The sequence below is a fragment of the Candidatus Poribacteria bacterium genome, assembly GCA_028820845.1.
Lineage (GTDB): Bacteria > Poribacteria > WGA-4E > WGA-4E > WGA-3G > WGA-3G.
In genome coordinates this window covers 1-54,887 of sequence record JAPPII010000007.1, presented here as the reverse complement: position 1 = coordinate 54,887, position 54,887 = coordinate 1, and the positions used below count along the sequence as shown (strand labels likewise).

Sequence of the window (54,887 nt, the reverse complement as noted above, 5' to 3'; positions counted from 1 at the left end):
TACGCTCTTAGGCAACGCTTTTAGTAGTCGGACCACAACTTTGATAAATGTCAGTCTATTAACACTTTGATTCGCGTCTGATTCGGCAGCGGTCATAGCTTCAACCTGCACAGAATTCTCTTGGGCGCGGGAAACCAAAGGCATACTGAATATCAGTAATACCAAAAAAAAGCCAAAACATGAAATATTGAACTTATTTTCATTCAATTTCTCCTTAATGAAAATGGGTTACAACCCGAATTATACTCTACTTACCGCCAAAAGTCAAATTATTCGTGAGGTACTGAGGTCCGGACGGTTCTGTTTTTCAAATCAATCAACAGAACCGGAAAGTCTCAGCTGCCTGCGAACGGCTTGACGCACCTCATTACATATATGTGTTGCATGCTGTGTATTCTCTGCTGTTCTTGAAGGTCCGGGATAGCGAGATTCCACCGCGTACTCCGTGATTATCTTGAAGTCAGGTTGCCAATCGCACCAAGCAGGCAAGGTAGGTATAATCAACGCCAGCAATTCTTCAAGGTTATGCGTTCTCGGAACAGGAACATTCGCTTCCTGCAACCATGCCTTGAGATATTTTTCAATACACTGCTGAGCATGGAAACAGATAATATCATGCAGCGGATTTGATCCCAACAGGAGCTGCTGGACAGCAGCGTAATCATTTTCAGCCTTCTCTATCCATTCCAGCGTCAATGGATTCATGCAATCCTTTTCCTTTCTGAGAATATTCGCTCCGTAATGCATGTCTTGTAGATTTTTGATAGTGCAGTTGGCATCGGCACCATGAAGCACTTTGCCTTTTTCAGCGATCTCGCGGAGAAACCAATCATTATATGATACACGATACGCAATTTCTTTCGGTGAACGAACTAAGAGATCCAGACCAAAGTGGTATGAGATACGCTGTCGGATCTCTATCGCCTTGTTGCGAAATTCCGATTTCGGAATATCCATCACGACAAGTAGGTCTACATCTGAGTCTTCCGTGGGAGTCCCATACGCATAGGAGCCAAAGAGAATTACTTGTAGCGGTGCGAATTCTCGCACGATGTCATCACAAGTGGCCTGAATCTCCTGTTGGGTGACCATGCAAACCCTCCTTTGAGATGAAATATAACACATTTGATAAAAACTATCAAGTTTAGGTGCAAAAGAGCAAAAGATTCACTCCTTTAATGGCTGTCCCCCAGGGCGAAGTGCATCATAGCGAGGCTTGCCCTAAGAGTTCAGGGTTCTTGAAGGCAGTATCTGGGCTGCCATCAAAAATTACCTGTCCATCACGTAGCAAGAGGACCCGGTTGGCATATCTCAAGGTGAGATCGGTATCGTGGGTTGCGAAAATGAGGGCTTTATGCTCGCGTCGGATTTCATTGCAGAGCTCATCCATCAACTGATAGAGATGTTGTGCATCCTGACCGGTAGTAGGTTCATCAAGGAGAAAAATATGTGGACGTAGCGAAAAATTTGCCGCGACAGCAGTGCGCTGACGCTGTCCTCGCGACAAGGCATACGGTGCCTCTGAATCGATATCTGTTAGGTCGAAGCGTCTGATTGTTTGATTAACCCGATCTTCAAGTGTCTTTCTTGAAAACTTTAGATTTTTTGGACCGAATGCGACTTCATCGCGAACGGTCTTCGCCTGTAGAAGTAAATCTGGATTCTGAAACACGATCCCGACTTCGCCAGCCAATTGATGGAGTTTCATACGTTTTCGCGGCTTTCCAGCAATCGCCACCTCCCCCGCCGATGGACGCAGCAAACCTGCAATGAGATGAATTAAGGTTGTCTTACCGGACCCATTCGCGCCCATAATTGCGAAGACCTCCCCGTGTTGCGCTTCACAGGAGATTCCTTGCACCGCATCTGTATCGGTATTTGGATAGCGAAAATAGAGTTCATTGACGCTCAGACTAAAGTTTTTTGAGGGTGAAACGATAGAAGTTGTCCGACGGGATGGTTGGGTATCAGACGCAGTTTCCCTATCAACAGGCACTTGCACACCCAAACGCTGATACGGCGAGAAATCCTTAAACGCTTCCACTCTGGGTAAATCAAGAACGAGTTGTCCTTGATCCATTAGCCATACATGATCGCACAGCGGCGCGACTTCCTTAGTTCGATGGGTCGCTAAGATGACGGTTATTCCCATCTCTTTATTAAGTTTCGCGACGATATCGAGAATGTCGCGTGTTGCCTGTGGATCGAGATGGCTGGTAGGTTCATCAAGAAGCAGGACTTGGGGTTGCATTGCACAGATAGCAGCGAGGGCAATACGCTGTTTTTGACCGCCTGAGAGCGATGAGATTTCCCGATTCTGGAAATCAGACAGACCCACCTGTTCTAAGGCGATAGCAATTCGTTCTTGAATCTCCTCGGACGAGAAACCGAGATTTTCGAGTCCAAAGGCAATCTCATCTTCAACTAAAGTGCAAAAGAGTTGATCTTCAGGGTCTTGGAAGAGGAGTGCGACCTGTTGGCATGTAGTGGCGAGGGGTTGGGCAGCGAGATTCTTTCCCTTGAGAAGGACCCTTCCAGTGAGTGTTCCTGCCGAAGCGTGTGGGATTAAACCGTTGAGTGTCCTCAGCAATGTGGACTTGCCGCATCCTGTTGGACCCGTTAGCAGCACAAACGCCCCGGAAAGGACACGGGTGGTAATGCCCCGCAGTGTGCGGATTTGGCGACTCGGATACGTGAAACCGAGGTTTTCTACCTCAATAGATGCCATGGTTTCATTAAGTCAGACCTTCAATTTGCACGGGGACGGAGCCGAAGAGTTGTTCTAAATGCCGTGCGATGGACTCACGGAAAGCATCAAATGCCTCTTGGGTATGGCGACCCAAATCGTCGGTGTGATGTCTGAAACTATCGTAGAGCTGCGCATGTTGCGCGCGAACACGGGCAAGGAGCCTATGGACATACACTTGCAATTCACCGAGACGCTCGCTTTGTTCTTTCGCGAAAGCCCCAGCAGCATCCTTGAAAGCCCTGAGTTCCGCCTCTAAGTACTCCTTGAACATCGACTCTTGGAAACCGGTGAGTGCGCTCTGTGCAGCATAGCGAAAATCCTCGTGAATCGCATTATACTCTTTCTTAACACGGGCAAAAAGTTGCCGCGAATAGCTTTGCATCTCATGCATCCACTCGTCTGGCACCTGTGTAAGCTGCGAAATTCTCTCTTTAAAGGTCTCCATTTCATGTGCCAAGAAGTTTCTGAAGTCTTCAACAGCAACAGTATGACGTGTTATTTTCTCAAGGTGGTAGCCCATAATTGCCAATCGGACAGCTTCTGGGAACATAGGACGATAGTCTTTCAACACTTTCATCAAAAATCGTGCATACTCCAGACCTTGCTTCGAGAAGAGTTGCTTTTGGATTGACCGGAAAAATGCGCGAATTTCCGCCATATTATCGATTGCTCTGACATTATTGTGGGTTTTAGGCATATACTCCAGTAACTTCAAACACCGAGCAAAATAGTTCTTCAAGGTCGGATCGTAGAGCGTCGAAACAACCCGCCGATATTCCCTAAGAAGCTTATTGCGCGGCATTTCCGGCACAAAATTAAGGGTCATGTCGGTCTGGTTTCCGCTGGACTCCCCAAGCAACCGATCTTCACGTTTTAATCGGTGCCAGAGGTCCGTCTCCTTTAGAGCGGTAAGCAAACCTGCCATCGCCATCGGAATACCGGCTTCTTGAATAAACCGGATATGCGAATCAAACTCAGTATCACCATCAAGCCCGATGATGAAGCCACCCGTAACCTCCATCCCTTTGCTCTGTATCTCTCTGACAGCACGCAATAAGTAGCTACCGGCATCTTCCTGTTTGCTCGTGTTTTGCCCTTTAGAGGTACTAATCAGCGCATCGTCATTAGGGCTTTCAATGCCGAGGAACACCATGTTAAAACCTGCGTCACTCATTGCATCGAGCATTTCAGGGATTTCAACGAGGTTCACGCTGGCTTCGGTATAAAGTGAGAAGGGGAATTGTCGTTCTTCTTGCCATTTGTTAACAGCCGGAAGTAGGCGCATAGCGTCGCGTTTGTTACCGATAAAGTTGTCGTCAACGACAAACATTGCCCCTTTCCATCCGAGTTTATAGAGCATTTCAAACTCAGCAAGCATCTGTTCATTACTTTTCGTGCGTGGGACACGCCCAAATAATTTTGTAATATCACAGAATTCGCAATTGAAGGGACAACCTCGCGAGAACTGGAGTGCCATTGATCCGTAGGAGTTGACATCAATAAGGTCGTAACGCGGCAACGGGGTTTTCGTAATATCAGGTTTTCGGGTTTCGCGATAGACCTCTTTCGCGGCACCGCTCTCAAAATCGGTCAAAAAGTCCTCAAAAATCTCCTCTACTTCACCGAAGAGAAAATGGTTGATCGTAGCGTCGGTTTCCTCTTTAATATTATCGTAATAGGAGGTAGGATGTGGACCTCCTGAAATAATCGGGACTCCTGCTCGGTTGCAACGTTCTGCCACTTCGTAAAGCGACGCTTTTTGAACAATCATCGTCGATGTCAAGGCAACATCTGCCCACTGAATATGTGCATCGGTGAGTGGCTCAATATTAAGATCTACAACCTTTAAGTTATAGTTCTTGGGAAACATGCCGGCGATCGTTAGCAACCCAAGCGGCGGCATTGAGGATTCTTTACCAAGAAAATCTAAAGCGTATTTAAACCCCCAATACGATGGAGGGAACTTCGGATAAATAAATAGTGCATTTGGCATAGTCTATGTGTACTCCTGCGTGGGTATATCATCATACGTATTGCCAATTTTTTTTGAATAAATTGTTAATCTAATCAATCCAAACAATATTATATCACATTTTCCAATTTTTATCAAATTTTTCTTTTTTAGATTTTTAGAAGCCTCTAATGTTCGGTTCTCAACAAATTTCGCACACCATAGTAATTTGCTTTCACTATACCGTACATGCTAAAATATTTTCACGATACGGGACAGGTTAATGGGGACGATAGATGTACAAACACCGACTTCCACAACGCCTTATACTCCTCGCTAGTCTACTTCTCTGTGTGATCGGAACTCCTGAATTACTACACAGTGCTGACGACACAGAACAGAGTGGTTCGGAAAAGGCAACTGCTAATAACGAGGCAGAGAACAACACAACCGAACCGCACTATTATATTCGTCAACTCCGTTTTGATGGCAACAAGCACTTAAATGAGAAAAGATTAACAACCCTATTCGAGTGGCAGGCAGAAAAAGCGTACTCCCAGACAGAAATCAGAGAAGGGTTTGAACGTATCCTTGATACATACCGGACAGACGGGTTTGTGTTCGCCAAGATAACCCCAACTGTTTCACCGATCTCGGAAAGCGAAACAGATGTGTCAATTACGGTAAAAATTGTTGAAAGTAGACAGATCCGAATAGGAACATTGAAACTTACGGGAAACCAGCGTTTTTCAGAAGATGAAATTCGTGATGAACTCGGTTTAAAGCAGGGCAAACTTTTTACAGAAGCGGCACTCACACGCGGCATCGAGCGCGTCCAGACCCTATATAGTGAACATGGCTATCCAAAGGTTGAAATCGAACCCAAAGACATCGAACTTTCGCAAGAAACGGCTACTGTTGACTTTCAATTGCATATCCGTGAAGGCTCGCAAATTCAGATTGGTAAGGTCAAAGTGAGTGGTCTCCAGAAAACGAAAACAGAAGTCGTCCTTCGAGAAATTCCAGTGAAGCCTAACCAATGTTTTGATCAACGCAATATTGACACGAGTTATCGCCGATTGCGCAATTTAGGATATTTCTATCAGATTAGCCCGAATGTGCTGGAGGCAGGTGAAACAGCCGACAAGATTAATTTTCACGCCCAAGTCACCGAAGCAAAAACTGGACGACTGAGTGGTGTTGTTGGATACGCGCCCCCAGATGCCGAAGTTGACGCGGCACCACAACTTACAGGTATACTCGAAGCCAACGAAACGAATCTGTTAGGAACAGGTAGACAGTTCAATCTCTATTGGAAATCTGGTCTGCTTAGAATCTTCAGAATTAGTTATGCTGAACCCTGGGTATTCGGCAAACCGGTAACCATCGGCATAGACTACGGACAACTCAAACAGCAGCGTCTTGATCGAGAGCAATTTACGGGTTTCCCACCTAATGACAGCGGAACAGTCGCTGAAGAGCGTTCCAGCAGCATAAGTGCGATTACTAACTTCGGACGCGTCTTTGAAGGTGCCCTGACGTTAGGATATAAGCAGATCAATGTCCCAAACACAGGGCTGCCCCCGACAACACTGACACCTCTTGAAGCTCAATCTCCAATTACTACACCGTCAACCGAACTCCAACCCTATAGTGGAACAAAATATAGCCTCACATTCCGGTTGACCCGCGATACCCGCGATTATTTTCTCAACCCGACGCGGGGTCGGCGCGACAGCATCGCCTTTGAGGTGTCTCGGAGTGATTTTCGGCTCCGAAAGGCGTGGCTCTCTCTCCAACAATACTTCCCAACGTGGCGGAAACAGACGGTAGCCGTTGAACTCCACGGTGCTGCGGCATGGGGTGTTAATATTCCGCCAACCGAACTCTTCTACCTTGGCGGTGCAACCACATTGCGTGGATATGATGAAGACTGGTTTTCTGGACCGCGCCGCGTTTACGCGAATATTGAATATCGGTATCTTGTCGGACCTGACTCCCAGATTTTCGTTTTTACGGATTTAGGGGCTGTAACCTTGATGGAGACCCCTTCCGTTTTCGACAGACTTCGAGTTGGTTACGGATTCGGTGCGAGGCTTGAATCCAGAGGCGGTATCTTACGACTGAACTATGGACTCGCCGCAGGGGATTCCTTGTTGAGAGGAAAAATTCACGTCAGTTTAGGTGCGTCATTTTGACCGGCATAGAAACACAACTTATGGGGCGTTTTGGCATTTAATTTGCGAAGTGGGGAAAATTGTTGTAAAATATATAGGAGCAATAATAATAGATGTTCACAACAATTGGAGGTTTAAATGACCAAAAACAAGAAGTTACAACGTTGGGTTGAAGAAGCAGCAGAACTCTGCCAACCTGACGCTATCTATTGGTGTGATGGATCTCAGGAAGAAAATGATCGCCTCTGTGAAGAATTAGTCCAAAATGGCACTTTTGTACGCTTAGATCCGAAAAAGCGTCCGGGCAGTTACCTTGCGCGTTCCAGCCCTGCCGATGTCGCACGCGTTGAAGACAGAACATTTATCTGTGCGAAGAACCCACTCGAAGCGGGTCCGACCAACAATTGGCACGATCCAGATGACATGAAAGCTACTCTCAAAGGACTTTTCAAAGGTTGTATGAGGGGCAGAACAATGTACGTCGTGCCGTTCAGCATGGGACCCCTCGGTTCACCGATTTCACACATCGGCGTTGAAATTAGCGATTCGCCCTACGTCGTTGTCAATATGCGGATTATGACCCGCATGGGCAGTGCTGTCCTTGATGTGCTTGGTGAAGATGGCGACTTTGTGCCGTGTCTACATTCCGTTGGCATGCCGCTTGAACCCGGACAAGATGATGTCGTTTGGCCCTGTGATCCCGATAACAAATATATTGTGCACTTTCCCGAAGAACGCTCCATCTGGTCCTACGGCAGCGGCTACGGTGGAAACGCCCTGCTCGGCAAAAAATGCTATGCCCTCCGTATCGCCTCCATTATGGCGAAAAATGACGGATGGATGGCAGAACACATGCTTATTTTGGGATTAACCAGTCCAGAAGGTGAGAAGACTTACATCGCAGCGGCGTTTCCGAGTGCTTGTGGCAAAACGAACCTCGCAATGCTTACGCCGACCATCCCAGGTTGGAAAGCGGAGACGATCGGGGACGACATTGCTTGGATGAAATTCGGTGAAGATGGTCGGCTCTATGCAATCAACCCAGAAGCAGGCTTTTTCGGGGTTGCACCCGGCACATCCATGGATACGAATCCAAACGCGATGCACACACTCGCCTCAAACTCAATTTTCACCAACGCTGCACTTACAGAAGACGGAGATGTCTGGTGGGAAGAGAAAAGTGAAGAGACCCCTGAAACGCTGACGAGTTGGCTCGGTGAAGAGTGGCATCCCGGTGACGAGAAGACAGCCGCACACCCGAATTCACGCTATACAACCCCTGCTGCACAATGCCCCATCATTGACCCAAACTGGGAAAATCCGAACGGTGTACCAATCTCAGCGATTCTTTTTGGCGGACGACGCGCCAATACAGTCCCGCTCGTATTTGAAGCCTTTGATTGGCAACACGGGACTTTCATCGGCTCTATCGCTTCCTCCGAACGCACCGCAGCTGCTGCCGGAACGGTCGGTGAACTCCGACGCGACCCAATGGCGATGCTGCCGTTCTGTGGCTACAATATGGGAGATTACTTCACACACTGGCTGGAAATGGGCAAAAGCACGGATACCAGCAAACTCCCGAAAATCTTTTATGTGAATTGGTTCCGTAAAGATGCCGATGGTGGTTGGCTCTGGCCCGGCTTCGGTGAAAACAGCCGTGTGCTTAAGTGGATCGTGGAACGCGTCTCTGGAAACGGCGAAGCCGTTGAAACGCCTATCGGTTATACCCCTGCCCCCAATGCGATTGACATCAGCGGTTTGGACGTAACAGACCAAGAGATGGAAGAACTGCTGAACGTTGATGTCGAAGAATGGCTCAAGGAAATTGCGTTGATTCGCGAGCATTACGAACGTTTTGGTGAGAAATTGCCGAAAGCGTTATTTGATGAATTGGCTGCGTTAGAGGCTCGTTTGCGTGAGAAGCAGTAAGACTGAAACATTTGAACTTATAAGGCGAGGTCTCTGTGCCTCGCCTTATCGTTAATAAGGTGGAACAATCATGACCCAACTCCTTGAAAAAGTGCTTACCGAGGTTTATAAATTGCCGCCAGAAAAACAGGACACTATTGCTGCTGTGATTCTTGAAGAACTCGAAGATGAACGGTTATGGGATAAGGCTTTTGCTGAATCTCAAGATAAACTTGCCCAACTTGCGCGTAAAGTTCGGGCTGATATTAAAGCCAATCGGGTCAAAAAGATGGGAATTGATAACTCGGCAATCTGAGTTTGTGTCCACCTATGCACATACTAAAAATTCTAATGAAGAAAGGAACACAATTATAGTGTCTTATATAGAACCAAAAAATTCGAGTCCTGTCGATAAGGAGGACATTGTTCACCCCCGAGTTATACCTTTCATACTGATGCACCTCGCGTGTTTTGGAATTATCTGGGTAGACGTTCAACCCATAGATTGGATTATATGCGGTGCCTTGTACGTTATTCGGATGTTCGGAATCACAGCGGGATTTCACCGATACTTCTCTCACCGTTCATTCAAAACCAGTCGCATATTTCAATTTTTTCTCGCATTTTTGGGTCAGAGTTCAGCACAACGAGGTGTCCTATGGTGGGCAGCGAAACATCGCTTACACCATAAGTACTCTGACACGGACCAAGATGTACACTCCCCCGTTAAACACGGATTTTGGTATTCCCACGTCCTTTGGATATTCTCCAAACGTGGACTGCCTGCAGACTATCACTTAATTAAGGACTTTCAGAAATATCCTGAACTCGCTTGGCTTGAAAAGTGGGAAAGACTCCCACCCTTCGTATTAGGGGTTTGCGTCTGGCTGCTTGCGGGTTGGTCGGGTCTTTTCGTAGGGTTCTTCCTGAGTACAGTCTTGCTTTTTCATGGAACCTTCACGATTAATTCGCTTGCCCATATTCACGGTAAACAAGCGTATGTTACTGGCGATCACTCTCGTAACAACTTACTGCTTGCTATCATTACACTCGGTGAGGGATGGCATAACAACCATCATCACTTCCCGAGCGCGACACCACAAGGCTTTCACTGGTGGCAAATTGATGTCACATATTATATCTTGAAAGTTTTGTCGATTTTTAGGATTGTTTGGGGTCTACGCTTGCCTCCGGCACATGTGGTTGCGGGTAAACGCAAGCTATCCTTCGCTGTTGTTGAAAAAGCTGCACAACAATTGGCAGCAAGTTTTTCAACTGAACAGATCGGGAAAACACTCTTGACAACATGGTCGCACTCGTCAAAGCTTGAAGAACTTCGTAAACGTGCTCGTATCGGTCAGACGGAAGTTGAGAAGTTTCTCAGAGAGTTAAAAATTCCTGAGCTACCAGCACCAACAGACCTGAAACACAAAGCACAAAAAATGTTTGCCCATATACCGTCGTTAAATCCAGTTGTTGAACGTGCACATCAAATTATTATCGAATCCATTTCGGTTTGGTTAGTTCAAGAAGCGAATGCGATGTAAAGACAGGAATTGAATTTCATCACTACACACGCTGAAAGAATGCCTCAATTCCTTCGGCGTGTTTCTCAAAATCATGCTCGGCAAGAGCCTTGAGGTTGTCTAACTGCGTAAGGGTATCCAATTCCCAAAAATCGATTTCTGCGTTGATGCGTAGGTAATTCTGCTTCAGCAGCAGTTGGACCATATTTGCAGATGCCTGCGATTGCAGGGTCATTACGTAAGATGTCAACTTCGCACCGCCCCACCCTGTAAGGAACCCCCAACCGCGTCTATCGCGATACATATTCACGGAATGTCCTGTCCCAAGGGATAGCATTCTAATTTCTCGTGTGTCTTTTTCAAACGTTGAGAGTGCCTCAACAAGCGCAATTGTAGAGGGGTTATTTGCCCAGAGTCCACCATCCGCTAACAAGGAGTTATCTAAGGATTTTGGGGCAAAAAATGTCGGCGCAGCGCACGAGGCTAGAACAGCGTCCCTCAAACTCACTTCTTTGTCTGCAGGAGCGATCTCCGAATCGCGACTTCCATAATTCGATCTGAAGATGTGAATCTCACTTTTGGAAATCTCCGAACTTGTTATCATCAGCGGCGTTTCTATTTCGTTGAGGGATGTTGCGGGTAGGTGTGCAGCGAGGATTTGCGCCAGTCTCTTGCTTGGATATTTGCTGAGAAACAACGGAATACGATACCACCTTCTGCGGAAGATATGGGGCGTTTCGGTCTCGAACAGTTCGACAATATCTTGCATCGGAATACCGGAGACCGCGGCACCAGCAATGATTGCCCCTGTGCTTGTGCCAGCGATGAGGTCGAAACAGGTTTTGATCGGTCTCTGAAGAGCCTGTTCAATTTTGGCGAGAAATTGGGCAGTGTATATGCCACGAGTGCCACCACCATCAAGTGCAAGGATGTGGAAGGTATCCATTTTTTTTAATGATTGTATCTCTGATTCTCACTATACAAGAGTTTTGTTATCTTTGCCTGCCATAATCACGATACCATATCCAGTTGCCAAAATCAACTGAATTTTCCGTTGACATAAACCTACGACTTCTGCTAAAATGCTACCCAAAACAGCAGGGCAAGGAGAACGCATTCATGAATCGTAGAAATTTTTTACTTCAGGGAAGCACCGCACTGGCGGGAATTCTTCTCGCGAACAGTCCGCTGCGTGTATACGCCGACCACCACATGGGTCAGAAATTACCATCACTCCCCTACGCGTATGATGCGCTTGAACCCCATATTGACAAACGCACGATGGAAATCCATCACGGAAAACACCACCAAGGCTATGTCAATAAACTGAACGCGGCAGTCGCACAGAGTCACGATTTGATGCATACGACACTTGAGGGAATGCTGCGTAACATCAATAGAGTACCGGAACACATCCGCCAAGCCGTTATCAATAGCGGCGGTGGACACGCGAATCACACGCTTTTCTGGAGCATCATGAAACCCAACGGCGGTGGTGGCCCGATAAAAAAAATTGCCGAAGCCATTCAATCCACCTTTGGCTCAATTGATGATGGAAGGGAAATGTTCACGAAAGCAGCGAAGACCCATTTCGGATCCGGATGGGCATGGCTTGTTGTTGATGAAAATAAGAAGTTGCAAATCTACTCAACATCAAATCAGGATAGTCCGCTGATGAAGGGACACACCCCTATTCTCGGTCTCGATGTTTGGGAACACGCTTACTATCTCAATTACCAGAACCGTCGTGCTGACTACGTTGACGCCTGGCTGAATCTCATCAATTGGGAACAGGTGAACACCAACTATCTCGCAGCGATGAACGGATAGCGAAGCATAACGCCGTCAAAGACTGTACCTATCGGCAGGATGAGGAGGCAATATGGAGCGTAGAGATTTTTTACGACAAAGCGGTTTAACTCTCACTGGATTGCTGCTGAGCCCATGGGCAGTTTATGCCTTTCCACGTCGTGAAGGTGAAATACTTATCCCGTTCGCTGATCAGCCGCCGGAACCACCTTCACAACGCGGTCTGCTGGATTGGAACGAATTCGATGCCTTCATCACACCGAACGATGAATTCTTCAATGTCTCACATTACGGCAAACCCGAAGTCAATCTTGAGACGTGGAGACTTGAAGTGAGCGGTTTGGTCGAGAATCCGCTAACGCTCACGATTGAGGACATCAAAGCGCGCCCGAAGCAGGACGTAACTTTCACATTGGAATGCTCCGGCAACCACGGATTTCCGACATTCACAGGTGGCATTGGCAATGCGAAATGGGGAGGAACATCGCTCGCACCGATCCTCGAGGAAGCCGGTATCCGAGAAAACGGTATTGAAGTTATCTTTGTTGGACAAGATGCCGGAGAAGAGGAACGACGGGATATAAAGATGCGTCAGAACTTTGCTCGGAGTATGTCAGTTGAAGATGCGTTACAAGACACGAACCTTCTCTGCTATGAGATGAACGGTGAACCGCTACCACATCCAAATGGGGCACCGCTCCGTCTCATCACGCCGGGTTGGTACGGCATCGCCTGCGTTAAATGGCTCAAACGCATCGAGATCCGAGACACTCGATTCATGGGCAGATTCATGGGCCGCGATTATGTCACGATACGTGAAGAAAAACGTCCTGACGGTGAATCAGTCTGGATGGAGACTTCCGTTGGTAGAACAAAACTGAAATCGTTGGCAGCAAAGGTAACGCGTATCGGCGACAAATACCGCATCTACGGCGCGGCATGGGGCGCGCCTATTGAAACTGTTGAAGTGAGCATTGATGGCGGGGCATGGCAAAAGGCAACCATAGACCCGGAAGAGGATGCCGAATTCGCATGGAAAATCTGGCATCTCAATTGGAACAATCCACCAAAAGGTGAGCATACTGTTGTCTCCAGAGCGATTGACACAGCAGGAAACATCCAACCCGCAGCCGATTCTGACTACATCACTGGAAAACACACCTATTGGGAGAGTCACGGTCAGGTCGTCCGCCAAGTCAATATCGAATAGAAGTCTTTTTGTAGTGCTTGGTCCAGTTTAAAATTAGAGCGAAATTCTGTTCGTAGTAGGGCAATTCATTGCCCGTTGTTAATATTGAGACGTGCGATAAATCGCACTACTACGAACCAAACCTAAAATTAGCAGAACAGAAACTGTAATTAAAAATATGAAGATAACTGATGAACAGAAACAGCAATTCCAAGAGGAAGGCTATTGCATTTTAGAAAACGTTATCCCAGATTCACTGCTGGAACTGCTCCGCGGTGAGTGCGGAACCTTTATGAGCCAAATGGACGCTGAGATGGATCGTCAGGATACAGATGTCCTCGGCATCAATCATCGCAACAAACGGTATTTCGTCTCAAACTGCTTTAGGAAACAGCCGAAACTTCGTGAATTTTTGTTCAGCAACCTGATGGCGGAAGTCTGTCGTGCGACTTTAGGAGATACCGCATATCTCTTCTGGGAACAGTATGTCGTCAAAGGCGCGGAAGCGGGGATGAAGTTCAGTTGGCATCAGGACTCTGGTTACGTTGGCTACCCCGACCACAAGCCATACCTGACCTGTTGGTGTGCGCTTGACGATATGTCTGAAGAGAATGGAACGGTCTACGTGATGCCGTTTTCGCGTATCGGTATCCGCTCGTGGGTAAAGCATATCCGTGAAGAGGGCAGCAACGATATGGTGGGTTACTTCGGACCGGAAAAGGGTGTACCTGCTATCGTGCCTGCGGGAAGCATTGTGGCGTTCACGAGTATCAATTTCCATTGTAGCGGGACGAACTACACGAATAATTTGCGACGTGCGTATCTTGCACAGTATTCTGCGGAGCCGCTTCTGTCGCATGACGGGAGTCGTTTGTGGGGAAATGCGGAACCGTTGTTGAAAGATGGTAAGTCTGCTGTAGGAGAACCACCGCCAGATATTACGTCTCGGTTTGATTGAGGTATAGAATTAGATAGCAAATACTTTCAACACTTTCTCACTCAGGCGTGGTTTTATCACACCTGCTGTAATTTGAGATGGCAAGTCCAAGCGTGGCTTTATTTTATTTCCTCTGGACGACGACCAAACCCAGTCAGATAATTCCCAATTTTATCTTGAATACCCCGTGCAACTGCTGGTAGACCGACATAGTGGCTAATGAGAATGCCGAACGCAAAGACTTCATCGTCCGCCGTGACGGTATAACCGGCAAGTGCCGAAACCCCACTCAATGTTCCCGTCTTCGCACGCAATACCTTGTCAGCAGACACTCCCTGCATCCGATTTTTTAAAGTGCCATCAACGCCAGCAATTGGTAACGATGACAGATACTCTGGCATTAACTCAAAATTCTGATACATATAAATGAGCAGGTTCGTGAGTAACTCGGCATTGAGGAGATTATACCGAGAGAGTCCAGAACCGTCAACGAATCGATGTGCTGGTGGGTCATCCATGATTTCACTTAGGAATTCAGTGACAACTTGCCTTCCTTTCTGCCATGTTCCCGGTTCGCCAACCACTTCAGCACCGATTGTTTTGAAAATCAATTCGGCGATCCAATTATCGCTGGGTTTGTTCATTAATTTGAGAATATCAGCGAGCGGTGGCGATAGATGTTTATCAACAACCTGCGCATCTGATGGAACTGTTCCAGAGACCACCTCCCCTGCCACGCTAACGCCTCTCTCAATAAGTGCAGTTTTCAGAAGATGTCCACACGCGTATGCTCTATTCCATGTGTTCGTATCGGGTTCAATTTCCCGGATACTTAAAGCACTGATTATAAGCGGTCTGTCATCCCACATCCATCCTGGTCCCTCTGGCACCCGGTCTAAATATGTCTCGTCAATGACGATTTTACCGCGGACGGATTGGATACCAGTTTGCAAAAGTGCGTCGCCTAATTTAACTATATCATTACGCTGAAGCACCGGATCTGCTTTGCCCTTGAGATAGATATTGTTAGCAATTCCGTCGCTTATATCTGCATCAATGTAGACTGTTGTTTCAAACCGGTAGTCTGCTCCTAATTTTGCCAAAGCCGTTGCCGCTGTGAAGAGTTTTGTTGTAGAAGCAGGGTGATGTAGTTTACGTGTGTTCTTTCCGTAGATCACTTCGCCTGTCTCAACAGCAACCACTTTGATGCCGATGCTGGCGGTCGTAAACAAGGTGTCCTGCAAGACGGCATCAATATCAGCTTGTAGTTTTTTGATCGGATCTACAGAGGTCGTTGACGATTCGGTTTGAACCGACTTGGTAGCGAATATCCCGCAACCTGATAGCAACAACGCGAGGCAAACGAATAAAATAATATAGGTTCTCATGGGTTTTAATAATATCACAATTGAACGAATTATCAAAACACAAAGCACATCGGGCGTGATTGATACTACGCAAAACACAAGTAAAATTTGACTTTTTTCCCGAAATGTGATAGAATATTAGTAGGCGAATTGGACAGGCAAAACGACAGAAACACACAAAAAGGAGACACCGAATTTTGGCGTTATAGAGGGGAAGCTTGCAAGCCCATACGCAAAAGCGTAAGCCAAAACTTATTGTGAAAAGCATTATGGTTGAATTTTACGATACAACACTCAGGGATGGCAGCCAAGCAGAAGGCGTCGCGTTTTCTGTTGAAGATAAACTCATCATCATAGAAGCACTCGATAAATTAGGTATCCGCTATATTGAAGGAGGCTACCCGGGTTCCAATCCAAAAGACATAGAATTTTTCAGACGCGCCAAAAATATGACATTAGAAACGGCGACGATTGTGCCGTTTGGTAGCACGTACTATCCTACGTATACCCCCGAAACCGATCCGAATCTATCTGCACTACTGGATACCGGCGCAAGGACTATCACAATCTTTGGGAAAAGTTGGCGACTCCATGCAACCGACGTTCTGCGGGTAACACCAGAGGAGAACTTGGAATTGATTGAGAATTCCGTTCGCTACCTTGTAGAGAACGGTCGCGAAGTGATTTACGATGCGGAGCACTTTTTCGATGGTTACGCAGACGATGCTGAATATGCCATAGAGACATTACGTGCAGCTGCAATAGGTGGCGCGAGCTGCCTCGTCCTCTGTGATACCAATGGCGGTAGACTGCCGTTAGAAATTCAAGAAGGCGTAGCAACTGTGCTCTCCGAGTTGTCGCTACCGGTTGGTATTCATACACACAACGATGCTGGCATGGGTGCAGCGAACTCCGTACTGGCTGTGCAAGCAGGTGCAACCCATGTACAAGGCACATTCAACGGCTACGGTGAACGGTGCGGAAATGCAAATCTCGCCTCTATTATTCCGACAATCCAACTCAAACTCGGAATAGAATGTATAAGCGATACGCAGCTGCAAGGGTTAACAGAAGTTTCGCGGTTAATTAGTGAATTAGCAAATCTCCCTCACGACGAACGCCAGCCGTATGTGGGTCGCTCCGCCTTTGCCCACAAAGGTGGCTTGCATACAGATGCCATCCGCAAAAACCGCCTCACTTATGAACATATCGTCCCGGAAAGTGTCGGCAATACGCAACGGATTCTCGTATCTGATCAAGCAGGACGCGGCACGATCATGAAAAAGATTGAGAAGGAGTACCCAGATTACGACAAAAATTCACCACAGGTGCTGGAACTCTTCAAGCGACTGAAAGCAGCAGAACAAGAAGGCTATCAGTATGAAGCCGCTGAAGCGTCGTTTGAGCTGCTGACGCATAAGGTATTTAACGGACACGAATCCTTTTTCGATCCTGTCGGTTTTCGGGTGATTATTGAACAATTCAGCGATTTTGCCATGCGCTCCGAAGCAACAGTAAAGGTCGCAACGCCAGACGGTTTGACAGCACACACTGCTGCTGATGGCGATGGTCCCGTCAACGCACTTGACACAGCACTCCGAAAGGCACTGGAACAGTTTTATCCCGCCTTGCAAACAGTTCGACTCATAGATTATAAGGTCCGAGTATTGGATACCAAAGCGGGGACGGGTTCCAAGGTTCGGGTGCTTATTGAGGCGAGTGATGGAGAACGGAGTTGGAGAACTGTTGGTGTCTCAGAAAATATTATCTCTGCAAGTTGTGAAGCACTGATAGATAGTTTTGAATATAAGCTTTATAAAGATAAAAATACCATCGCCTCGTCAGAGGCGAAGTAATTGGACAGGATGCCGGCGCTCCATTCTCTTGCAACTTCGTTCGTAGATGGTTCTAAGGTGGATACCAGCATTAACTGGACAGCGCGGATTGGCAAGGTTAGAAACCGCGCCTACGCAGTTGGGGAAAAGATGGGACATTTAGAGACAATCGAGAAAGCAGCACAGAAACTGATAGCACTCTGTCAGAAGGAAAAGCAAACCAAAACCGATAAAGAAAAAATGTTGGTAATCCATGCAGAGATCCTCACGAGCATTGAAGACCTTTCTGAATGCGATCTCTGCGGTGCGATCAGTGAATTAATCGTAACGATGACTTTAGCGGATACCACAGCAAAGGTGTGTAAGGAGTGTGGTATCAAATCACTTGAAGCAGGAAAGATTTCGTCTTCCAAACAGAAGGCATCTCGCAAACCGACCCGCCAATCTAAAACAGCTTCTGCTTCATCGGGGACCCGGAAACCTAAAACCAGCCGCACCCGTTCCAAGCGCGAGACCCCTACTGAAAAGCCAGAATCACCCGCCGCGCTACACACTCGCGTAGAAGCACAGACCGGCATCAAGAAGGCTGATGTGAAACGCCTCCATAAGATTGTTCAGGACATCGCAGCACCGATGAGTGCGGAACATACACTGAATTATGTGCAACGCGAGGCAGAAATAGCAAAGATAAAAGTAGACGCGGGTGCTTTGGAAAAGGCAGTTAAGCTCCTAATAGCGGCTTAGTCTGTTGCGATGTTCTTCGCCCACTCTCGATTCGCCTGATACCACTCGACAAGTGCAGTAATCCCCTCTCGAAAAGTGACTTGTGGTCGCCACCCCAAGAGTTCCTCTGCTTTTCGGATGTTCGCCCATGTGGCGCGAGCATCTGCTGGATGAAAGGGTTGATGCGAGAGGTTCGCTTTCTTACCAACGAGCTCCTCTATCAATCGTATCGTATCAATAAGTACAATAGGGCTATCCGAACCGAGGTTAATCACTTCATACTTGAGCGGTTTCAATCCTGCGATCACACCCCTTGCAACATCATCAAGATAGGTATAATCTCGAGAAGACTCTTTACCATCGCCATAAACAATAACCGGTTTTCCTTCACTAATCCAATGTACAAAGCGAAATGCGCTCATATCGGGTCTACCAGCGGGACCATAGACGGTGAAAAAACGGAAGATTGTCATGTCGATGCCGTAGAGATGGTGATAACTATGGCAGATCGCTTCAGCCCCCTTCTTTGAAGCGGCGTAAGGAGACAAGGGTCCATCTGTATTCATCTCCTCACTAAACGGAAGCGGGTTATCTGATCCGTAAAGACTTGATGTCGATGCCAGTATAAATTTTTTGACTTCAAACTCGCGGCATAACTCCAGCAGATTCAGCGTGCCGGTTATATTTGTGTCAACATATACCCAGGGATCTTCGACAGAATGCCGTACACCGGCGCGTGCAGCAAGGTTGATAATAGCATCATACGTCGCATCAAATATTGCCCGCAGTGCGTCCTGATCGCAGATGTCAGAATGGTGAAAATGAAAATTGGGAGTACCTTCGAGTTGCTTAAGCCGCCAGTGCTTTACTTGTGTATCATAAGAGGTATTTATATTATCAATCCCTACAACAGTATGTCCCGCCTCAAGCAAAAGCTCTGTTACCCTCCACCCGATGAATCCAGCACAACCGGTGACGAGATGTTTCATAGTTATTTTCCTTCCCCTTCACTTTCATCTATCGCTAAAAGTTTGCCGATTTGCTTTTTAAGTTCGGCGTAAATTTCGGGATTGAAATCTGCTTTTTCGTGGAATATGATCGTCCCTTCCTGTGAGATCAGATAGAGCGTCGGTTTCTCTTCTTCCGTCCGATACCGCTTATGCACTTCACCTTTCCAATCCAGTAAGAGTTTCGCAGGCGGTGGATCTTTCTCCAGTTGTCCCCTGATAAAACTTTTGGGTATGAACCTCGGGACGCTTCGCATGTCAGCAATGAGGTAAGGGGTAACCTGTGCGTTCTCTCGGTAATCGTTCTGGAACGCCTCCGCCCATTTGTTACTTTCCTTCCGAATCTTCCGGTTGCCCATCATGAGGAAAACGATCTTGCCCTGAAGTTTTTTCAGACGGTGTTCCTTTTCCTCAATATCTTGGAGCACGAAATCCGGTGCCTTATCCCCCACTTTCGGGGGGGCTGTTTCAGTTTTTTCGTCAGCAAAACTCGCGAATGTCCCAAAGAAAGCAATACTGATGACTGCAGCGATAAACCGTTTCATAGTAGTTCACTTGTCCCCTGTATTTCTTATCGGTATTTTAGCGTACCTCATGCCCAATTGTCAAGTTGACTTTTTAGCGGAAACCTGTTAAGCTATTAAGCAGGGTCATTCAGTTCCCCTGTAGAAGGGATTTCCAAATCTTGGTGGAAATACCCAAGCAAAACACTTCTTGCTGTAGGGTTGAATAAAAAATTCGAGATTGAGAGCATACCAAACAATATGAACGCTGAACGTACGATTCCTGCACTGTTAGACCAGATTCGCGGAGAACTCCTCCCACATATCGCCCACGCATCAACGCTGCAAACGACTGAGAGTTTGCAAGACTTTCGGAGTCAACTTCACAGGCTCCACTATTCCTGTATCCGCACACAAATGCCGAGTGCGGTTTGCAATCGTGTGGAGGTGCTGCTCTCAACGAGTGCGGATTTTTGGCATCTCATCGCTGAAAACGAATTGATGTTGAAAAATATGAAGGAATATACGCGGGTCCGAACCTTCTCGGCAGAAGCAGAAGGGATTACCAATATTGAAGAACTCCTCTCTGGTGAAGATAGCCTCCGTGATGTACTCATCAACAGCGTAGCCTTTATGCTCAATTGGAAGGCAAATACGATCTGGGTGGACTCTGCGAAGCGGGCGCGGACTGCGATGGCAAAAAATTACACCCTCGAAATCCAAGATCGAATTTGGCAGTTTATCAAAGAAAGCACACCAGAAACAGTAGAAGACGATGTGGACAAAGCGGCACAAGTGCGTGAGCGTGCCGATAGATTGCTTGCTGTGATTCATGCCAGCGATTTGCCGACTGAAGGACAGGTTACACTCCTAATGCAAATCTATACGCTATTGCTGGGATTACAACTCGGTCAACTGATTATTCAATTAGAAACACTTCAGGAGAACGGCACAGACGCATGAAAATACGTCTCCCTCTCTATTCTAATAGCGATTCATGTTGTTACTATGGTACGCGGATGGTGTGTTTCAGTGCCCTTCTACTGTTCTTGCTCTGTAGTGATCTTGCTGCTGATATACCCGAACTGTTACCCGGCACGGAAGTCCGTATAACAGCCCCAGAGACTGAAAAGACGTTTCTGGTTTACGTTCCCGTCGATTATACAGACAAACGTCCTTTTCCTATTATTTTTTATTACCACGGTTGGGGTGGAAAAGCAACGACCTGGATGTTGAAAAAGATAACAAAAGGAGGAGAATTTATCGTTGTGGGTATGAACTACGCGACTGACGCTTACTATAAGGGGCTTAGTCCTGACGCAACCGCCGCTGATATACGCTTCTTTGAGGAAGTTCTGACATTGCTTTCAACACGGTTGAACATTGCTACAGACTACATTTTTATGGGGGGCTACAGCCAAGGTGGGTATTCGACAACAGTTTTAGGCGAACAATTGTTAGGTCGGTTAGCGGGGAGGCTTGTCCTTGGGGCAGGCAGGCGCGATGTGGATAGGAATCCACCGCCGCCAACGCTGATTCAAGGACATCCTATCCTTTTTGGTGTCGGAGCACTCGATGATCCGCATTATCGGCGCGCCAAACGTGCCTCAGAGATTTATCGAGAGTGGGGGGCTGATGTGACATTTGAGGCATGGACAGATGAAACCCATAAACTCTCTTCAGAGTGGTTGAGAAAAACAAGAATCCGAGAATGGCTGATCGCGCATGGACCAACAAAACAGGTTGAATCTGGGTGCAAGATGGCGGAAACTGCTGAAACGGAGGACAGGATGGGTGAAGCTTTCAGGCTTTACGGCCAAATTGCGGAGATTTTGCCTGATACAATACTGTGCCGCCGTGCAAAGAAAGCAGCGGAACGACTCGCTACAGAAGCGGAAGCAAAACTCAATCTGATAAAAGAGACGGCAGATAAAAAATCTTATGCCGAATTGGTTAAGGCGTTAGGAAGTCTCCGTGAAACATATAATGGGAGTATCTTCGCAGAACGGGCAGCGCAAGTCCTTTATGAACTGCTGAATGCGAAAGCAGATGCATTAGAGGAACGTGCACGCGCGGCAGAAATACAGAAAAACTACACGCGCGCCTTGCAGCTGTATAAACTCTATCTCACCTATTTCACAGAAGCGGAACGCTATTCAGAAGTAGAGAAACGTATGAAGGCATTGAAAAATAAAATAGGGGTAAAATAAAGGAGATTTATATGTCAAAAGATTTATTCAAGGAACTTGTCGGGGTCATAGCCACCTTAAGAAGCGAAAATGGGTGTCCATGGGATCGAGAGCAGACACATGAGACCCTGAAATCGACGCTTATTGAGGAAACCTACGAAACGCTTGAAGCGATTGATACAGGCGATCCGAGTAAACTGAAAGAGGAACTGGGGGATCTGCTCTTGAATATTATGCTCCAAGCACAAATTGCAGCGGAACACGAGAACTTCGACATCTACGCCGTGATTGAAACCTTAACAGAAAAACTTATCCGACGGCATCCGCACGTCTTCGGTGATGTCAATGTTGAGAACTCAGAAGAGGTTGTAAAAAACTGGGAGGCAATCAAACGCCAAGAAGCAGGCTATTCGGATCGGGAATCAGTGCTTGACGGAATTCCGAATGCAATGCCGACACTACTTCGTGCTCAGAAGATACAGAGTCGAGCTGCGCGCGTCGGTTTCGATTGGGAAGAACTCGCTGATGTAATTGCTAAGGTTGAAGAAGAACTTGATGAAGTCAAAGTTAGTATCAACACAGAGGGTTCAGAAGCAGTTGCGATGGAACTCGGTGATCTGTTATTTGCTATTGTTAATCTATGTCGTTTTATGGATCTTCAAGCTGAAGAGACATTACGGCAGGCGAACCGGAAATTTGTAACGCGCTTTAAATGGATGGAAGCAGAATTAGAACGCCGTGGCACAAACTTTGAATCGCAAGACTTAGAGCGTTTAGATGCAATCTGGGAAGAAGCCAAAAAAGCGGAAATCGATGCTGGCTAACTCTGTTGGTTGCCAGCAAAGCCTTTCACAAGGTGAGCAGGACTACGGAACAAATGGCGGAGACACTATTGAATCTCTTGACACAAGAATGTAAACGCCACCCCGATTATGAGTGGTTCGTTGAACTTTTTAAGGGGTTAGATCCGTCTGCTCCCCCGCAGATAGATTTTATTCACCGCGCTGCACTTCCGTCGCGCGAAACCAAAAAACTGGGAATCTTTTCAGGATCCTTTAACCCGTTGACACTTGCACATGTTCGAATGATAGAGGATACACTCACGAAGTACCAATTGGATGAAGTCCTCTTACTCCTTGCGAAAGCGAATGTAGATAAAGATATATTCGGTTTGCCACTTGCAGCAAGACTCGTCACGCTCAAGAAATATGCGATCGATCACCAAAGGTTTTCTGTTGGTGTATCAAGTCATGGCAGATATATTGACAAGGTTATTGCTTTAAAAGCCATTTTTCCATCCGAGACTGAGTTCCACTTTATCGTCGGCTACGATACCTTAGTAAGAATCTTCGACCCGAAATACTATACAAACTTCCACGCGGAATTGCAGGAGTTGTTTATCTCAGCTCGCTTTATTGTTGCAAATCGGGCAGCAGCAGGTATCAAAACCATAGAGTCATTCATGACACAACCAGAGATTCGCCGATATACTTCTTACGTATCAAGTCTTCTCTTACCAGATACTTATGCCTATATGTCCTCAACAGAAGCACGTGAATTGCTGGCACGAGATGAAGCCATTAAACATCTCGTGCCTTCCAGTATTCTCGCCATGCTTGACCGAAATCCCTCTAAAGCCATCCATAAGGAATAACAGGCTTGTTCACTTCCTCGCAACTATAGATCTGTGTATCTAAATATGCACAATAGAGACAGGATTTGCGGGTTTGATTTAAGATTCCCCGCTAACAAAATTACAGTTAGGTGTTTTGATTTTACCACATTTTTCTTTCCATTATCGTCTTATTGCGTCAAATAATATACATTGCTGCCGAATTTTAGCATAATTTTGGCGTTTTTGTGATGGCATGGTTTTTGCAATAATCATTTTGTAAGCATTCATACAATAAACCTGAAACCGATTATCAGATACTTCCGTTTATTTTATCAATATTTTCGGTGACAGGCTTAAATTGAAAATATCGGAAATTCATAGCGGGTCATCATAGAAATTTTTCATTATAGAAATTTTATAGTGAGGAGAACTCATTATGTTTAACGGTATAGAAATTATTATAGGTGGTTTGGGTGCCCTTATCGGCATTGGCGGTGGTTATCTGGTGCTCTCCGCATTTTTTGCAGGTATCCGACATATTGCGAAACCCAATGCACTTGAAGTAGAAAAGACAACACCGAAAAAATAAAACTATCGGTGTTGATATTACGCCGAATGGCTTGACAATTGAAGTTTTTTGTGTTATAATTTCGTTGAGCACTTGAGAGGGAATCTATGCTCTGGTTCCAGATGCTCAAGATATTGTAAGACAGGACGAAGTTTACATTAAAACGAACAGCGGCAGATATGCAGTATCGCTCCCTCCATTCATGGGATGTTACACCTGAAGAAGCACGGGAAATTCAAAATAGGCTTCGCAGAGAAGTGATTGCGACAGACCGGTTTGGAACAATTAACACCGTTGCTGGGGTAGACATCGGACTGAAAAAGGACATCGCGCTCGCGTCTGTGGTAGTCCTCAGTTTTCCCGGATTACAGGTGGTGGATAGCGAGGTGGCAGAGTGCGCTGTTCGTTTTCCTTATATACCCGGGTTGTTGTCCTTTCGTGAGGTTCCCCCACTTCTGACAGCATTCGATCGGTTGCAAACGGAACCAGATTTGGTGATAGTTGATGGACAAGGTATCGCACACCCGCGACGGTTCGGGCTGGCATCGCATCTGGGACTAATTTTGGATAAACCGACGATTGGGTGTGCAAAATCCCGGCTCTGGGGACGATACGAAGAACCGGGACCAGAACAGGGTGCTTACACCCACCTCGTTGATAAAGGAGAGGTGATTGGTGCCGTTGTTCGGACTCGCACAAACGTTCGGGTAGTTTACGTATCCGTAGGACATCGGATATCTCTGGATTCAGCACGTACATTGACATTGGCTTGTTGTCGAGGCTACCGTTTGCCTGAGACAACCCGCCACGCGCACAACGCCGCATCCGGTAAAACTCCTCAAAATACACTACTGTTTTAACATCATGAATGATGGCAATCCGCTGCACTGGTCGTTTGACTATAATTACGGTGCGCAAAATCCGCAATTTGCTCAGGAATTGATTAGCACACTTCGTGGATATACTCCAGAAGCCGGTGCGCGTCAGACAGATGCAGGACAGACTGTCCGGCACGTTTACAATATCCTACCGAATTATTGGCGTGGCTATAGTAGAGACGATACTGAGGGACAACTGAGTATTGGGACGGCTATCATCGAGCGGAGCAAAGCCAATAACAATCTCTGGCACTACTCCGTCAAATATGAGAATACGACGAGCGGTGAAAATCTACGGTTACAATTCCGTTGTAACGATGAACCTTACCGCCCACTCACGGACAGTTGGCAGGTTGATGCCCGCAATAGGGGGCGCGATGCATATTCCCGAGCAACTTGCGATGGTCACCTAACTGTAAACAAAGAGGTGAAACTTCGCATCAATGGCACTGAGGTCAGTGCTGGAACGGTGGCAGCAGAGGTCAAACTGACGTGCGATTGGGCACTTTTTGATGTAATTCCCGCACTTGTGCAAACAATTCAAACATCAGATGGCAGTCTGGAGATTGCGGTGCTGGAAGATCTGGAGCAACTCAGACTGAAAAGCAGACTCGGCTTTCTTGAATCAATAGAGACCCCCATTCCGCTCAATGGGTATTCCCTCTACGGTATTGGGCTTCTGCCTTCATATTGGTGGCTTGATGCATACGGGAACGTTGCAATTGCTTCAAGCACTTTCGAGACGTTGGTGCTCAAGGAGAAAATGGGGTAAGCGAGATGAGCAAACGTCCCAATATCCTTTTTATTAACACCGATCAGCATTCGTGGGACGCACTCTCGGCTTACGGAAATCCATATCTCCAGACACCGAATATAGATGAACTTCACCGGAATGGAACCTCGTTTCAGCGGTCGTTCTGTACGGATCCGGTGTGTGCTGCTGCGCGTTCGAGTTGGGCAACAGGTTTATATACTTCAGAAACGGGGGTGCCGTTCAACGGCGGATCTCTGCACCCAGAAATCCGGGATTTAGGACAGGTCCTGAGCGAAGGCGGTTATAGAGCATTCCACTGTGGGAAGTGGCATGTACCCGGTAGAGATGTTCGCGAGAGTTTTCAGGTGCTTTATTATGGACAGCGAGATATTGGTGCAGGAGGTGCTGCGTATTACGATTCAGCATCCACACATGCGGTTGCCGACTTTTTGACGAACTACGACGCTGACGAACCATTTTATCTTCAGATCGGTTACGTCGATCCGCATGACGTATGCGAATACCTGCACAATCACGAGGAAAAACGAATTCCTAATCCAGTAGAGCAAGGAATTGTTTCGGAAGATGCTTTGCCACCGCTCCCTGAAAACTTTGCCTATGATGAACGGGAGACAGTGCTGCACCGAGTCTGTCGAAGAGTTGATGACGCGCTTATTCACGCCGCTATTCTTAAAGGTATTCGCGATTGGGACGAACCCCATTGGCGTTATCTGAGATGGAATTATTACAGATTCATTGAAAAAGTTGACGCTGAGATCGGAAGGGTTCTGGCCCTGCTGCGAGCAACGGGCTTGCACGAAAATACGCTCATTATCTTCAGTGCAGATCACGGTGAGGCGTGTGGCAGTCATCAGATGTTCCAAAAATTCACGCTTTACGAAGAAAGCATACGGGTTCCATTCATTGTGGCGTGTTTGAGCGACGGTATTGCTATAGACAAAAACCAACTTAACAAGACGCATTTTGTTTCAGGTGTTGACCTATTTCCCACTGTCTGTGATTACGCAGATGTTGATATGCCTGAACAGGTACAAGGCATGAGCGTCCGTCCGATTGTGGAAGGAAAAGATGTCCCTTGGCGCGATTACGCCTATATAGAGAGCAATTATTGGGGACGCGCAATTGTCAGTGAACGGTATAAATACGTTACAGAGTATAAACCAAAACCGGAAGAAGATTTCTCGCCGCCAGGACCCGATGCTGAACAACTTGGGCTTGCACAGTTGTTTGACCGGCAGAATGACCCCGGCGAGATGGAAAATTTAGTAGGAAACGCGATCTACAGTAAAGACGTTAAAATTTGTAGAGATAAACTACTGATCCAAAAAGCCAAACTTCACAGGCGACAAATTGTGCATCCAAGTCCGAAACGGATCATATCGAATTGGGGTGAACGTTTACGGACATATTGGGAGCATGGCAGATAGAACAGAAAAAAATAAAATTCATTAATACAATCTAAAAAATCCAGGATTTCGGAACAATGAATATCTATTCAAAACGCTTAAATCGACTCCCACCTTACATGCTTGGCAAACTCAAACAACTCACGCATGAACGCCGACAACTGGGGATAGATATTATTGACTTGGGGATGGGAAACCCAAATCAGCCGACCCCGCAACCTATCATTGATAAATTGACTGAAGCAGCACAGGAACTTCGGAACCACCGTTACTCCGCTTCGCGGGGCATTTTTAATCTCCGTCGGGAGGTCAGTTGGCATTATGAACGCCGGTTCGGTGTTCACATTAACCCGCATGAAGAAGCCATCTCTGTGATCGGAACTAAAGAAGGTCTGGGGCACCTCGCATTAGCCTTAATTGACGAAGGCGATTTGGCGATGGTGCCGAACCCAACGTTCCCAATCCACATGTACAGCGTTGTGCTTGCAGGTGGTAGCGTTGTGAGTATTCCGCTCACTGAAGAGAACGCTTTTATTCCGTCGCTTACGGAAATCACACGCGATATTTGGCCAAGACCGAAGGTACTCATCTTAAGCTTCCCGCATAACCCGACGGGTGCCGTGGTTGACCTTGGATTCTTTGAGGAGATTGTTGCGTTCGCGAAGCGTCAAGAGATCGTGGTAATTCACGATTTGGCTTATGCGGACATCGTTTTTGACGGTTACAAAGCCCCAAGTTTCTTACAAGCAAAAGGGGCGAAGGATGTCGGTATCGAATTTTTCTCGCTGTCTAAATCCTACAATATGGCGGGATGGCGATGTGGGTTTGCAGTTGGCAATCGCGAGATCATTGAAGCACTGGCTCGGATTAAAGGATATTACGATTACGGGATTTTCGCGCCGATTCAGGTTGCTGGGATCATGGCACTCCGTACACCGGCAGATACGGTAATGGAAAATGCTGCGGTCTATCAAAAACGTCGGGATGTGCTTGTCGAAGGGTTAAACCGGATTGGCTGGAAGGTTCCAAAACCGCAGGCTTCTATGTTCGTCTGGGCACCTCTACCAGAAGCGTGGCGGCATCTCTCCTCTATGGACTTCGCGACGAAACTTCTTAATGAGGCGGAAGTCTGTGTTTCTCCGGGTTCGGGATTCGGACATAACGGAGAAGGTTATATTCGGATCGCACTCGTGGAGAATGAAGATCGGATTCGTCAGGCGGTGCGTCAAATTCGACGGGCATTGTTTGGTTAAAGTTATTCCATACTTGTATTCTTCCTGTAGGTGCGGTTTCCCAACCGCACCCGGAACTGTTTCTATTCCAATCCCCACTGCTTTTTTGCTTCTTCAAACGAAATCTTCTGACTGCCTGTGTGCGAAATTGGGTTTTTGCCGACCCATCGCTCATCAATTGGATCTTCTGCGGGTTGGAAACGGATGTCACAACTAATGCGCCATCGGTCAGAAAGGTTTTTCGTAGAGGTGTGCATGGTGTGCATCGTGAAGACAATGACATCCCCCATCTCGAAATCGGCAGTCTGCCACTCACCGCCATATTTATCGCTAATCTCCATCGGGTCACGTCCGAAATGCCCCGGTGTCCCGTCCCGATCTACATCTGTTCTTCCATAGGTATCCCGAATGGGTGCGAAACTCGGGAGATTGTGCGAACCGACCAACACCGTTAACGTTCCCATAGTTGCGGGGACATCCCCGAAAGGCACCCAACAGGTATGGAGCTGCGCTGACCCGCGCCCCATATAGACGAAATCGAAATGCGGTCCCGACCAGACGGTAGGGCGAATAAAGCGGAGCCATTTGTAGTCAAAGGTTCGGGTATCACCATCGAAAAAGGTTCGGAAGAATTTGAAAAGTTCATCGCCTTCCAAGACTGCCTGGACATCCGGATGATGTGTAACAGCGGGTGTGCCCATCGTCCGTCCGGGACTCCCATCACCGGCAAACGCCTCCATAATGTCGGTGCCGGACTTGAAAACGTCATCTTTACCGTTGCCATCGGCGTATTCAAGGATAGCACGCCGCCCCGCGATAATCTTTTCTTTATCTATTAAACCGCGAACGAGTAAATATCCGTCCTCTGCTATCCGTTGGTGTAAACCTTCTGTTGAGTCAAGGATGTCATTGCAGTCCCGAAGCACACCGAGGTGTGGACCGGGGAAGGTGAGTTCATGTTCTCCTAAAAAGACGGTTTTTGCCATTATTTTCCTCCGCATATCAAACAACCTTTGCCTAAAATTTAATAGCACCGTTGACGAGATATAAACGCTATCTCTGCCTTGTGATGTCGTCCAAATCTCAGTTGCAATATTTTAACAAAAGTTGGCAATTAGTGCAAGGATATAAGGTATTCGGGCTGTCAGAATCAGGAGTTATAAGATTTTAGGATTTGTAGAATTATGGTTGCCTTTTTATATTGACGACTGGATTTCCTAAAAAATGTCATTGACCCAACAGTGTATAGTTGCTAAAATCAAAGTATCAGTGAACCAGCGAGGTTGGGTAACCTCGCATACGACGCGACGGATATTTCCAACAAAATATTTGAGGATTGACCTATGAAAGAATATTTGGAGGTTCAGAAACCTGAACTTGGTTATACCTACGAATTTGGGATCGACCAGCTCCCTCTCATGTCTGAATGTCTGGAGGCACATGGCTTTGCGATTATCAAAGATGTTTTATCACCTGAGTTAGTTGATGGTTTAAAACAAGCCGTCTTTGACGGTACAGATCCAAAAAGAGAACTGAATCCGGGAGAGAGTCGGACCCGACACGCTTGGATTGAGTCTGGACCGGGGGCTTGGCAGCTACTCGGATACAAACCGTTTATGAAAATCCATCGCCATCTCATCGGCACAGACGAAATGACCGTTCACCGGTCTGCTGCTATCATTCGGATGCCCGGATCCCAACCGGTTTCATGGCACACTGATTGGTGTGGGTTTTCAACGGATACACCCAAGAACTCAGGGGATGTGCTGAACCGTGGACTCTGGCCGTCGGGCAAATGGTTCTATTTGACGGGTTCTCGTCCGGAGCACGGTGGTCTGTGTGTGATTGAAGACTCTCACGTGGAAAGTTGGGAGGGACCTGAAGGTTTCAAGATGACGGCGGATAGACGCTCCTTCTACAAGGAGGGTGAAGAAGAAAAGGCATACACTGGGTTCGATATTCCTGGATTGGTACCGCTGTTTACGCACCCTGGGGATATGATTGTATTTGCGCATCGGACGTATCACGGCGCATTTCCGAATCAGATTGATGAGATTCGGTTGTCGTGTGCGATCGGTTTTCGACGGCGGGAGCATCACATTGATATTCCATGGGAGATTCCAGCTGAAGGCAAGCAATTTTTAGCGGATTTACCATCACATTTGCACCAATACACGCACGGGTATACGAGTATTGATGTGGGTTGGCGGGGGTAGATAACTCGCTTTTCAGAGTCTTTCAGAGTAAATCTGAAAAAGTAAGAGATTTGAGAAAGAGTCGTAACCCCACACTGTGACTGGGTTTTAGGTGGTTTTTAGAGTAGGGTTCTCGGAAACTTACTCTGAAATTTTATAGGAAGGGCTTAGGTTTATACTGTCTGAATCAGGATTTACGGGATTAGCGGATTTGCAGGATAGGCGGGAACAAGGTTCTATTGAGCATCTATGTTTATCCTTTCCTTACTCATCAGCTTCGTAGTCTTCATCGTTCAGGTCCATTCCGAGAGAAAGTCCCATGTTGGCGAGCCCCTCTTTAACATCGCGTAGCGAGCCCTGTCCGAAGTGGTTGTATTGTAACAATTCCCAATCCATTTTTACGACGAGTTCTCGTATAGTGTTGATATTTTCCCGTATAAGACAGTTGTGAGCTCGGGTAGACAGGCCAAGTTCAGAGATCGGTTGGGCTAAGTAGTGGTCGCGTTCTTCTTCTGTCACATCAGCCACAACCGGTTCCCCGTAAGGTGAATGATGCATTATTCCTCTTCGTTCAGGTTGCCGATCAATAATATCTATCCAAGGGGAATCCAATTCGTCTTCGTCGTCTTCATCAAAACCTACAAGGATACTCTGTCCGGCAGTGTTCATCGCTCTTTCGATAGAATCGGTCAGTGTTTTCCAGAATGTTTCGCGATCTTCGTCCTCCATATCACTCACTTCTAAAGCAACTTCTCGCCAAAGGGCGAGGAAAACCTGAAGGGACTCACTATCTTCTTTTCCCTCTGAAATTTGTGTGATCAATTCGAGTAATCCCCCAAAAAACTCCACAAGGTCTTCGATCTCCACCCGTGTGAGCCAATCGAGGGACTTTGAAATCGTAACAGATTTGACAGATAGTTCGTCGTCCATAAGGTATCCAACGACGAGTTTGGGCTGTTTCATTTGAAGTCTCCATGTAGCAAGAATATAAGGTTTGTGCAAATTATACACAATGTATTGAGAGAGTTCAAGATTTTTCGGATGCTGGAGCAGAAGACGATAAGTTTGATTTGGTGCGGTTAGAACCCGGAACTGACTGGTCATCGGCAGGGCTGGAAGCCCTGCCGATGAAGGATACGGACTACAATCCCCTTCTACAGATCTCCGATGTAACACGCGATGAAGAAGAGCGCGAAGTAGTAGATGACCGGATTTACCTCTTTTCCACGTCCTGTCACCAATTTGAGAAACGCTAAGGAGACGAGTCCGAAGCCGATGCCGTCCGTAATGCTGAAAGAAAGTGGCATCATTATTATCGTTAGGAAAGCGGGGATCGATTCCGTGATGTCTTCCCAATCAATCTGGTTGACATCTCTGAGCATCAATCCGCCGACGACAATAAGTGCTGGGGCGATAATTGGATGAAGTTGGATTCCCTGATACACGTATTCACCGCCCACAATTTTAACAAGCGGAAAAAGAACGAGAGACAGGAGCATAAAAATTCCTGTAAAGACGGGGGTGAGTCCCGTTCGTCCACCTACAGCAATCCCTGTTGTGCTCTCAATGTAGCAGGTAACAGTTGAAGTGCCGAGTAAAGCACCGCCCACAGTACTGCCAGCATCCGCCAAAAGGGCATGTCTGGCTTTCACAAGTCGTCCTTTCTCAATCAATTCCGCTCTGTAGCCGATAGCCGTTAGGGTACCGATAGTATCGAACATATCAATCGCGAAGAAGACGAAGATCACAGAAATCAGGTCTAACTTATCAAAGATATTCGGGAGTTGCAGTTTAAAGAAAGTAGGGGCGATAGCGGGTGGAGCTGCGGCGACCCCGTCATACTTAGTAAGACCGAAGATCAGGCCGATGGCAGCAGTGACAAGGATACCGATGAGAATCGCCCCTCGTATTCGACGCGCCATGAGGGTTAATGTTACGGCGACCCCGAAAAGCGACAGCAACACAGGGGCGGATAAAAGATCACCGCGGGTTATAAATGTAGCGGGATGCTTTGTAATAATACCGCTCCACTGCAAACCGATGAAGGCGATGAAGAGTCCAATCCCGATGGCGATTGCATTCTGGAGCGAGGGGGGAATGGCATTCATAATAGCTTCACGAATTCCGACGAACGAAAGGATGAAAAACAACACTCCCGATATGAAGACGATGCCGAGTGCCTCCTGCCAGGGTAAGTTTAAACCTTGACAAACGTCGAAGACGAAATAGGCGTTAAGCCCCATGCCGGGTGCTAAGACGACCGGGTAATTCGTCAGCAATCCCATAGCGAACGATGCGATTGCACTGGATACACAGGTTGCCACCATAACGGCCCCATAGTCCATGCCAGCCAATGAAAGCAGTGTGGGTTGAAAGAAGATTATATACGAGATCGTCATAAAATTCGTGAGCCCTGCGATCAGTTCACGTCTCACTGAGGTGCCGACCTCTTTCAACTGAAATAACTTTTCAAGTAGCATTTTCTCTCCTTTACCGGATAATTGTGTGGATAAATGCTTTCTTTAGAAACCGTGATTTGGAGATTTCGGCTATTGGGCAAATTTTGGCTGCAGTGCTGCATAAGGCAAGCGTTCCTTCCTCAACCCAGCGAGCAGATTCTCCATTGCCATCGTCATCATTTTCATCCGTGTTTGAATAGTAGCACTGCCGAGATGGGGTGCTATAATAACGTTACCTAAACCGAGAAGCGGATGGTCAGTGTTAAGGGGTTCCGGTTCCGTTACGTCAAGCGCAGCACCTGCAATCTGACCTTCTGTGAGGGCATCATATAACGCATAGTGATCGACAACAGGTCCTCTGGCAATGTTCACAAGGATTGCGGTGCTTTTCATCAACGCAAGTTCGGCTTTGCCAATCATGTGAGTCGTCTCTTCCGTCAAAGGAACGTGGAGTGTTATGAAATCGGAGTTTCGAAGGAGTTGTTCCATGTCAACATATTCTATATCGAGTTCTTCCTCCCAATCGTGTCTGCGTTCGCGTTTGTAATAGAGGACCCGCATGTCAAAAGCCAGCGCGCGCTTTGCGACGGCATAACCGATGCGTCCCATCCCGACAATACCGATTGTTGCATGATGTACATCGTATCCCCAGAGGATATTCGGATCGTAGTATAGCCACTGTTTGGTCTGAACGTGTTTATCCGCTGGAACGATATTTCGCGATGCGGCGAGCAGGAGTGCCATCGTCATATCCGCAGTCGTATCGCTAAGAACACCGGGTGTATGCCCGACCGCAATCCCTCTCTCTCTACAAGCCTCAACATGGACATGATCATAACCCACTCCAACGACAGAGATAACTTTGAGGTTCGGGGAAGTAGCGATCATCTCTGGTGAGACGGGTTCGTGCCCATAGGTCATTAGCCCATCAAGGGGCGGAATCTTTTCAGCAATAGGCGGTAGAATTGCGCTCGTATGCCACATATCGACTTCACATTCTGCGGCTATTTTCGCTCGGATTTCTTCTGGTATAGGTCGTGTGATGAAAACTTTAAATTGTGCCAAGATTTCCCTCCTTACGATTGGCGATAAAAGATGCGTATGGGTGTACCGTTGAATCCGAATTCCGCCCGAATATTGTTGGCAAGGTACGCCTCGTACGGTGGACGTATCCGATGTAGGTTCCGCCCAAATATGAGAAAGGTCGGGGGCGTGATCTCCACTTGTGTGATATATTTGAGTGCAGGTCGGACCCCCTTGACCCGTGGTGGGGGATGCGCAGTCCGTAATTCAAGGAGGAGCTGATTAAGGTCGGGGGTCGGGATCCGGGTGCAGTACTCGCGATAGACCTCAAGTGCTATCTCCAATATATGGGTAACACGTTGCCCTGTAAGCGCAGAAACGAAAACCCGTGGTACATAATGAAGTTGTGGGAGCTGGGCATCTATTCTATCCATAAATGCGGGATGCGTTGTGTTATCCTTTTCAACCAGGTCCCATTTGTTCAACACTAAAACTGAAGCTTTCCCCTGGCGTTCGATGAAATTGGCGATTGTCTTATCCTGTTGTGCGATCTCCTGGGTTACGTCAAGTACGAGGACAGCAATATCGCTTTGGCGGATGCTGTGTATTGCGCGCTGGACGGTTACGGATTCGAGTTCATCTTTAATAACCGATTTCCGCCGCATTCCGGCAGTATCAACGACCTCAAAGGGAATGTTGTCGTGAACGATCCGAATATTTACGGCATCTCGCGTCGTTCCGGGTCGGTCGTCTACAATCATTCGCTCTTCCCCTAACAAGTTATTGATAAGCGAAGATTTTCCGACATTCGGTCTACCAACGATTGCGATTTTCATAGCGGCAGATGCGCTGTCCGACGTTGCGGCAGTATCGGGCAGCTCCTCTACCACCCGATCAAGGAGTTCCCGAATTCCATCGTTCTGGACACACGATGTCCACGTCGGTTCAGAGAATCCGAGTGCGTAAAACTCCGCCGCCTCATTGCGAAACCGATCACTATCCACCTTGTTGACAACAAGGAAAATAGGTTTACCAGCGGTTCTGAGTTTATTAGCGACAGTTATATCGTGTGGCATAATACCGGTTCGCGCATCAACAACGAACAGGACGAGACTTGCTTCATCCAAAGCAGTATCTACTTGTAATTGGACGTTGTCAATAAGACGGTCATTTGGATCGACATCTAAACCGCCAGTATCAACAATCGTAAAGGTCCGATCGTTCCATTCAACATCGGCGTAGTTCCTATCGCGCGTTACGCCGGGTGTATCATGAACGACAGCAAATTTACGCGATTTTTTGGTATTTCGCGGTCTGACCGGCTGCAGTGTCTCGTCCCCATTGCCTTCAAAATCGGTGCGTATCTGTTTCGGGCGTACGGGGGCAGATGCAGTGATTCTATTGAAGAGCGAAGATTTTCCGACATTGGGCCTGCCGACAATTGCGACAATTGGATGTCCGGTTTCCATTAGTTTTCCTCCAACGCATCGGCTTCTGCAGACCGGCTTTCGATGGATTGATCTGTTGCGAATGTTCGCGAAACGGCGATAATGGATTTTATCACAACAATAATAGGAATTGCAAGTAACACTCCCCAAAAACCGAGGACCGTTGCCCCAACAATCACGGCGAACATAATAAGTAAAGGATCAACATCGACAGCATCGCTCATGACTTTAGGCGAGACCAGTGAGTTGTCAATAGTTTGGACACCGAGAACAACTCCCACGACAACTGCGGAACGCACAAGAAATTCAACGAGACTAAAATCCCCAGCTGCCAATCCCATCAACATTGCCAAAAGTGCGAAACCGCCGCCAATAAAGGGACCAAAGGTCGGTATCGCATTACAGATGCCGGCAAGTAGACCGACAACAAGCGCGAAGGGGACACCAACAACACTATATGCAATACAGGAAATTGCTGAAATAATAGCGATAACTGTGACCTGTCCTTTCAAGAACTGTTGGAGATTTTTATCAATCTCACGTAGATAACTCTTGACGGTATCACGCCGCTGCTCAGGTAGCAGCGAGACCAAATCATGAAAATAGTTATCAAACGATTGATTCGCATAAATAAAAACAACGAATGCGAGCAACAGTGTTGCCAGAAATCCACCGAAACTAAAAGCAATCGATCTGACGAATCCTGAAATCCACCGAACCGCTACCCCGCCCGTTTGGGCAATTGTCGGTATCCGTTCGGTAAGATACGCTCGAATCTGCTGTACAATTGGCTCGTCTCTATAGGTATCGGTAATACCTTTCTTATTTACAGCAAACGGTTTCCATCGAGCGGTCGATTCGATACGATGTCGGATAACGGTCGAATCTCCGGCGTATAGTCCTGAAGGAGCAGATGCTAAGAGTACATTTCCTGTTGTGCCTCCTACTTTTTGCCAACCATCAAGTCGATTCCAGGCATAGAGACCCTCGGGTGTGCCAGCGTATAGTTCAGCGCGAGCGTTAGCACTGAGATCTCTTTCCGTTGGTTCTACGACTGCAAGTGTGTAAACGATTTGGGGTATCGGTGGCAGTGGCTCCCAACCAAGAGATGTCCCTTCCAGGTGCCAATGTATCGTCGTTTCTATGGGCATCAAGGATTCTGGATCAGGCTGCGGTGTGCTGGCGACATAAGTTATTCTGCTACCATCGCTATCCTCAATAGAGGTGATACTGACGATAGATCTTTCGTCATAAATAATAGGTTCAACTTCACGCCAAGTCCGTCCGGAATCATTGCTTATGTAAAGTCGGTTTTGTGTTCCAACGTAGATGTGGGCACTATTCCAATGCGGTGTATTGACAGCTTGGATGGTTGCGGTATCAAAAGGCGTGCCTTCCACCTTGTGCCATGTTTGCGATTGAATTCTCCGAACGCTTCCATCCGTCCGAATCACTTCAATCCCGCCGCGGGGTAGGACTTTATAATATCTGTATAAACCTTTTGTAGTGCCAGCATAGATAATATTTCTGCTGGTTGTCAGAGCATGTATCTGTTTGCCGAGAAGCTCGCCGTTTGTAATGCCGACACGGGCAGCGGCATCTTTAGCATCCACTGGAACGCTGTAAACCCCGTGGTTTGTAGCAACATAGAAGGTTTCTACTTGCCGTTTTTCTTCGTCGGCAACAATCGGATTAATACCGATTGTGAGAGCTCTAAAGGTCTCTCCATTGACATAAGGCAAAACGGTTTCGTGATAAAATTTGATTAACCCAGTGCCCATTTGTCTGGCTTGTCTACTCACCTGTCTGCCGGTGTAGAAAAGCGCGCCTCCACAGATGACGAGAATCAACACCGTAGCAATAGCACGTTGATACTCCTTTTTAAAGGGGAGTGCGTTCCAGAGAAACCTGAAAATATAGGCAAAACCGAATCCTAAAATGAAAGGGGTCAATGCACCCAAGAGGCGCACAAACAGCCATACACCTATCATTAGGATTTCCAAAATGATGATGCTCTTTATGTCGATCCAGCGGTAAATGCGTGTGAGCAGCACAATCAGGAGGATAGGGACTATCGGATGTAACAACAGTATCCGATTGCTATCGTCTGCGTTGCTTTTGTAATAAGCGAACGCTATCCACCCTGCGGCAAACACAACACTGATAATTGCGAGAATAGATGCTGAAAAGATTGGTGATAGTTGTGGGTTCGGTGCGTTTTGCGTATTCATATTTGATTAGTTGTCAGTTATCAGTTGTCAGTTAAGAGGTGTTTTTGTAACAATCTACTCAAGTTTGGAGTCCCCAGAGGCTATGAATTGTTACAGAGTTCCTCTTTCACTGAAAACCGATAACTGATTACCAATAGCTACGTTGTTGCCGGTGCTTCGGTGGAATCAGCGGATTCATACCTTTCAATTACACCTGCGCCGATGCTGTCGCCCCAAACGTTAATTGTGGTTCGGAAACGATCCAGGAGCCAGTCAATGGAGAGAATAAGCGTTATCCCTTCAACGGGGAGGTCAACGGCTCTGAGCACAATAACCATGGTGACGAGCCCCGCTTCTGGGATCCCCGCTGCCCCGATAGCCGCGAGGGTCGCCGTCAGCACGACAACGATTTGTTGTGCTGGGTCCATAGAAATCGCATAGACCTGAGCGATAAACATGACAGCGACTGCCTCATAGAGCGCGGTGCCGTCCATGTTAATGGTTGCGCCCAAAGGCAGGACAAAACTGGAGGTGCGTCTGGAGACTCCGTTTTGATTCTCAACGCCTTCCATTGTTAAGGGTAGGGATGCGCTGGAACTCGCTGTTGAGAAAGCGTTTAGTAAGGCTGTTGCCATGCCTCTGAAGTAGTTGAGCGGATTTCTACGTCCGAGCAGCAGCAAGAGCAGGGGCAAAACGATAATACCGTGTACGCCGAGTCCAAGTACGACTGTGGCACTGTACTTACTCACGGCGACGAGTTCGGGCCAGAAACCTGCGAATCCCTTTGCTTCACCAATCCTGCCGGCAATTAAGCCGAAAATGCCGAACGGTGCAACATACATTATCCAGTGGACGAGCTTCATGACGGCTTCATTGAGTCCCGAAATCACAGTGATGATAGGTTTGCCAAATTCACCGAGCGTAGACAGGGCGGCACCGATGAGGAGCGAGAAAAAGATGAGCGGCAGGATATCGGTATGTACCATTGCCTTGAAGACGTTTGAAGGTATCATCCCTTCTTTGCCGGTTTCTTCGTTGCCGAGGAATACCTCTTTGATAGTGCTGCCCATAGTCCGTTCCATTTTGCCGGAGACTCTGGTAGCGATCGGCAAACTGATGTTAATGCCTGTCCCGGTATTTCGGGGTTCTATTGTTACAAGCCGTCCATCAACGAATAACAGGCGTTCACCACCTTCTGTTGTAACGTAACGGGCATCCGTGGCTAAGGGGTGCCACGCTTCTACTATGGCTGTTGTCCCAGAAATCGATTTGACTTCGCCTTGTATGTTCTGGTCAACGAGGGTGATGACATATTTATTGTTATAGGTGCGATTAAATTCTCCGCTCATCTCAAGCGTGAGCATTTCAGGACCAGAAAGTGTGTAAGTCAGCTCGGGTCGTTCTTCACCTTGTGATAACCCTTTCCCTGGTGTGATGATGTTGACGAGAACTATGCCGATGAGAACGGAAATCGCGGTTGTTGCCATGTAGTAGAGGACAGTGCGCCCACCGATAGAGCCGATGTTGCGGATATCCCCTAAATTGGTTATCCCGACAATCATGGACAAGACGACCAGCGGAACGACGATCATCATCAGTAGGTTCAAGAATATTTCACCGAGAATTGTTGTGTGGATTGCCAAATTTGGTGCGAACCCTCCGATGAGTGCACCGGCAACGATTGCGATGACGATGCCGTAAAGCAGTCCGAGACTGACCTTCGGTTTACTTTCGTTTTCATTCATAAGTTGTTATCTATCCTCCTAAAGGGGAACGAAGATGAGGGATGGAAGTAAGGGAAGGGTAGCAGATTGGGGCACCCAACCTTCCAGCCTTCCAGCCTTCGCCCTCTCTTATTAAATCGCTTTGAAAATTTACTTCCTTATTAACATTTTTCTTGTAGCAGTGAAGTCGCCAGCGGTAACGGAGTCGCGTGTGGACTCTGTGGACAATGTATAGAAATAGATTCCACTTGCAACGGGTTCACCGACTTCGTTCCTACCATCCCAATAGGCTGCACGGCTCCGGTATTGATAGAGCCCCGCGGCTTGATGCCCCAAATCCAACCTTCGCACCAAGGCACCATTCGTGGCATAAATGTATAATGTGACTTTGGCGGGTTCCGCGAGTTGATAGGGTATCCACGTTTCTGGGTTGAAGGGATTCGGATAATTTGCGAGTAATGCGGTCTCATCCGGTAGCAAGACAGGTGCGGCGGGGGTATTGCCGACAGTAACCATTACATCTGGTGCTGTAGCTGAGATCGTCTCACCGGCACTGTTACCTGCTCGGAAGTTGCGGAGTACCACGCGCCCCTGTCCGTTTGCGAGTGCTGTAAAACTCACAGATAGGAGGTTGCCTTCGCCAGCAACTCCCCCTTTGGAGATTCGTGCCGCTTGTATGCCAGTGATTCTCCCTTGCCTATTCTTAATTGTGCCTTTCCGGAAGAAGGTGCGGCCGTTGCCTTGCTTCAGAAAGTTGCCCTCACTGACGTTGTTCGCTTTCAGGAGCGCGGGGTCAAAAGCAATATCGGTTTGCCACCCGGCTAAATCGGTGATGTTTGCGGCGTTAAGGCGGACGATGAAGGTGTCACTTTTCTTCAGTTGTGTCAATGCTGTGGATAAAGTAAAGCGGCTCCCTGGCGGGATAACGGTATACTCAGCATCAGGTGCAAATCCAAAATGGCCAGACCATCCACCACCATAATCATAAACAGCTACCAACAGAACGTTTTTTCCCTCTTTCAGCGTGACAGGAAAGGATTGCTGGTAATCGCCGGTCCAAGCATTATACTTCTCGCTAACTAACTCCCCATTGAGCCAAATTTTGTGGCTATCATCACTACCAGCAAACATTTTTGTCTGCTGTTCTCGTGGTGAATTCAAGGTGAGCGAACCGTAAGTTAGGTTCCCGCCATCGCCTTTTGAGATACCAAGTGCCTTCAGCATGCTATTGATGTTTTCAGTACCAACTGACGGAGAAAGTTTGTGAGGGGTCCAAACATGCTCACCGACAGATTTGCCTTCTGTTGCACCATCACTAGCAATCTTTAACTCAGTTACATCGCCACCACTAACACGTGCAAGCAAATCTGCGTTCCGAAAATTTTCATGTTGTATGTCAGGGATAAAAATCCATAACCAGGGTCCCGTTATTTTCGGTCCCCCTCGTAGAGCAGTACCTGGATTACCCGACGTACGCATAGAGATTATTATCGGTAACCCCTCCAAAGGCGAAAAGTCAGATATGGCGTTGTTCCTGAGATCTATGCGTTCTAATTTGGTTAATCCTGCTAATGGCGACACATCTGAAATAATATTGTGGCTCAGGTTGAGATTTGTCAAGTTTTTTAAATTCGCTAACGGCGACACATCCGTTATCTGATTATCGTGGAGTGTGAGCGATGTTAACTGCGGTACCTCCGCGAGTCCCGAAATATCCGAGATATACGTGTGATTGATTTCTAAACGCCTGAGTCTTTTCAATCCGGTCAGCGAGGGAAGTTCCGAGATTGAACTGCCGCTGAGCTCTATCCACTGAAACCTCGGTAACTTCGCCAACGCAGAGAAATCCGTGATAGCCGTGTTCCAAGCAACAATACCTTCTAAACTGATCATGCCGGCGAGGGCGGAGACATCTGTCACCGGATTGCCTTCAATCCCGATGCCGTTGAGTTTCACCAATCCTTTCAAGGGTGATAAATCCGTGATTGCGTTCTCCTCAAGTCCGAGCCAATCTACGTTGATCAACCCTGCAAGTGGAGAGACATCCGTTATCTTATTCCCACGCAGTTTGATATTATCCAGACGCACCAATCCTGCCAATGGGGATAAGTCGGATATTGCATTGTGGCGGAATTCTATCCGTTCCAGCCGGATTGCATGTTCAAGCCCGGTCAGATCGCGGATGCCCTTTTCATCCGCTACAATCTCAGTTAACCTTGTGAGGTCGGTCTCCGTAAGCGCAGCGGGTGCTTTGCCAAGCCTCTCTGCGATAGCTGCGCGAAGGTTCGGGTCAGGGATGAGCCCAGAAAATATGGGGCCCGGCCCGACATCATTGTCTGGATTAGGAGTGTCCGTCATATCTGGAGAATTCAACGCTGAAATTATGCCAGGAAATTGCGCTGTCCACGCATCGCGTTTCACATTTCCACCGCTCAGCAGTCCTGTCAAACCCAAACGCTGTAAACTTGACTTCTCCGCAATTTCCGAGAGGAAGATTTCTGTTTCTAAACCGACGGCAGCAGCAGCGTACGCAGCTTCAATAGGTCCATGAAATTCTTCATAGAACCGATGCACGGGTTCAATACCCCCAAACACACCACCCGTCGCTTCCAACGCAGCCTTGTAACGCAACGTGTCCTGAGCAACAAGCACACCCATCACTTCGTTTTCTACATACAAACGTAAGGCGTGATCCTTATCGTAAACCGGAGACACTGTTTGCTCTATCACAGAACGCACACCATCTGCAAAATCTTTCATACCCTCCGTGTGGCACCCGATACACGACAAACCATTACGCACTGCTGGATCGCTCGCCGCAGGATTCGAGACAATCTCCGTCGGCGCAACATCTATACGATTCCCGAAACCGTCCGCAATGTAGTATGCCTGTAACCCATTCGGCAGATTGAAGATCACTTCACCCCCATCGCGTTGAAAAGACAACGGATGCGTGAAGATATTCTGCGCACCCGCACTCCCCGCAAAGTCGTGGCTCTTCCAATACGCACCATACGGAGACGTGTGGCGTTCTACAACCCTGTTGTGATTCGAGACACCTGAATCGTTGGTGCCGGCACGCCAGACGCGCACCCCTGGGGCACTTTGGAGATTCCGATCAACATCTATGCGGAGTTCTCGTTCTAATTCCTGCTCGGTTTCAGGGAGTGCGAGGATGTCGTGGTAGAGGGGAGGTAGGGAAGCAGTCGCGAGAAACCAATCGGCATAGACGAACGGCACTTCACAGTTCATTTCTTGCCGAAGGTGTGTGAGTTTGCTATAGAGAGTCGCCTGCGTAGTTTCATCAAAATCAATCAGATATGGATAGACAGCTTCCATCTGCGGCCATGCTTCGCGGGTATCCCATTCATAGTTTCGCAGGTCAATGTAGAAAATCGTCTCAGCTGCGTCAATGGGTTCGGGGTTGATAATCTGGAATCCCCAGGAGAGACTATTGACGAGTTTCGAGAGGGCGACTTGATAGGCGCGAAGTGCCTCGGGGCCTTCGCCGGCGTTGTAGAGATGGGTCATGGTAAAATAGCGTGTGAAGGGACGATCAAAGGCATCTAGTCCTCCGAGATGGTTCTGTATTACCGTGAGCATGGTGTCGGTAGAGATGAAGTTGACATCGTGCTGGATTTCCCACGTCGGGGCACCTGCCTGAATCCAGTTGCCGATTGTCACAATCGCGTCAGCCGAAAGTTGTCCACCGAGGGGCATCCGTTTCGCGGGATCGGTTTCAAGGAGCCGGGTATAGAGTTCAGATCCAACAGGGTTTCCTGGTACAACCGCCCCTGAATTAACCAAACCGCTTGCGGAGTCAATAACGATTTGCTCTGTAAAGGCACCGTGAGGGCCGTGGCAGTTGAGGCAGTTTTGTTGAAAGATCGCATAAGTTTGTTGTGCAATATTTTGTTGTGCGTCTGCTGTTCCAAATCCGAATCCGATGAGGGCTAAGATGATTGCATAGCAGCAAACCTTGTTCATTGTTGTGTTGTTCTCAAGTGTCGGAGCAGCTCCTATATTTTGTTGCATCGTGCTATCTCCTTTAAGGGTTGTTGGTTGCGGGCTATTTCCTTATCAGCATTTTTCGGGTAGCAGCGAAGTCGCCTGCAATGAGCTTATAGAAATAGACACCGCTTGCCACAGATTCGCCGACTTCATTTTTGCCATCCCAATACGCCGCTTGGCTCCGATTCTGATAGCGTCCTGCGGGCTGATGCCCCACATCCAAAGTCCGAACCAACTCGCCATTGACTGCATAGATTTGCAACGTGACTGCGTTGGGTTCGGCAAGTTGATAGGGTATCCACGTTTCCGGATTGAATGGATTGGGATAATTCGCCAATAACATTGTGCTTTCGGGAGCTAACAACGCCAAGAGCTGCTGGAGATTCGCTATGCCTTGTTGGAAGACGAGTGAACCATCATCTTCCAGTTTCGCTTGTGCTATCCAGGTTTGGACTATTGCTGGATCCACCTTCAAATTGCGCCGTGTGAGCATAGCAGGTGCAGCAACACCACTGATTTCACCGAGGTGTTGCGCAACGAGGACGAGGTCTGCAATATTTCGTTTTCCATCTTTATTTACGTCTGTACGTGTGTTAGCGGACTGCGCTTTTCCGAAGTCTTGCCCCACCATAATGAGATCGAGGATGTCTGTCCTGCCATCTCTGTTCACGTCCCATGCAGGCACTCGGATTGTAATTTTCTTCCCGATTGGGTTTACTGTATAGTCGGCATCTTTTGCGAATCCGAAGAAACCGCTGAAGCCCCCATGTCCACGATTGTCAACGGCGACCAATAGGACGTTGGGTCCTTTTTTCAATGTGACAGGAAATGCATCTTGGTAATCACCGGCACCCCGAGTCACGGGATTGTAGTGAACGACCTCGCCGTTGAGCCAGACCTTGACTCCATCATCGCTGCCGACGAGCATTGTTGTGTCCTGCTGTCGCGGTGCATTGAAGGTGAGGGAGCCGTAAACGACGTGGTCATATATCTCCGAACCCGACCCCCAACCGAGGGCATCTGTCATTTCATTGAGATTATCCCCGCCGGTTGGCGCGAGGTTGTGTGCCTTCCATTTGCCACTTCCAACAGGTTTATCTTCGGTTGCGCCAAACGTAGCGACCTTTACCTCCGTTGCTGCCCCGCCACTCGCTTTTGCCAGCAGATCTGTGTTGCCAGTACCCGCCCCCGGCACGATCGCCCATAACCAAGGTCCCTCTATTTTGGGACCGGCTTCTGGGAAAGCGGAATTAACGAAATCCGAGTAAGAGATGGTTGTTGTCGTGGCAAATCTTTCTAAACTGGATGTATCCGCTATTGGATTCTCGGTAAGCCCCATCCATGTCAAGTTGGGTAAAAAGGCAAGAGAGGATACGTCCGTTATCCTATTTTGACTTATATCTAACCATCTTAAGTTAGTTGTTGCCGCGAGCGGAGATACGTCCGATATGGCATTGTCATGGAGGTTTATCCATGTCAAGTTGCTCAGTCCTTCAAGCGGAGATAGATCCGAAACCTCGTTATGTTCAAAACTGAGGTGTGTCAAATTTGTTAGCTCCGCCAAGGGAGACAGATCCGAGACCCCGTTACCGGGAAGGTAAAGATGTTTTAAACCCTTGGCATCGACTAAAGCAGAGATATCCGATATCTCGCCACCACACACATTTATCTCTCTAAGTTTTGGCAATTTCGCTATGGCAGCAAGGTTCACTATAGGCGTGCCCCATCCGTGAAAGTTATGCAAGTTCGTTAATCCACTAAGAGGCGAGAGGTCTGCCAGGGGATTATGACTCATCCCTATCGTTTCCAGTTTTGTCAACCCTGCGAGGGGAGATAAATCGGTTATCGCGTTATGATGGAGTCTTATATGTCTCAAGTTGATTAATCCTGCAAGCGATGAGATATCGCTTACTAAATTAGGCCCAAGATGTAGATCCTCCAGGCTGATCAATCCTTCAAGCGGCGAGAGATCAGTTATCAGATTCTCCTCCAAATCTAAGCGACGCAGTCTCATCAATTCCGCCAGAGGTGATATGTCAGATATTAAATTGTTGTCAAGATTTAATCTCTCCAGATTTACTGCGGTTTCAAGACCTGTCAAGTTTTTAATCTCCATACTCACAGCGCGAAGTTCCCGCAACGTCGCCATCTCATCGGCTGTAATCTGGGCGTTGGGTGCTTTGCCGAGTGCCTCGTTAATCGCCTCGCGAAGATTAGCATCCGGGACGTTAACGGTTTGTGCCGACGTGTTCAGTGGAACCCAGAAAATTAAAGCACAGAGTATAGGGACAACAGCGAAAATAGAGGGTGTTTTGGTTGATTGCATTGGATTAGATCTCCTTGAGATGATGTTTCCTGATTTCATACTGATTCACGTTGGTACGATTTCAAGTTGTTCTGCCAATCCTTTATGTGACCTGTGGTAGTTTTTGCAGATGTTATTATTCAGAAGTTTGCAAACGTTTGAGGGTTTCACGTAGTTTTTCGAGTTCGGCTTCCGCGGCTTGGCGTGCGCGGGCTTCTTGCTCAATACGCGTTTCCGCTTCAGACACACGCGTTTCCGCTTCAGCTAGGCGTTCTCGAGAGGGGCCCAACCACGCTCTCGCAACCGGATCGTATAGCCGCAGCACGCCATCGTGTTCACCCAAGTCCAGCCCTAATACCTCGGACGGAAGTCGTCCCTCTACAAATTCTATCTCTTCATAAGAACCTTCTATAAGACGAAAGCCTATGAAAGAGGGTTGAATCTCATGATAGGGATCGTAGATATAGTATTCCTTCACCCGTAAAATCTGCTCATAAATTGTTTTCTTCTCAGCAAAATCTCTTGTGAACGTACTCGGGCTCGCCAACTCCAGCACGAAATCGAGATAGGGTTGCTGTTCCCATGTTTTATACGTCCGGAGGTCTTTTTTTGAGACCCCGCGCACCATAAATACATCCGGAGATATAACTTTACGTGGGTTGCCCTCTTCATAATAGAGGAACATATTTCCGCATACATGTACATCTGGGACATCCCGGAAATGCCAATCTATCATTTCTATCATGTCTAAAAGGCTTCTGACATGCCTTCCCGTTTCTGCCATCGGTTCACCGTCTGATTCGGGATAGACGAGTGTTGGGGCAGCACCTATGTTTTTCTCCATCGTTCTATCTCCTTAGAGGTTATCAGTTATCAGGACGTTCGCTACGCTCACTTTCAACTATTGGTTATTGGTCGTCAGAGGAAGTCTGAACTGTGATTTATAAGATTACCAGATGGACCATGATTAGGCGTCCGGTAATCATGGTCCATCTTAAAATCATAAGCGTCCAAGTTCAGGCGATGGTTTCCGACAACCCATAACGGTGTTGCCTCAGATGTCTGCATCAACGCGGATGGACAACTCCTCTAACTGCGCATCCGATACAACAGAAGGTGCGTGCGTAAGCGGGCAGAGTCCTTGTTGCGATTTCGGAAATGCGATAACTTCGCGGATGTTTTCCTCGTTGCGCATCAACATAACGATACGGTCTAAACCGGGGGCGATCCCTGCATGCGGCGGTGTGCCATACGCCAGAGCATCTATGAAATATCCGAACCGATTTTCGACATCTTCGGGTGTAATCCCCAGAATTTCAAAAACCTGCTGTTGGACATCCCATTGGTGGATTCTGACGCTCCCGCTACAAATTTCATATCCGTTACACACGAGATCGTAGTGTTGGCTTTGGACATTCCCCGGGTCCGTGTCTAACAACGGTAAAGTTGCTTCTGTGCATGCAGTGAACAAATGGTGGAAGGGTTCATAGCGATTCTCTTCCTCGTTCCATTCAAAGAGCGGGTAGTCAACAATCCACAAGAAGTTATATTGAGTTTCATCAATAAGGTTAAGCTGTTTCCCAAGATGGAGGCGGAGATTACCCAGCGCATCCGCAACGATATTCGGTTTGTCAGCAACAAAGAACATGATGTCACCGGGCTTCGCACCCGTTCGCTCCTGCGCAGTTTCCAGTTGCTCTGTTGTGAAAAACTTAACGATACCAGAGGAAAATCCGTCTGGTGTGACTTTAACCCACGCTAAACCTTTCGCTCGGTAGATAGCGACAAACTTTGTTAGATCGTCGATGTCTTTTCGAGAGAAGTCTGCCCCGCCCGGCGCAGCAATCGCTTTGACCTGTCCACCTGTTTCCAAAGTTCGTGTGAATACCTGAAAATCACAGTCAGCCATGACATCCGAGACATCCGTTAGTTCCATACCGAACCGCGTATCGGGTTTGTCATTTCCGAAGCGTGCTATTGATTCGTGGTAGGGGAGCCGTAGGAACGGGATTTCGACAGGGATATTCCCAGCGTCCTCAAAGATGCGTTTCATCAGCCCTTCGGTTACCTCAAGTACATCGTCTACATCTGCGAATGACATCTCAAGGTCAAGTTGCGTGAACTCCAGCTGCCGATCAGCTCGGGTGTCCTCATCACGGAAGCATCGCGCGATTTGAAAATACCGATCAACACCACTCATCATGAGAATCTGCTTGAACTGTTGTGGCGATTGCGGGAGGGCATAGAATCTACCCGGATAATGACGACTCGGAACAAGGACATCGCGCGCGCCCTCAGGCGTACTGTTCATCAAGATAGGCGTTTCGATTTCGAGGAACCCCTGTTCGTTCATATAGTTACGCGCAGCGAGTGCCGCTTTATGCCGCATCGCCAACGTCTCTTGCATCTCAGGACGGCGTAAATCGATGAAGCGATACCGCATCCGAATGTCTTCCGCCACGTCAATCTCGTCTTCAACCGGGAACGGCGGTGTTTTGGCGGTATTCAAGACGCTGAGAGTGTCAACAGCGAGCTCGATCTCACCTGTGTCAAGCTCAGGATTGACAGTGCCTTGATAAATGCTAATACCGTTTTCTCCCGCTATATCTTCACTGGCGATGTGATATGTCCGATTATTTTCAGTATCGGTAAGCAGCCAGCGCACACTGGGTTCTCGTGTTGAGACTTCAATGTCATCGGAAAGGGTGTATTTCGGATCAGCATCCGAGAACAACGCCCGGAACGCTGGGGACAGATTGCCATCGGCAAGTTCTGTTTGGTAAGTACCATCTGTGTGGAAGAGGAGTTCACCCGGCTCGCGCTCACGGACGGTGCCGCTGACATGCAAAACATATTCGCTTCTGACCGCATCAGCGATAGCATGTGCTTTTTCGTCAATTTGCGGGTCAAAGACGACTTGTGTGATACCCGTTCTGTCGCGTAGATCTACGAAGATGACCCCACCGTGGTCTCGACGGCGTTTAACCCAGCCATTAAGACTCACTTGCGTACCCGTGTCTGCTAAACGTAGGTCACCGCAATAGTGGGTTCGTTTTAAAGAAGGTTCTTGGGACATGATGTGTCTATGGTAGTTAGTAGTTAGCAGTTAGCAGTTAAAACGTGTGGTAGCAAACAACATACGGGCTGCCACAAGCAAGTTACCGATAACTGATAGCCGGTAACCAATAACTATTCCTCCTATCTTAGTGATTTTCAGTTTTTAGTTGTTCAAGTTCATTTTGAATCTGTTGTTTAGCACTCTTTAGCGCATCAGGCTCTGGAGCGTTCAGAATTTTTTTATCGAGTGCTCTCAAAGCGTTATTGTAATTTTCAATCTGTTTTTCCGGTTGGTCCATCGCTGCGTAAACGTTTCCGAGGGTAAGGTAGGAACGCCATGAACTGGCATCTACAGCGATACCTTTCTTTGCATATTTTTCGGATTCATCTAAATTTCCCAACTGCAAGTGAAGCTGCGCCATTGCGGCAAAAATAGGCGCAGGCAAACGAGGTTCTTGCTGTTCCAACCGTTCGTAGGTGCGGAGTGCCTCTCTATAACGTTCTTGGCGTTCATATAAGGGACCCAAGAGTAAATAGACATCGGATCTGCTTGGATCGCCTCTGAGAAATTCCTCAAGTTCTCTTGTCGCTTTTCCGAGTTCACCCTGCATTTCATACACAGTCGCTAAATAGAGGTGTCCCTGTAGGTCGTCAGGATTCTGTGCCATTGCCTGCTGGACTTGTTGTTCAATCTGCCGGAGCTCTTCCTGTTCACCTTCGCGAATTAAGCCTGAAACGACTCCAAAGTTATAACGAATTGTTTCATCAAGCGGATTAAGTTCGACCGCTTGGTTCATGAGTTCTGCGGCATCTTGGTACTGTGCGCTCGCATAAGCGATCTGTCCACGGATTAATCTGTGTGTGGCTCTAAAGTAGGTATCAAGTTTTTCTCTAACGCTCTTCATCTCGGCGAGCGTTGAACCGTAGTTCGTGAGGTATGGGAGAACGCGTTCACGATACTCAACCATCCCTTTGACGTTCTGTGTCGTCGTGTCGGCGAGGTCAGCCCCGCGGAAGAATTCCAGTCGGGGTCGGTTGTCTGTGTGGACAGGTCCAACGCCTACGTATTTGCGGACCGTCTCCGGTCCCATCATAAATGAGTCAAGTAGCGACAGACCATCTAAGTCATCGGCAGCAAGTCCTTCACTTATACTCGCTATCTGTGCGCGTGCGATAAAGTTTTTGTAATCAATCTGCAGGGGTTCCTGTGTGCCGATGAGGATTACGAAGTCAGGCGTATATTTATACCAGAGCGTCGTATGTGGAAACACCTCAACGAAGGTACGGACAATCATCTTATAGTGTGTCTCAGGCAAGCGATGGAGCGGCACCCACTGACACATGATGCCGTCTTCGCTCAAAATGCGGCGGCACAAGCGGTAGAAGTCGGCGGTGTAGATATTGGAACTCCCTGCGCTGACCAGCGGATGGATGATCCCTGTGGAAATCATATCGTATTTCGTTTTTGTCATTAGGATATGATTGCGTCCATCGTTGATTTTATAATCAAACAGTGGGCTTTCAAACACGTTTCCATTGACGTGTGTGAAATGCTCCTGTGCCGCCGAAATCACGCCTTTGGAAAGTTCTATCGCGTCAACTCGGACCCCGTGTTGTGTGATTGAGTAGGAAGTTAGCCCCATACCGAATCCGACGACAAGTGCGCGTTTCGGACGTGGATGCAATAACAGCGGCAGATGTGCAATAACACGGTGCGATGGCGAGTCCCACCGCGAGGCATCTGCTGCCTGATTTGTATCCACATAGAGACGGTAGACACCTTCATCGTCTTTCAGCGTCGTTACCGTTGCGTCCACTTCCTCATTGTAATCGACGAGTGTATCGCCCGGACGCTGCGTCTTGAAAATCGCGCTCTTGAGGAAAAGCGGTTGATTCAGCGTAAGCAGCAGAATGACAGCCAACCCAGCGTTGAGAATCGGCATGCCTATGCTTACCCCCTGTAGCAATGCGCCGCTGGTTTTCGTCCGTTGCCCGCTTTTTAGTACAAGGAGACACCCGATACCTGTGTTCAACGCAACCATTAGCACGATACTCGGTCGGATACCCAAAAGCGGAATCAGGATAAATCCAGCACTAAATGCGCCGAAAATGCTTCCAACTGTATTAACGGCGTAGACATTGCCGATGCTTCTACCGAGTTGACGTTCGCTGCCGGTGTAGATTTTCGTCACAAGCGGAAAACTCGCACCCATCAAGAAGGTCGGAAGACACATCACAAGGAAACAGGAGAAGAACGCCCAAAATCTGCTGCTACCAAAGGTAGACTGGAAGGCACGCGTCATCCCGTACAACTCCTCAAACGCCGGCATGAGGATAAGTGCGAAAAGTCCGATGCCGAGCTGAACGACCCCGAAAACAGCGATAGGCTGTTTCATCCGGTCTACCCAACGTGCAAGCACGATACTTCCAAGTGCAATGCCGAAGAGAAATGCTGCCAGCATTGTCGCAAACGCATAGGTCGTACTGCCGAGGAAGAAGACCATAATACGCGTCCAGAGCACTTCGTAAGCCAAAGCACAGAACCCTGAGATACCTATTGCCCATAATACCAAATGGCTGTTAGGGCGTTCGCTACGCTCACTTTCAGCGTGTGGCAGTTGCGTCCTACTTTCTGACACAAGGCCTTCTGGCTGATTGCTGATTGCTGATTGCTGACTGCTGATATCTTCTGTTCCTGACACTCGCTGCGTCAACACCAACGCAATCGCTGCTACGGCGAAATTAATGGCGATACCGATACCGAGTGTCCATCGGATCCCGAACGCTTCGAGTAGGAAAAAGCCTGCTGCTACGGTTCCGATGACAGCACCGAATGTGTTGAGCGCATACAGCACCCCGATGTTCGTGCCGAGTTGTTCCAATCTTTTTACAAAGAATCGGGTTAGCACGGGGAGTGTGCCGCCCATCAGTGTTGAAGGAATCAATATCACTCCGCAGGTCAATACGAACCGGATCAACGAAAGCGTATAGAATTCGGATGTGACGTTGCGATGGATTAGCACATACAAGGCACCGAGCACCGATAAAATCAGTGGCCACACGAGGCAGAAGGCACCGATACCGGCTTCCAACAGGGCGTAAATCCGCAATGGAGACTGATCGCTTTCGTCAATTTTTCGACCGAAGTAGAAACTGCCGAGCGCGAGTCCCGCCATAAATGCTGTTAGGACGGTGCTGGTTGCGAAGACGGTACTTCCGAAAATGAGCGTGAGTTGCCGCATCCAGATGACTTGATAGATAAGTCCGCTGGCACCGGAAAAGATAAAGATGAGCCAAACGATGGGTTTGATGTGTCGCATTTTGAAGAATTATTAAAACAGGCAGACTATAGTGAGAACATCATTAATTCCGCCATTGTTTTTTATAGGCAAATTCAAGGATCGGGAAAAGGCTATCTAATGTTGCATCTTCTGGATAAATAGCATACGTCGCGTTTGGATAATAAGCTGCAAACTCATATCGGTTTCTAAATCCTTCTGCCTCTTCCTTTGTTATCCAAATACAAAATCGCGGTGCACCATAAAGGTTAACACCAAATATAGGTTTATTCCCAACGTAAAAGGCGCAGAAGTCTCTCCGAAATTTGAGAGTCAGAACCGAACCCCATTGCTTTTCTTGAATGAAATTCTGAAATTCTGCAACCCTTATATAAAATCTTACGACTTTATTTTTATAGCGGGTTTCATAGTATTCCCTACGCTCTTGGGGGACTAAATCCCTAATTTGTTCTGATGTCCACACAGCATTATTGTGTTGGTTAGAATTCACGCCTTCTTCCTCAGGAACACAATCAGGCTCCTGACCATGGGGCAGCCTCAACCTTTCTGAGTTCCATATTCTTTCAGCAATTCGCAGATAGAGTTTTTGGCACTTATCCAGATCTGCCTTCTTGAATTTACTATGTGGACAGAAGGAAATACTGCTATTTTCAATGAACTTCTTAAAACCAGGGTTGTTTTGGTAAGCTTTTTCATGAAGACTCTGGGCAAGTAAGTTCTCCTTGATGTAGTGCTCACACTTTTCATCGTATGGCAGATCACCATAACTAGCGTTGTTCTTCTTAGGCAGAAGGAGCAAACCACCAATACGGTTACGATATTCTCCAAACTCAAATTCATGTGAAAATTCATCTAAGTAACTTTCCGGATGATTTGCCCAGATATGCTCTATTTCATAACCATTGCTTCCGGTTTTTATATACTCTGGATAGAGCGAAGGTTGCCCCGATTGAACCTCTACATAGTCAATCATACGGGCAAGAATTAGATGAGTCTTACGTTTATTGCTACCGTGCCAACTAAATCCACTGTTATTGACAAAAGGTTCGGTTTCTGCTTGAAGTATTGTATATAATACATCCGCCAATCCATCACATCTACTGCCCCGAATCTTTGGTATAATTGAGCACATCAGGTCAACCATCTCTCTCTGAGCAGTGCTCTTGAAATTCCAAATGCGACGATGAATCAAAATATCAAGGAAGGTTGCCCCAATCCATATTTTGTTATGAATTTCTTCATCTGTATCGTTGATATGTAATAGGGACAATAAAACTGGGTACTGGAGTGTGAAACTGTTCTGGGCATTATAGTAAACAGGCTCAAATCTAGGAACAATCGACTTAGACGCTTCTCGCAAGCGGTAGTACCAACCACTATAAAACTTGAAGTCTCGTTCAATAAAATCTGTGAAGGCAGTGCTCGATATAAGACCTAGTTTACTGCCATAGTTACGAACCCAGCGATGAAATTCAGATCCGATCTGCTCAAAATCACTAACACTGCCAAGGTGCTGACTGCGGAGCCAGGCTTTAATTGCCTCTGAATCTTCCTCTTTACCTATAGTCTGTAGGGATTCCACCTGCTTTCGCCAAGTTATGATAGCGTGATTTCTACACTCGGAGTCCTCAATGTTTGATAGCAGATATCCTCGCAACATCGCAGTAGGGGTAAGTGATAGTTCCCGATCATTCATCGTTTCAAAGATCGTATAAGCACTGTCATCATCTTCAGTTGTTATTTCTACCAAGCAAACTTTTTCAAGCAACCAATCAATAAAATGCAAAAGTGCGTGATTGTTTGGGAGTTTAAAGTTATTTTTAATATCGTTATAGCGTAATTTAATGTTCCGAATGGACTCGGACTGACCTTTTATAGAAAAAAAATTATCATCAGAACGGAGACTATCCATAACAGATGCTCGCTCTGGAATATCAAGGTTATACGATTCTTTCCCGTAATTTTCCGAAAAAATCAGTGGAAACAGATGGCTTTTTTCACCTTCTTCCTCAAGCCATCGGTCCAGATAAATAAGAAGAAGAGTTAATGTTGTAAGCCGTTGTTGTCCATCAATAATGAACCGATTCCCATCCTTTTCATAAATAATAATCGATCCGAGGAAGTAATCAGTATAACCGTTTACTTTCTGACGAGTATCCTCGGGGTTGTAATTGCTTGAGAAGGCATCAGTGAGATCTCCAATCAACTCAGTCACATTTTCAGACTGCCAAACGTACTCGCGTTGGTAATAATCCAGATAGTATTTAGTGTTAGCCAACAATTCCCGAATTGTCTTAGTTCGGCTCTTAATTTTCGTCATCTAAGAAATCTCCTTTAACCTCGCTATGTTAAATCTCGTCATCATGACTATATAATACCTTAACTCATCCGAAAATTCAACTGGAATCTTCTGTCTGGATATGTAGTATTTTGTCAAAAGATAGAATCTCTCTGAGGGGTAGGAAGGAAATCCAAAACCTAATCTTACACACTCCGATCTGCTATACATATATTACCCTTCCACCAGCAAAATTCTCCTTGCTCCAGCGGAGCAACATGTCTATAGAAAAATATCCAAAGCCCCGCACTCCAGCGGAGTGCTATGTTTATTGATAGAATATATCATTTTTCACGTGAAGAATCAGTAACCGGATCAAAAACATACTTCTCATCATACACAACCCCAAAACGATCTAAAAACGCGAGATATTCCTCACGGAAACTCCGACGCGAATGATGCGTTTCTTGATCCTCAACTGATATTTCTCAAAAGTGATTGTAAAGCAGTGCTTATCAGGGTTCCTTTGAT

At 47.3% G+C, this 54,887-nt stretch carries 40 protein-coding genes; 19 read left to right on the top strand and 21 right to left on the bottom strand.

All coding sequences use genetic code 11. The features are described 5' to 3' along the window. The 4 genes from OXN25_01410 to OXN25_01395 all read right to left on the bottom strand — a co-directional run. Positions 1-207: hypothetical protein (locus OXN25_01410; GenBank protein ID MDE0423504.1), on the bottom strand; the 207-nt coding region annotated here is incomplete at its 3' end. A gap of 105 nt (positions 208-312) precedes the next feature. Beyond that, complete coding sequence (locus OXN25_01405; GenBank protein ID MDE0423503.1) at positions 313-1,092, bottom strand: HEPN domain-containing protein; 780 nt, start codon at positions 1,090-1,092, stop codon at positions 313-315. A gap of 112 nt (positions 1,093-1,204) precedes the next feature. After that, the gene (locus OXN25_01400; GenBank protein MDE0423502.1) at positions 1,205-2,728 is read right to left on the bottom strand and encodes an energy-coupling factor transporter ATPase; all 1,524 of its coding nucleotides are present in this window, start codon (positions 2,726-2,728) and stop codon (positions 1,205-1,207) included. 7 nt (positions 2,729-2,735) lie between these two features. Further along, positions 2,736-4,742, bottom strand: coding sequence for a B12-binding domain-containing radical SAM protein (locus tag OXN25_01395; GenBank protein MDE0423501.1), 2,007 nt, complete (start codon positions 4,740-4,742; stop codon positions 2,736-2,738). Positions 4,743-4,996: 254 nt separating this feature from the next. On the opposite strand from OXN25_01395, the gene OXN25_01390 reads away from it, so the two are divergent. From OXN25_01390 to OXN25_01375, 4 genes are all read left to right on the top strand, one after another. After that, a complete protein-coding gene (locus tag OXN25_01390) occupies positions 4,997-6,898 on the top strand; it encodes a BamA/TamA family outer membrane protein (protein MDE0423500.1) in 1,902 nt (633 codons plus the stop codon). A gap of 117 nt (positions 6,899-7,015) precedes the next feature. Next, entirely contained in the window at positions 7,016-8,809 is a 1,794-nt protein-coding gene (locus OXN25_01385) for a phosphoenolpyruvate carboxykinase (GTP) (protein ID MDE0423499.1), read from the top strand. 70 nt (positions 8,810-8,879) lie between these two features. Then, positions 8,880-9,104: a hypothetical protein gene (locus OXN25_01380; GenBank protein MDE0423498.1), complete on the top strand. Its 225-nt coding sequence runs from the start codon at positions 8,880-8,882 to the stop codon at positions 9,102-9,104. Positions 9,105-9,162: 58 nt separating this feature from the next. Further along, on the top strand, positions 9,163-10,335 hold the full coding sequence (locus tag OXN25_01375) for an acyl-CoA desaturase (protein MDE0423497.1): 1,173 nt from the start codon (positions 9,163-9,165) through the stop codon (positions 10,333-10,335). A 22-nt stretch (positions 10,336-10,357) separates the two neighbouring features. Here OXN25_01375 and OXN25_01370 read toward each other — a convergent pair whose 3' ends face one another. Further along, complete coding sequence (locus OXN25_01370; protein ID MDE0423496.1) at positions 10,358-11,260, bottom strand: CBASS cGAMP-activated phospholipase; 903 nt, start codon at positions 11,258-11,260, stop codon at positions 10,358-10,360. 266 nt (positions 11,261-11,526) lie between these two features. Between OXN25_01370 and OXN25_01365 the strand changes: the two genes are divergently transcribed. The 3 genes from OXN25_01365 to OXN25_01355 all read left to right on the top strand — a co-directional run bounded on the left by OXN25_01365 (position 11,527) and on the right by OXN25_01355 (position 14,270). Continuing rightward, positions 11,527-12,144 (top strand): superoxide dismutase, encoded by a 618-nt coding sequence (locus tag OXN25_01365; GenBank protein ID MDE0423495.1) that lies wholly within the window; start codon positions 11,527-11,529, stop codon positions 12,142-12,144. A 52-nt stretch (positions 12,145-12,196) separates the two neighbouring features. Next, positions 12,197-13,333, top strand: a complete 1,137-nt coding sequence (locus OXN25_01360) for a sulfite oxidase (protein MDE0423494.1) — start codon at positions 12,197-12,199, stop codon at positions 13,331-13,333. A gap of 157 nt (positions 13,334-13,490) precedes the next feature. After that, positions 13,491-14,270 carry a phytanoyl-CoA dioxygenase family protein gene (locus OXN25_01355; protein MDE0423493.1) on the top strand — a complete coding sequence of 260 codons (780 nt, stop codon included), beginning with the start codon at positions 13,491-13,493 and terminating at the stop codon, positions 14,268-14,270. A gap of 98 nt (positions 14,271-14,368) precedes the next feature. Here the strand turns inward: OXN25_01355 and dacB are convergent, their stop codons facing one another. Next, positions 14,369-15,637 carry a D-alanyl-D-alanine carboxypeptidase/D-alanyl-D-alanine-endopeptidase gene (gene dacB / locus OXN25_01350; protein ID MDE0423492.1) on the bottom strand — a complete coding sequence of 423 codons (1,269 nt, stop codon included), beginning with the start codon at positions 15,635-15,637 and terminating at the stop codon, positions 14,369-14,371. Positions 15,638-15,885: 248 nt separating this feature from the next. Between dacB and cimA the strand changes: the two genes are divergently transcribed. Beyond that, positions 15,886-17,472 carry a citramalate synthase gene (cimA, locus tag OXN25_01345; protein ID MDE0423491.1) on the top strand — a complete coding sequence of 529 codons (1,587 nt, stop codon included), beginning with the start codon at positions 15,886-15,888 and terminating at the stop codon, positions 17,470-17,472. Between the two features lie 9 nt (positions 17,473-17,481). Further along, positions 17,482-18,195 carry a hypothetical protein gene (locus OXN25_01340; GenBank protein MDE0423490.1) on the top strand — a complete coding sequence of 238 codons (714 nt, stop codon included), beginning with the start codon at positions 17,482-17,484 and terminating at the stop codon, positions 18,193-18,195. On the opposite strand, the gene OXN25_01335 is transcribed toward OXN25_01340, so the two are convergent. Together OXN25_01335 and OXN25_01330 are read right to left on the bottom strand one after the other, a co-directional pair. Next, positions 18,192-19,163, bottom strand: coding sequence for a GDP-mannose 4,6-dehydratase (locus tag OXN25_01335; protein ID MDE0423489.1), 972 nt, complete (start codon positions 19,161-19,163; stop codon positions 18,192-18,194). The two genes, OXN25_01340 and OXN25_01335, sit on opposite strands and share 4 nt — an antisense overlap. Before the next feature lie 2 nt (positions 19,164-19,165). Further along, on the bottom strand, positions 19,166-19,726 hold the full coding sequence (locus tag OXN25_01330) for a redoxin domain-containing protein (protein MDE0423488.1): 561 nt from the start codon (positions 19,724-19,726) through the stop codon (positions 19,166-19,168). A 219-nt stretch (positions 19,727-19,945) separates the two neighbouring features. Here OXN25_01330 and OXN25_01325 point away from each other — a divergent pair, with 219 nt between their 5' ends. The 9 genes from OXN25_01325 to OXN25_01285 all read left to right on the top strand — a co-directional run bounded on the left by OXN25_01325 (position 19,946) and on the right by OXN25_01285 (position 28,368). Then, positions 19,946-20,647: a hypothetical protein gene (locus tag OXN25_01325; protein ID MDE0423487.1), complete on the top strand. Its 702-nt coding sequence runs from the start codon at positions 19,946-19,948 to the stop codon at positions 20,645-20,647. After that, positions 20,644-21,894: a hypothetical protein gene (locus OXN25_01320; protein MDE0423486.1), complete on the top strand. Its 1,251-nt coding sequence runs from the start codon at positions 20,644-20,646 to the stop codon at positions 21,892-21,894. Before OXN25_01325 ends, OXN25_01320 begins: the two co-directional genes overlap by 4 nt. 11 nt (positions 21,895-21,905) lie before the next feature. Then, positions 21,906-22,697 (top strand): nucleoside triphosphate pyrophosphohydrolase, encoded by a 792-nt coding sequence (gene mazG, locus OXN25_01315; GenBank protein MDE0423485.1) that lies wholly within the window; start codon positions 21,906-21,908, stop codon positions 22,695-22,697. A 53-nt stretch (positions 22,698-22,750) separates the two neighbouring features. Beyond that, the gene (locus OXN25_01310; GenBank protein ID MDE0423484.1) at positions 22,751-23,527 is read left to right on the top strand and encodes a nicotinate-nicotinamide nucleotide adenylyltransferase; all 777 of its coding nucleotides are present in this window, start codon (positions 22,751-22,753) and stop codon (positions 23,525-23,527) included. 397 nt (positions 23,528-23,924) lie between these two features. Beyond that, complete coding sequence (locus OXN25_01305; protein ID MDE0423483.1) at positions 23,925-24,077, top strand: hypothetical protein; 153 nt, start codon at positions 23,925-23,927, stop codon at positions 24,075-24,077. Positions 24,078-24,235: 158 nt separating this feature from the next. After that, positions 24,236-24,916 (top strand): deoxyribonuclease V, encoded by a 681-nt coding sequence (nfi, locus tag OXN25_01300; protein ID MDE0423482.1) that lies wholly within the window; start codon positions 24,236-24,238, stop codon positions 24,914-24,916. A 4-nt stretch (positions 24,917-24,920) separates the two neighbouring features. Next, positions 24,921-25,706 (top strand): hypothetical protein, encoded by a 786-nt coding sequence (locus OXN25_01295; protein MDE0423481.1) that lies wholly within the window; start codon positions 24,921-24,923, stop codon positions 25,704-25,706. 5 nt (positions 25,707-25,711) lie between these two features. Beyond that, complete coding sequence (locus OXN25_01290) at positions 25,712-27,136, top strand: sulfatase-like hydrolase/transferase (protein MDE0423480.1); 1,425 nt, start codon at positions 25,712-25,714, stop codon at positions 27,134-27,136. Positions 27,137-27,192: 56 nt separating this feature from the next. Continuing rightward, complete coding sequence (locus OXN25_01285; GenBank protein ID MDE0423479.1) at positions 27,193-28,368, top strand: aminotransferase class I/II-fold pyridoxal phosphate-dependent enzyme; 1,176 nt, start codon at positions 27,193-27,195, stop codon at positions 28,366-28,368. Positions 28,369-28,430: 62 nt separating this feature from the next. On the opposite strand, the gene OXN25_01280 is transcribed toward OXN25_01285, so the two are convergent. Continuing rightward, positions 28,431-29,333 carry a phytanoyl-CoA dioxygenase family protein gene (locus tag OXN25_01280; GenBank protein MDE0423478.1) on the bottom strand — a complete coding sequence of 301 codons (903 nt, stop codon included), beginning with the start codon at positions 29,331-29,333 and terminating at the stop codon, positions 28,431-28,433. 357 nt (positions 29,334-29,690) lie between these two features. On the opposite strand from OXN25_01280, the gene OXN25_01275 reads away from it, so the two are divergent. Then, positions 29,691-30,563, top strand: coding sequence for a phytanoyl-CoA dioxygenase family protein (locus OXN25_01275; GenBank protein MDE0423477.1), 873 nt, complete (start codon positions 29,691-29,693; stop codon positions 30,561-30,563). A 243-nt stretch (positions 30,564-30,806) separates the two neighbouring features. Here the strand turns inward: OXN25_01275 and OXN25_01270 are convergent, their stop codons facing one another. The 12 genes from OXN25_01270 to OXN25_01215 all read right to left on the bottom strand — a co-directional run bounded on the left by OXN25_01270 (position 30,807) and on the right by OXN25_01215 (position 54,398). Next, positions 30,807-31,505 (bottom strand): hypothetical protein, encoded by a 699-nt coding sequence (locus OXN25_01270; protein MDE0423476.1) that lies wholly within the window; start codon positions 31,503-31,505, stop codon positions 30,807-30,809. 191 nt (positions 31,506-31,696) lie between these two features. Further along, positions 31,697-33,022 (bottom strand): NCS2 family permease, encoded by a 1,326-nt coding sequence (locus OXN25_01265; GenBank protein MDE0423475.1) that lies wholly within the window; start codon positions 33,020-33,022, stop codon positions 31,697-31,699. Between the two features lie 69 nt (positions 33,023-33,091). Beyond that, positions 33,092-34,066 (bottom strand): D-glycerate dehydrogenase, encoded by a 975-nt coding sequence (locus OXN25_01260; protein MDE0423474.1) that lies wholly within the window; start codon positions 34,064-34,066, stop codon positions 33,092-33,094. Positions 34,067-34,077: 11 nt separating this feature from the next. Next, a complete protein-coding gene (gene der, locus OXN25_01255) occupies positions 34,078-35,493 on the bottom strand; it encodes a ribosome biogenesis GTPase Der (GenBank protein ID MDE0423473.1) in 1,416 nt (471 codons plus the stop codon). Then, positions 35,493-37,703 carry an AI-2E family transporter gene (locus OXN25_01250; GenBank protein MDE0423472.1) on the bottom strand — a complete coding sequence of 737 codons (2,211 nt, stop codon included), beginning with the start codon at positions 37,701-37,703 and terminating at the stop codon, positions 35,493-35,495. Before OXN25_01250 ends, der begins: the two co-directional genes overlap by 1 nt. Positions 37,704-37,840: 137 nt before the next feature. Then, positions 37,841-39,427, bottom strand: coding sequence for a dicarboxylate/amino acid:cation symporter (locus OXN25_01245; GenBank protein ID MDE0423471.1), 1,587 nt, complete (start codon positions 39,425-39,427; stop codon positions 37,841-37,843). 129 nt (positions 39,428-39,556) lie between these two features. Continuing rightward, the gene (locus tag OXN25_01240) at positions 39,557-43,441 is read right to left on the bottom strand and encodes a leucine-rich repeat protein (GenBank protein MDE0423470.1); all 3,885 of its coding nucleotides are present in this window, start codon (positions 43,439-43,441) and stop codon (positions 39,557-39,559) included. A gap of 34 nt (positions 43,442-43,475) precedes the next feature. Further along, a complete protein-coding gene (locus OXN25_01235) occupies positions 43,476-45,743 on the bottom strand; it encodes a leucine-rich repeat domain-containing protein (protein ID MDE0423469.1) in 2,268 nt (755 codons plus the stop codon). A gap of 115 nt (positions 45,744-45,858) precedes the next feature. Continuing rightward, a complete protein-coding gene (locus tag OXN25_01230; protein ID MDE0423468.1) occupies positions 45,859-46,566 on the bottom strand; it encodes a Uma2 family endonuclease in 708 nt (235 codons plus the stop codon). A 210-nt stretch (positions 46,567-46,776) separates the two neighbouring features. Beyond that, complete coding sequence (aspS, locus tag OXN25_01225; GenBank protein MDE0423467.1) at positions 46,777-48,798, bottom strand: aspartate--tRNA ligase; 2,022 nt, start codon at positions 48,796-48,798, stop codon at positions 46,777-46,779. 127 nt (positions 48,799-48,925) lie between these two features. Next, on the bottom strand, positions 48,926-52,099 hold the full coding sequence (locus OXN25_01220; protein MDE0423466.1) for a fused MFS/spermidine synthase: 3,174 nt from the start codon (positions 52,097-52,099) through the stop codon (positions 48,926-48,928). 43 nt (positions 52,100-52,142) lie between these two features. Next, positions 52,143-54,398: a DUF262 domain-containing protein gene (locus OXN25_01215; GenBank protein ID MDE0423465.1), complete on the bottom strand. Its 2,256-nt coding sequence runs from the start codon at positions 54,396-54,398 to the stop codon at positions 52,143-52,145. Positions 54,399-54,887: the final 489 nt, after the last annotated feature.

Coding starts and splice junctions, on each gene's coding strand:
- OXN25_01405 (MDE0423503.1), bottom strand. CDS start 1,092: ATGGTCACCCAACAGGAGATTCAGGCCACTTGTGATGACATCGTGCGA.
- OXN25_01400 (MDE0423502.1), bottom strand. CDS start 2,728: ATGGCATCTATTGAGGTAGAAAACCTCGGTTTCACGTATCCGAGTCGC.
- OXN25_01395 (MDE0423501.1), bottom strand. CDS start 4,742: ATGCCAAATGCACTATTTATTTATCCGAAGTTCCCTCCATCGTATTGG.
- OXN25_01390 (MDE0423500.1), top strand. CDS start 4,997: ATGTACAAACACCGACTTCCACAACGCCTTATACTCCTCGCTAGTCTA.
- OXN25_01385 (MDE0423499.1), top strand. CDS start 7,016: ATGACCAAAAACAAGAAGTTACAACGTTGGGTTGAAGAAGCAGCAGAA.
- OXN25_01380 (MDE0423498.1), top strand. CDS start 8,880: ATGACCCAACTCCTTGAAAAAGTGCTTACCGAGGTTTATAAATTGCCG.
- OXN25_01370 (MDE0423496.1), bottom strand. CDS start 11,260: ATGGATACCTTCCACATCCTTGCACTTGATGGTGGTGGCACTCGTGGC.
- OXN25_01365 (MDE0423495.1), top strand. CDS start 11,527: ATGGGTCAGAAATTACCATCACTCCCCTACGCGTATGATGCGCTTGAA.
- OXN25_01360 (MDE0423494.1), top strand. CDS start 12,197: ATGGAGCGTAGAGATTTTTTACGACAAAGCGGTTTAACTCTCACTGGA.
- OXN25_01355 (MDE0423493.1), top strand. CDS start 13,491: ATGAAGATAACTGATGAACAGAAACAGCAATTCCAAGAGGAAGGCTAT.
- dacB (MDE0423492.1), bottom strand. CDS start 15,637: ATGAGAACCTATATTATTTTATTCGTTTGCCTCGCGTTGTTGCTATCA.
- cimA (MDE0423491.1), top strand. CDS start 15,886: ATGGTTGAATTTTACGATACAACACTCAGGGATGGCAGCCAAGCAGAA.
- OXN25_01340 (MDE0423490.1), top strand. CDS start 17,482: ATGCCGGCGCTCCATTCTCTTGCAACTTCGTTCGTAGATGGTTCTAAG.
- OXN25_01335 (MDE0423489.1), bottom strand. CDS start 19,163: ATGAAACATCTCGTCACCGGTTGTGCTGGATTCATCGGGTGGAGGGTA.
- OXN25_01330 (MDE0423488.1), bottom strand. CDS start 19,726: ATGAAACGGTTTATCGCTGCAGTCATCAGTATTGCTTTCTTTGGGACA.
- OXN25_01325 (MDE0423487.1), top strand. CDS start 19,946: ATGAACGCTGAACGTACGATTCCTGCACTGTTAGACCAGATTCGCGGA.
- OXN25_01320 (MDE0423486.1), top strand. CDS start 20,644: ATGAAAATACGTCTCCCTCTCTATTCTAATAGCGATTCATGTTGTTAC.
- mazG (MDE0423485.1), top strand. CDS start 21,906: ATGTCAAAAGATTTATTCAAGGAACTTGTCGGGGTCATAGCCACCTTA.
- OXN25_01310 (MDE0423484.1), top strand. CDS start 22,751: ATGGCGGAGACACTATTGAATCTCTTGACACAAGAATGTAAACGCCAC.
- OXN25_01305 (MDE0423483.1), top strand. CDS start 23,925: ATGTTTAACGGTATAGAAATTATTATAGGTGGTTTGGGTGCCCTTATC.
- nfi (MDE0423482.1), top strand. CDS start 24,236: ATGCAGTATCGCTCCCTCCATTCATGGGATGTTACACCTGAAGAAGCA.
- OXN25_01295 (MDE0423481.1), top strand. CDS start 24,921: ATGAATGATGGCAATCCGCTGCACTGGTCGTTTGACTATAATTACGGT.
- OXN25_01290 (MDE0423480.1), top strand. CDS start 25,712: ATGAGCAAACGTCCCAATATCCTTTTTATTAACACCGATCAGCATTCG.
- OXN25_01285 (MDE0423479.1), top strand. CDS start 27,193: ATGAATATCTATTCAAAACGCTTAAATCGACTCCCACCTTACATGCTT.
- OXN25_01280 (MDE0423478.1), bottom strand. CDS start 29,333: ATGGCAAAAACCGTCTTTTTAGGAGAACATGAACTCACCTTCCCCGGT.
- OXN25_01275 (MDE0423477.1), top strand. CDS start 29,691: ATGAAAGAATATTTGGAGGTTCAGAAACCTGAACTTGGTTATACCTAC.
- OXN25_01270 (MDE0423476.1), bottom strand. CDS start 31,505: ATGAAACAGCCCAAACTCGTCGTTGGATACCTTATGGACGACGAACTA.
- OXN25_01265 (MDE0423475.1), bottom strand. CDS start 33,022: ATGCTACTTGAAAAGTTATTTCAGTTGAAAGAGGTCGGCACCTCAGTG.
- der (MDE0423473.1), bottom strand. CDS start 35,493: ATGGAAACCGGACATCCAATTGTCGCAATTGTCGGCAGGCCCAATGTC.
- OXN25_01250 (MDE0423472.1), bottom strand. CDS start 37,703: ATGAATACGCAAAACGCACCGAACCCACAACTATCACCAATCTTTTCA.
- OXN25_01245 (MDE0423471.1), bottom strand. CDS start 39,427: ATGAATGAAAACGAAAGTAAACCGAAGGTCAGTCTCGGACTGCTTTAC.
- OXN25_01240 (MDE0423470.1), bottom strand. CDS start 43,441: ATGCAACAAAATATAGGAGCTGCTCCGACACTTGAGAACAACACAACA.
- OXN25_01235 (MDE0423469.1), bottom strand. CDS start 45,743: ATGCAATCAACCAAAACACCCTCTATTTTCGCTGTTGTCCCTATACTC.
- OXN25_01230 (MDE0423468.1), bottom strand. CDS start 46,566: ATGGAGAAAAACATAGGTGCTGCCCCAACACTCGTCTATCCCGAATCA.
- aspS (MDE0423467.1), bottom strand. CDS start 48,798: ATGTCCCAAGAACCTTCTTTAAAACGAACCCACTATTGCGGTGACCTA.
- OXN25_01220 (MDE0423466.1), bottom strand. CDS start 52,099: ATGCGACACATCAAACCCATCGTTTGGCTCATCTTTATCTTTTCCGGT.
- OXN25_01215 (MDE0423465.1), bottom strand. CDS start 54,398: ATGACGAAAATTAAGAGCCGAACTAAGACAATTCGGGAATTGTTGGCT.